The sequence below is a fragment of the Erythrobacter epiphyticus genome (assembly GCF_034653295.1).
GTDB lineage: Bacteria > Pseudomonadota > Alphaproteobacteria > Sphingomonadales > Sphingomonadaceae > Erythrobacter.
On record NZ_JAYEEU010000002.1, the window covers coordinates 1 to 57,057 of the forward strand.

Annotated in this window: 52 protein-coding genes and 1 tRNA gene (1 of these 53 only partly in view); 25 read left to right on the plus strand and 28 right to left on the minus strand. The window is 63.5% G+C overall.

The window, feature by feature from the left end; translation table 11 throughout:
* A partial coding sequence (locus tag SOQ14_RS00505; protein ID WP_322895770.1) for a DUF5801 repeats-in-toxin domain-containing protein occupies window positions 1–3,832 on the minus strand: 3,832 nt, incomplete at its 3' end.
* Between the two features lie 541 nt (window positions 3,833–4,373).
* On the opposite strand from SOQ14_RS00505, the gene SOQ14_RS00510 reads away from it, so the two are divergent.
* From SOQ14_RS00510 to SOQ14_RS00520, 3 genes are read left to right on the plus strand one after another with little or no spacing between them, the layout of a single operon-like run.
* Window positions 4,374–4,757, plus strand: a complete 384-nt coding sequence (locus SOQ14_RS00510) for an ArsR/SmtB family transcription factor (RefSeq protein ID WP_322895772.1) — start codon at window positions 4,374–4,376, stop codon at window positions 4,755–4,757.
* Between the two features lie 13 nt (window positions 4,758–4,770).
* Window positions 4,771–5,442: a carbonic anhydrase gene (locus tag SOQ14_RS00515; RefSeq protein ID WP_322895774.1), complete on the plus strand. Its 672-nt coding sequence runs from the start codon at window positions 4,771–4,773 to the stop codon at window positions 5,440–5,442.
* Between the two features lie 57 nt (window positions 5,443–5,499).
* Entirely contained in the window at window positions 5,500–7,089 is a 1,590-nt protein-coding gene (locus tag SOQ14_RS00520) for a SulP family inorganic anion transporter (RefSeq protein WP_322895776.1), read from the plus strand.
* Here SOQ14_RS00520 and SOQ14_RS00525 read toward each other — a convergent pair.
* From SOQ14_RS00525 to SOQ14_RS00535, 3 genes are all read right to left on the minus strand, one after another.
* Complete coding sequence (locus tag SOQ14_RS00525; RefSeq protein ID WP_322895778.1) at window positions 7,086–7,460, minus strand: ArsR/SmtB family transcription factor; 375 nt, start codon at window positions 7,458–7,460, stop codon at window positions 7,086–7,088. The two genes, SOQ14_RS00520 and SOQ14_RS00525, sit on opposite strands and share 4 nt — an antisense overlap.
* A gap of 37 nt (window positions 7,461–7,497) precedes the next feature.
* On the minus strand, window positions 7,498–8,664 hold the full coding sequence (locus SOQ14_RS00530) for a hypothetical protein (protein ID WP_322895780.1): 1,167 nt from the start codon (window positions 8,662–8,664) through the stop codon (window positions 7,498–7,500).
* 125 nt (window positions 8,665–8,789) lie between these two features.
* Window positions 8,790–9,329, minus strand: a complete 540-nt coding sequence (locus tag SOQ14_RS00535; RefSeq protein WP_322895782.1) for a TlpA family protein disulfide reductase — start codon at window positions 9,327–9,329, stop codon at window positions 8,790–8,792.
* A gap of 64 nt (window positions 9,330–9,393) precedes the next feature.
* Here SOQ14_RS00535 and argH point away from each other — a divergent pair, with 64 nt between their 5' ends.
* The 4 genes from argH to SOQ14_RS00555 are packed head-to-tail and all read left to right on the plus strand — an operon-like array spanning window position 9,394 to window position 13,137.
* On the plus strand, window positions 9,394–10,770 hold the full coding sequence (gene argH / locus SOQ14_RS00540) for an argininosuccinate lyase (protein WP_322896245.1): 1,377 nt from the start codon (window positions 9,394–9,396) through the stop codon (window positions 10,768–10,770).
* The gene (locus SOQ14_RS00545; protein WP_322895784.1) at window positions 10,767–11,015 is read left to right on the plus strand and encodes a hypothetical protein; all 249 of its coding nucleotides are present in this window, start codon (window positions 10,767–10,769) and stop codon (window positions 11,013–11,015) included. Before argH ends, SOQ14_RS00545 begins: the two co-directional genes overlap by 4 nt.
* A 12-nt stretch (window positions 11,016–11,027) precedes the next feature.
* Window positions 11,028–12,287, plus strand: coding sequence for a diaminopimelate decarboxylase (gene lysA, locus SOQ14_RS00550; protein WP_322895786.1), 1,260 nt, complete (start codon window positions 11,028–11,030; stop codon window positions 12,285–12,287).
* Between the two features lie 7 nt (window positions 12,288–12,294).
* On the plus strand, window positions 12,295–13,137 hold the full coding sequence (locus tag SOQ14_RS00555) for a precorrin-2 dehydrogenase/sirohydrochlorin ferrochelatase family protein (protein ID WP_322895790.1): 843 nt from the start codon (window positions 12,295–12,297) through the stop codon (window positions 13,135–13,137).
* 87 nt (window positions 13,138–13,224) lie between these two features.
* On the opposite strand, the gene SOQ14_RS00560 is transcribed toward SOQ14_RS00555, so the two are convergent.
* Both SOQ14_RS00560 and SOQ14_RS00565 read right to left on the minus strand, forming a co-directional pair.
* Window positions 13,225–14,226 carry a MarR family transcriptional regulator gene (locus SOQ14_RS00560; RefSeq protein ID WP_322895792.1) on the minus strand — a complete coding sequence of 334 codons (1,002 nt, stop codon included), beginning with the start codon at window positions 14,224–14,226 and terminating at the stop codon, window positions 13,225–13,227.
* Between the two features lie 95 nt (window positions 14,227–14,321).
* A complete protein-coding gene (locus SOQ14_RS00565; RefSeq protein ID WP_322895794.1) occupies window positions 14,322–15,611 on the minus strand; it encodes an adenylosuccinate synthase in 1,290 nt (429 codons plus the stop codon).
* 132 nt (window positions 15,612–15,743) lie between these two features.
* Here SOQ14_RS00565 and SOQ14_RS00570 point away from each other — a divergent pair, with 132 nt between their 5' ends.
* Entirely contained in the window at window positions 15,744–16,679 is a 936-nt protein-coding gene (locus SOQ14_RS00570) for an alpha/beta hydrolase (RefSeq protein WP_322895796.1), read from the plus strand.
* Between the two features lie 4 nt (window positions 16,680–16,683).
* On the opposite strand, the gene SOQ14_RS00575 is transcribed toward SOQ14_RS00570, so the two are convergent.
* The 3 genes from SOQ14_RS00575 to SOQ14_RS00585 all read right to left on the minus strand — a co-directional run bounded on the left by SOQ14_RS00575 (window position 16,684) and on the right by SOQ14_RS00585 (window position 20,920).
* Complete coding sequence (locus SOQ14_RS00575; protein WP_322895799.1) at window positions 16,684–17,802, minus strand: ATP phosphoribosyltransferase regulatory subunit; 1,119 nt, start codon at window positions 17,800–17,802, stop codon at window positions 16,684–16,686.
* Window positions 17,803–18,003: 201 nt separating this feature from the next.
* Window positions 18,004–19,590 carry a phosphoglycerate dehydrogenase gene (serA, locus tag SOQ14_RS00580; protein ID WP_322895801.1) on the minus strand — a complete coding sequence of 529 codons (1,587 nt, stop codon included), beginning with the start codon at window positions 19,588–19,590 and terminating at the stop codon, window positions 18,004–18,006.
* A 151-nt stretch (window positions 19,591–19,741) separates the two neighbouring features.
* Entirely contained in the window at window positions 19,742–20,920 is a 1,179-nt protein-coding gene (locus SOQ14_RS00585; protein ID WP_322895803.1) for a phosphoserine transaminase, read from the minus strand.
* A gap of 191 nt (window positions 20,921–21,111) precedes the next feature.
* On the opposite strand from SOQ14_RS00585, the gene SOQ14_RS00590 reads away from it, so the two are divergent.
* The 10 genes from SOQ14_RS00590 to SOQ14_RS00635 all read left to right on the plus strand — a co-directional run bounded on the left by SOQ14_RS00590 (window position 21,112) and on the right by SOQ14_RS00635 (window position 28,494).
* Window positions 21,112–22,308 (plus strand): glycosyltransferase family 4 protein, encoded by a 1,197-nt coding sequence (locus SOQ14_RS00590; RefSeq protein ID WP_322895805.1) that lies wholly within the window; start codon window positions 21,112–21,114, stop codon window positions 22,306–22,308.
* Between the two features lie 3 nt (window positions 22,309–22,311).
* Window positions 22,312–23,631 (plus strand): replication-associated recombination protein A, encoded by a 1,320-nt coding sequence (locus SOQ14_RS00595; protein WP_322895807.1) that lies wholly within the window; start codon window positions 22,312–22,314, stop codon window positions 23,629–23,631.
* A complete protein-coding gene (locus SOQ14_RS00600) occupies window positions 23,628–24,497 on the plus strand; it encodes a hypothetical protein (protein ID WP_322895809.1) in 870 nt (289 codons plus the stop codon). Before SOQ14_RS00595 ends, SOQ14_RS00600 begins: the two co-directional genes overlap by 4 nt.
* Window positions 24,498–24,603: 106 nt before the next feature.
* Window positions 24,604–24,679 (plus strand) — tRNA-Thr (locus tag SOQ14_RS00605).
* A gap of 166 nt (window positions 24,680–24,845) precedes the next feature.
* The gene (locus SOQ14_RS00610) at window positions 24,846–26,081 is read left to right on the plus strand and encodes a tyrosine-type recombinase/integrase (protein WP_322895811.1); all 1,236 of its coding nucleotides are present in this window, start codon (window positions 24,846–24,848) and stop codon (window positions 26,079–26,081) included.
* A 267-nt stretch (window positions 26,082–26,348) separates the two neighbouring features.
* Complete coding sequence (locus SOQ14_RS00615) at window positions 26,349–27,017, plus strand: hypothetical protein (protein WP_322895813.1); 669 nt, start codon at window positions 26,349–26,351, stop codon at window positions 27,015–27,017.
* Window positions 27,018–27,097: 80 nt separating this feature from the next.
* A complete protein-coding gene (locus tag SOQ14_RS00620; protein WP_322895815.1) occupies window positions 27,098–27,286 on the plus strand; it encodes a MerR family transcriptional regulator in 189 nt (62 codons plus the stop codon).
* On the plus strand, window positions 27,283–27,498 hold the full coding sequence (locus tag SOQ14_RS00625) for a hypothetical protein (RefSeq protein ID WP_322895817.1): 216 nt from the start codon (window positions 27,283–27,285) through the stop codon (window positions 27,496–27,498). Before SOQ14_RS00620 ends, SOQ14_RS00625 begins: the two co-directional genes overlap by 4 nt.
* Complete coding sequence (locus tag SOQ14_RS00630) at window positions 27,495–27,713, plus strand: hypothetical protein (RefSeq protein WP_322895819.1); 219 nt, start codon at window positions 27,495–27,497, stop codon at window positions 27,711–27,713. Before SOQ14_RS00625 ends, SOQ14_RS00630 begins: the two co-directional genes overlap by 4 nt.
* A gap of 1 nt (window position 27,714) precedes the next feature.
* Entirely contained in the window at window positions 27,715–28,494 is a 780-nt protein-coding gene (locus SOQ14_RS00635; protein ID WP_322895821.1) for a helix-turn-helix domain-containing protein, read from the plus strand.
* A 243-nt stretch (window positions 28,495–28,737) separates the two neighbouring features.
* On the opposite strand, the gene SOQ14_RS00640 is transcribed toward SOQ14_RS00635, so the two are convergent.
* From SOQ14_RS00640 to SOQ14_RS00665, 6 genes are all read right to left on the minus strand, one after another.
* Entirely contained in the window at window positions 28,738–29,100 is a 363-nt protein-coding gene (locus SOQ14_RS00640; protein WP_322895823.1) for a bleomycin resistance protein, read from the minus strand.
* Window positions 29,101–29,460: 360 nt separating this feature from the next.
* Window positions 29,461–30,468, minus strand: a complete 1,008-nt coding sequence (locus tag SOQ14_RS00645) for an acyl-CoA thioester hydrolase/BAAT C-terminal domain-containing protein (RefSeq protein ID WP_322895825.1) — start codon at window positions 30,466–30,468, stop codon at window positions 29,461–29,463.
* Between the two features lie 98 nt (window positions 30,469–30,566).
* Window positions 30,567–31,172, minus strand: a complete 606-nt coding sequence (locus tag SOQ14_RS00650) for a response regulator (RefSeq protein WP_322895827.1) — start codon at window positions 31,170–31,172, stop codon at window positions 30,567–30,569.
* Window positions 31,169–32,233 (minus strand): sensor histidine kinase, encoded by a 1,065-nt coding sequence (locus SOQ14_RS00655; RefSeq protein ID WP_322895829.1) that lies wholly within the window; start codon window positions 32,231–32,233, stop codon window positions 31,169–31,171. Before SOQ14_RS00655 ends, SOQ14_RS00650 begins: the two co-directional genes overlap by 4 nt.
* A 40-nt stretch (window positions 32,234–32,273) precedes the next feature.
* Window positions 32,274–33,032: an ABC transporter permease gene (locus SOQ14_RS00660; protein WP_322895831.1), complete on the minus strand. Its 759-nt coding sequence runs from the start codon at window positions 33,030–33,032 to the stop codon at window positions 32,274–32,276.
* Complete coding sequence (locus SOQ14_RS00665; RefSeq protein WP_322895833.1) at window positions 33,029–33,952, minus strand: ABC transporter ATP-binding protein; 924 nt, start codon at window positions 33,950–33,952, stop codon at window positions 33,029–33,031. The genes SOQ14_RS00660 and SOQ14_RS00665 overlap by 4 nt, the downstream gene beginning before the upstream one ends.
* 734 nt (window positions 33,953–34,686) lie before the next feature.
* Here SOQ14_RS00665 and SOQ14_RS00670 point away from each other — a divergent pair.
* Window positions 34,687–35,568 (plus strand): hypothetical protein, encoded by an 882-nt coding sequence (locus tag SOQ14_RS00670; protein ID WP_322895835.1) that lies wholly within the window; start codon window positions 34,687–34,689, stop codon window positions 35,566–35,568.
* A 248-nt stretch (window positions 35,569–35,816) separates the two neighbouring features.
* Here SOQ14_RS00670 and SOQ14_RS00675 read toward each other — a convergent pair whose 3' ends face one another.
* The 8 genes from SOQ14_RS00675 to SOQ14_RS00710 form a co-directional block, all read right to left on the minus strand.
* On the minus strand, window positions 35,817–36,539 hold the full coding sequence (locus SOQ14_RS00675) for a cytochrome c3 family protein (protein WP_322895837.1): 723 nt from the start codon (window positions 36,537–36,539) through the stop codon (window positions 35,817–35,819).
* Window positions 36,536–37,120 carry a hypothetical protein gene (locus SOQ14_RS00680; protein WP_322895839.1) on the minus strand — a complete coding sequence of 195 codons (585 nt, stop codon included), beginning with the start codon at window positions 37,118–37,120 and terminating at the stop codon, window positions 36,536–36,538. Before SOQ14_RS00680 ends, SOQ14_RS00675 begins: the two co-directional genes overlap by 4 nt.
* Entirely contained in the window at window positions 37,120–37,674 is a 555-nt protein-coding gene (locus SOQ14_RS00685; protein ID WP_322895841.1) for a cytochrome b, read from the minus strand. Before SOQ14_RS00685 ends, SOQ14_RS00680 begins: the two co-directional genes overlap by 1 nt.
* 25 nt (window positions 37,675–37,699) lie before the next feature.
* Complete coding sequence (locus SOQ14_RS00690; RefSeq protein ID WP_322895843.1) at window positions 37,700–38,404, minus strand: VIT1/CCC1 transporter family protein; 705 nt, start codon at window positions 38,402–38,404, stop codon at window positions 37,700–37,702.
* Window positions 38,405–38,460: 56 nt separating this feature from the next.
* Window positions 38,461–40,689 carry a catalase/peroxidase HPI gene (katG, locus tag SOQ14_RS00695; protein WP_322895845.1) on the minus strand — a complete coding sequence of 743 codons (2,229 nt, stop codon included), beginning with the start codon at window positions 40,687–40,689 and terminating at the stop codon, window positions 38,461–38,463.
* A gap of 262 nt (window positions 40,690–40,951) precedes the next feature.
* On the minus strand, window positions 40,952–42,181 hold the full coding sequence (locus tag SOQ14_RS00700; RefSeq protein WP_322895848.1) for a TolC family protein: 1,230 nt from the start codon (window positions 42,179–42,181) through the stop codon (window positions 40,952–40,954).
* Window positions 42,178–45,291, minus strand: coding sequence for an efflux RND transporter permease subunit (locus SOQ14_RS00705; RefSeq protein ID WP_322895850.1), 3,114 nt, complete (start codon window positions 45,289–45,291; stop codon window positions 42,178–42,180). The genes SOQ14_RS00700 and SOQ14_RS00705 overlap by 4 nt, the downstream gene beginning before the upstream one ends.
* Before the next feature lie 8 nt (window positions 45,292–45,299).
* Window positions 45,300–46,373: an efflux RND transporter periplasmic adaptor subunit gene (locus SOQ14_RS00710; protein WP_322895852.1), complete on the minus strand. Its 1,074-nt coding sequence runs from the start codon at window positions 46,371–46,373 to the stop codon at window positions 45,300–45,302.
* A gap of 102 nt (window positions 46,374–46,475) precedes the next feature.
* Here SOQ14_RS00710 and SOQ14_RS00715 point away from each other — a divergent pair, with 102 nt between their 5' ends.
* Together SOQ14_RS00715 and SOQ14_RS00720 are read left to right on the plus strand one after the other, a co-directional pair.
* Window positions 46,476–47,132, plus strand: a complete 657-nt coding sequence (locus SOQ14_RS00715) for a response regulator (protein ID WP_322895854.1) — start codon at window positions 46,476–46,478, stop codon at window positions 47,130–47,132.
* Window positions 47,129–48,490 carry a sensor histidine kinase gene (locus SOQ14_RS00720; protein WP_322895856.1) on the plus strand — a complete coding sequence of 454 codons (1,362 nt, stop codon included), beginning with the start codon at window positions 47,129–47,131 and terminating at the stop codon, window positions 48,488–48,490. The genes SOQ14_RS00715 and SOQ14_RS00720 overlap by 4 nt, the downstream gene beginning before the upstream one ends.
* Before the next feature lie 517 nt (window positions 48,491–49,007).
* Here SOQ14_RS00720 and SOQ14_RS00725 read toward each other — a convergent pair.
* Entirely contained in the window at window positions 49,008–49,322 is a 315-nt protein-coding gene (locus tag SOQ14_RS00725; protein ID WP_322895859.1) for a hypothetical protein, read from the minus strand.
* On the opposite strand from SOQ14_RS00725, the gene SOQ14_RS00730 reads away from it, so the two are divergent.
* The 4 genes from SOQ14_RS00730 to SOQ14_RS00745 all read left to right on the plus strand — a co-directional run bounded on the left by SOQ14_RS00730 (window position 49,316) and on the right by SOQ14_RS00745 (window position 52,286).
* Window positions 49,316–49,459 (plus strand): hypothetical protein, encoded by a 144-nt coding sequence (locus SOQ14_RS00730; RefSeq protein ID WP_322895861.1) that lies wholly within the window; start codon window positions 49,316–49,318, stop codon window positions 49,457–49,459. The genes SOQ14_RS00725 and SOQ14_RS00730 overlap by 7 nt on opposite strands.
* Before the next feature lie 7 nt (window positions 49,460–49,466).
* Window positions 49,467–50,120 carry a hypothetical protein gene (locus SOQ14_RS00735; protein WP_322895863.1) on the plus strand — a complete coding sequence of 218 codons (654 nt, stop codon included), beginning with the start codon at window positions 49,467–49,469 and terminating at the stop codon, window positions 50,118–50,120.
* Between the two features lie 619 nt (window positions 50,121–50,739).
* Window positions 50,740–51,072, plus strand: a complete 333-nt coding sequence (locus SOQ14_RS00740; protein WP_322895865.1) for a hypothetical protein — start codon at window positions 50,740–50,742, stop codon at window positions 51,070–51,072.
* Window positions 51,072–52,286, plus strand: a complete 1,215-nt coding sequence (locus SOQ14_RS00745) for a cytochrome P450 (RefSeq protein ID WP_322895867.1) — start codon at window positions 51,072–51,074, stop codon at window positions 52,284–52,286. Before SOQ14_RS00740 ends, SOQ14_RS00745 begins: the two co-directional genes overlap by 1 nt.
* 3 nt (window positions 52,287–52,289) lie before the next feature.
* On the opposite strand, the gene SOQ14_RS00750 is transcribed toward SOQ14_RS00745, so the two are convergent.
* The 4 genes from SOQ14_RS00750 to SOQ14_RS00765 form a co-directional block, all read right to left on the minus strand.
* Entirely contained in the window at window positions 52,290–53,702 is a 1,413-nt protein-coding gene (locus tag SOQ14_RS00750; protein ID WP_322895869.1) for an amidase, read from the minus strand.
* Window positions 53,703–53,719: 17 nt separating this feature from the next.
* The gene (locus SOQ14_RS00755; protein ID WP_322895871.1) at window positions 53,720–56,050 is read right to left on the minus strand and encodes a TonB-dependent receptor; all 2,331 of its coding nucleotides are present in this window, start codon (window positions 56,048–56,050) and stop codon (window positions 53,720–53,722) included.
* Window positions 56,051–56,109: 59 nt separating this feature from the next.
* On the minus strand, window positions 56,110–56,565 hold the full coding sequence (locus SOQ14_RS00760; RefSeq protein WP_322895873.1) for a nuclear transport factor 2 family protein: 456 nt from the start codon (window positions 56,563–56,565) through the stop codon (window positions 56,110–56,112).
* 82 nt (window positions 56,566–56,647) lie between these two features.
* Window positions 56,648–57,057: the 3' portion of a TetR/AcrR family transcriptional regulator gene (locus SOQ14_RS00765; RefSeq protein ID WP_322895876.1), read on the minus strand. 247 nt of this gene lie beyond the right edge of the window; 410 of the gene's 657 nt are visible here — the last part of the coding sequence; the start codon falls outside the window, past its right edge — the gene reads right to left on this strand; its stop codon occupies window positions 56,648–56,650.

A 57,057-nucleotide genomic window follows, 5' to 3' on the forward strand; every position in this document is an offset into this window, starting at 1 on the left:
GATAAAGATTGATCGCCGCGCCGCCGCTGGTCAGACCCGAGACCGCATCGGTCACGCTCAGCGCATAGCTCAGCACCGGCGTCGCCGCTCCATCCGCACCCGCCGCAAAGGTCAGCGAGAACACCCCGCCAAAGGCAGCCGTCGAGGTCGCCGTATCCGTATCCGTCGGATCGCCATCCGTGTTCGCATCCCGCGTCGTCAGAACAACACCAGCTTCCGGACCCGCCACCACATCAATGCTCGGCGCATCGTCGACGATGATGACGTTGAAGCTGCCCCGCGCGGTGTCACCGTCGCTATCCATCACTTCAAACGTGATGCCCGAGAGGACTTGGGTGTTCTCGTTGTTACCGAGATCAGCATGCTTCACCGGCTGCGACAGCGTTACGGTGTAGCTGTAATCGACTTCGCCAGGATTGCTGCCTGCAACTGCACCCGTGATCACAACACGGATCACTTCGCCAAATCCGGCGGCGCTGCCCACCAGATTACCAGCGCCATCAAGCGCAAAGGTGACCGGCGTATCATCGTTCATCACCAGCTGGCCATTGAGGGCGCTGGGGTTGATCAAGGCAATCGAACCCAAGAGGCCTGTAGGCACATCAGCGCCGAAGCTGAAGGTGATCGTTCCGCTCGCCGTCGCACTGCCCGTCGAGGCGGTTTCGGCCGGATCGCTTTGGAGCGGATCGCTGTCCACGTTCGCACCCGGCAGACCATCTTCATCGACGGTCAGATTATCGCTCACAACGAACTGCGGCTTGGAGTCTTCCTGCAGCATGATCCGCACGGTTGCAGTCGAGACGTCGCCGTCGCGGTCGATGATGGTGTAGGTAAAGCTGTCCGTACCGAACGCCCCTGCATTGGGCGTGTACGTGAACAGGCCCGTCGCCGGATCATAGGTCACCGTGCCTTGCGTGGCCTGTGTCGCAATGAAGACCTTGGTGGGATCGCTCGTGTCGACACCGTCGGCACCAAAGATATCATTGGCGAGGGCGTTGATCGTGAAGGCCTCGTTCTCGATCGGCTGTGTCGCCATATCATCGCGCGCCGTCGGCACATCATCGACGATCTGCACATCGAGGCTGGCGCTGTCGCTGGAACCATCGCTATCGGTCGCGATCACTGCCAGCATCTCGAGGATCGCATCCTGACCCGGCAGGCTGTGTGCCAGCGTGTTATCGAGCAGGGTCGCACTATAGGTGAAGGTCGCGCTGATGACGGTCACGCCGTCAGCCGCAAACACCGGCGTCCAGCCCGTGATCGCCACGGTGTAGATGCCATTATTGGCCACCGTCACCGGGCCGACAAAGGCCCCGGCCGTCACCACGGCCACACCATTGACCTGAACCGTCGCCAGACCATCAGGCGCAATCACGCCGAAGCTGCCACCCACCATCAGCGGATCGGACTGGTCCGACCCCTGATCATCGCCCGGGGTCGCAAGGTCATCCTCGTCGAGCACCACTTCAGGCGCTTCGCCGCCGAGACCGGTGATCGTCACACCATCATCTTTGCCGTTGAGCGTGATCGTCAGCGTCGCGCTCGAGGTGTCGCCGTCGCCATCGATAAGCACATATTCAAACACCTCGGTGAAGAACTCACCATCACTCAAGGTCGAAAGCTGCGAGATGCCAAAGGCGCTCAACGTGTAGGTGTAGGTGCCGTCTGCACCCAGCACCAGCGTGCCATAGGTGCCCGCAAACGTGCCGGGATTCTCAATCACTGCGCCATCGGCACCGGTCACATCCGCGCCGTTGTCGCCATTGGCCTCGGCATCGGTGATGACGTTGCCGGTGGTGAACACCGGGCCGTCTTCCGTCAGGCTGTCGGTGTCGTCTGCCGCCACTGGCGCATCGTCACGGAAGAGGAAGTTCTGGCCGACATTGAGCGTCGCGCTCGACGTGTCGCCATCAAAGTCGCGCGCGGTTGCTGTCAGCGTGATCAGTTTCGCTGCCGACAGCGTTGCCGTGTCGTTGGGATTATTGGCATCAGCATGGCGCACCGCGCGCTGCTGATCGAGCGTCACCGTGCCATCGGCTGCCACCGTCACCGTGAACACCAGCGCACCCGAGACCGCCGTGCGGCCTTCGACCACACCGCCCGCCGTCAGCGAGAGGATCACGTTCTGACCGGTCGCGGTATCCACCAGACCCGAAGGACCGGCCACAACGTCCAGCGCATAGGTCAGCGAACCGCTCGCCGCCGGACCATCCGCACCAAAGGCCGTGACAAAGTTCGCAGCAAAGCTCGCGCTCGCGTTCACCGTAAGGTTCGTCTCATCAACCACCAGAGCCGGCCCCGTCCCCGTCGTCGTCACCGTCGGACCATCATCGGCAAAGCGCACATTGCCACCCAGATCCACGGTCGCACTGTCCGTCGCCGTGTCGCCATCGCCATCGGTGATGGTCGAACGCGCCGTCAGCGCGATCTTGCCATTGGCAAGAACAACAAGCTGATCGTCAAACGGAGCCGTGGTCGTGCCTTCGACCGCATGATCGATCTGCTGGTACTGGTTCAGCGTCACCGCACCCGTGCTGCTGACCGACAGATCAAACACCGTGTTGCCGGCATTGACCCCGCCCTGCGTCGCCGCAGTCGAGCCGACCACCCTGCCGTCGATCAGATAAAGATTGATCGCCGCGCCGCCGCTGGTCAGACCCGAGACCGCATCGGTCACGCTCAGCGCATAGCTCAGCACCGGCGTCGCCGCTCCATCCGCACCCGCCGCAAAGGTCAGCGAGAACACCCCGCCAAAGGCAGCCGTCGAGGTCGCCGTATCCGTATCCGTCGGATCGCCATCCGTGTTCGCATCCCGCGTCGTCAGAACAACACCAGCTTCCGGACCCGCCACCACATCAATGCTCGGCGCATCGTCACGGAAGATGAAATTCTGGCCGATATTGACCGTTGCGCTTGCCGTATCGCCGTCCGAATCAGTCGCGGTCGCTGTCAGCGTGATCAGGTTCGCAGCCGAGAAGGTCACCGCATCGTCGGGATCATTCGCGTCAGCATGGCGCACCGCACGCTGCTGGTCGAGCGTCACCGTGCCGGTCGGATCGACCGTAATCGTGAACACCAATGCGTTCGAGGTAGCCGTGCGACCTTCGATCACGCCCGCACTGTTGACCGACAGGATGACCGCTTCACCCGTTGCGGTATCGGTCAGTCCCGAAGGCCCGGCCACCACACCCAGCGTGAAGACGAGCGGATCGACCGCAGCAGGGCCATCGGCCCCGTAGTCCACGAGAAACGTCGCGGAGAAACTTGCGGTGGCGTCGATGCCCAGATTGGTTTCATCATTAGTCAGGGTCGGGGCAGAACCCGTGATCGTCACCGCCGGCACGCTGTTCGGGCGCACCGGGACAGGGATAACCTCTTCTTCAAACTGCACATTGAACGGCAGCTCGGTGTAGGGAAGCAGATCGCCAAGATCGAAGGCATCCTGAATGTCACCGGGATCAACGAAGAAGTTGCCGCCCGAGCTCTGGTTGGCGCCAGCAGCTGGCTCGGGCTCGTTGCCGACCAGCAGCGCCGCAACGTTGGCCACGGGAACCGGAACGCCCTGCACGACGATCTGGGGAATGAAAATCGCGCCATCGGGAACGACGATGCGGGTGCCGTCAGTCAAGACGATCACGAGGTCGCGCCCCTGGGCCAGGAGCGTGTCAATCGCCTGGCCTTCGCCAAGGACAATCACGTTGCCGGCATCGGGCTGCACGACCTGAGTCGCCTGCTGCTGCATGGCCAGGAGAGGCGATCCGGAAACCGGCATATTGCCAGCGGCGCCAACTCCCAGCAGCTCGATCTGAGCAGCATCAACTTCGTTAGCCATAGTCACCCCTCCGGAACGATGCGAGTTCGAACCAGGCAATGGGATTTTCAGAAAATGAAGAAAAACAACATTTTGCAGGGAATACATGTGCGCTTCAGCTCGCATGCTTCCGCGCCGAGAATCATTGCCAGTTCGTAAACAAATGTTAACTCACCACGGCCTGAAGTAAACTAACTAACGGGAATTGATGGTGACGGTGTTCCAAAAGTGGACACCAAGTGCGTCATTCATTGCGGCAGTTTTTGCGCAAAGCATGGAACACGGGGCCGACACGCCAGCCCGCCGCAAATGGCTTTCCCATCATTATTGTCGGCTCTTCAGACATGAACACAAGGCGCTAGCGCCAGCGCCAGCACGAAGCCGACGCAGGGATCGGAAACGTGACTCTTGCCGAAGGGGCGCGGGGGTGTTCGCCTCGCTTGACGTCGGAATCGTTTGACGAGCCACCTGAAGCGACATATCTCTGAACGTATAAATCTGCATATCTTTGCAGGTGTGGGAGGAGGGCCCATGCCGAATTGCTTTATCCCGAGCTGCGCGGATGCCTAGCCAGAGCATCGTCTCGCGCGAGCTCGCTGATCTGCTCAAGCTGTTGGCGCATCCTGATCGGCTGCGGCTGATCGCCGAACTGCGGAGCGGCGAACAGGATGTCACCAGTCTTGCTGTCGCGCTGGCTGTTCCTGCGACCCGCGTCTCGCAGCATCTCGCCCTGTTGCGCGCGCATCGCCTCGTGGAAGAGCGACGCGCAGGGCGCACGCATTTCTACCGCCTCGTCCACCCGGCGATCGCGGCATGGATCGTCGAGGCGCTGCAATTTGTCGACATCCGCAACCGGCTCGATGAGGCCGGACACATTGACACGGTCCGCGCCCGCTGGAGCGCGCCGGCCCTTGTCTCCTCCGCAACCCCTGAACGATCAACCTGAAAGGATCGCCCCGATGTCCCGTTTCGCCCAAGGCGTCGTCAAGTTTCAACGCGAAGTCTATCCTGAGAAGCAGAAGCTGTTCGAGCGTCTCAGCACCGGGCAAAGCCCCGAAGCGCTGTTCATCACCTGCTCGGACAGCCGCATCGAAACCGCGATGATCACGCAGACTGAACCGGGCGAGCTGTTCATCTGCCGCAACGCGGGCAACATCGTGCCGCCGCACACCAACCAGACCGGCGGGATGACGGCCTCGATCGAATTCGCCATCGGCGCGCTGCGCATCCCGCATATTGTAGTATGCGGCCACACCGAATGCGGCGCGATGAAGGGCGCGATGAACCGTGAAGGGCTGACCAATCTGCCCCACGTGCGCGAATGGCTCGGCTACGCGCAAGGCGCGGTCGATATTGTCGAAGCGATCGGGGCTGGCCTGTCACCCGAAGAAAAGATGCGCATGCTGCTCGAACAGAATGTCATCCTGCAACTGGCGCACCTGCGCACCCACCCGACTGTCGCGGTGGCGTTGGCGCAGAAGACGGTGCAGCTGCACGGCTGGGTCTATGACATCAAGTCCGGCGGCGTGACCGCCTTTGACGAAGCGCGCGAGACGTGGGTGCCGGTTGACGAGCGCTATGCTGCCGATCTCGCCGAAGCTGCACTCGAACGCCACGCCTGCACAGCCTGACCGAATGAACCGAACGCCCGCCAACCTGTTACCCTTGCCTCTGGAGCACCCCCGCACATGAAGCCGCTTGCCTCTGATGGATTGACCCCGGCTGCGGCAGGGCGCGATTTTCTCGCCTCGATTGTGGTGTTTCTGGTGGCTTTGCCACTTTGCCTTGGCATCGCGATTGCCTCGGGCGCACCGCCCGCGCTTGGCCTGATCACGGGGATTGTCGGCGGTCTCGTGGTGGGCAGCCTTGCCGGATCCCCCTTGCAGGTCAGCGGCCCCGCGGCCGGCATGGCGGTGCTGGTGTACCAATTGGTGCAGGAGCACGGCCTGATCATGCTCGGCGTGGTCGGCTTGATTGCAGGCGCGCTGCAACTGGCAGCGGGGGTCTTCAAACTCGGGCAGTGGTTCCGCGCGATTTCGCCCTCGGTGATCCATGGCATGCTGGCGGGCATCGGCGTGCTGATCTTCGCCTCGCAATTCCATGTGATGCTGGATGACAGCCCGCGGTCGAGCGGGCTCGCCAACCTCGCCGCCATTCCCGAGGCGATCATCAAGGCTTTCCCGGTCGATGGTTCGGTGCATCACCTTGCCGCCATGGCGGGCCTTGTCACCATCGCCACGATCGTCGCCTGGAACAAGTTCAAGCCTGCGCGGCTCGGCCTCTTGCCCGGCCCGCTGCTGGGGGTGGTGAGCGGAACCCTGTTCGCGCTCGCCTTCGCCTTGCCGATCAATCTCGTCGATCTGCCCGAAACGCTGGCCAGCGGCCTCAACATCCCGACCATGGATGCGCTGGGTGGGCTGCTGCGCCCTGAAATCCTGCTGCTCGGTGCCGTCTTCGCCTTTGTCGCCAGTGCCGAAACGCTGCTGTGCGCCACGGCGGTCGACAAGATGCACATTGGCGCGCGCACCGATTACGACAAGGAGCTGCGTGCGCAGGGCATCGGCAACATGATTTGCGGCGGGCTCGGCGCGCTGCCGATGACGGGCGTGATCGTGCGTTCGGCGGCCAATGTCGAGGCGGGCGCAACCACACGGCTTTCGGCGATCCTGCACGGCGCCTGGCTGTTGCTGGCGGTGGTGGCCTTCCCGCTGCTGCTCAACGAGATTCCCACTTCAGTGCTGGCCGCGATCCTCGTCTACACCGGCTACAAGCTGGTGAACGTGGCGCAGATCCGCAAGATTGCGGAATTCGGCAAGCAGGAGTTGGCGATCTACTTCATCACGCTAGTGGGCGTGGTGGCGATCGATCTCTTGACCGGCGTGATCCTCGGTTTCGTGGTGGCGACGCTCAAGCTGGTCTACACCTTCTCGCATCTCGAGATCGCAGTGGAGCATGACCGCACGACCAACCGGGTCGATGTGGTGATGACGGGTTCGGCGACCTTCTTCTCGATCCCCAAGCTGAGCTCGACCCTGGAAGCCTCGCCCTTCGGATCGGAAGTGCATCTCCATGTCGAGCATCTCGATTACATCGATCACGCCTGTCTTGAGATGCTCTCGTCATGGGAAAAGCTGCACCAGAGCACGGGTGGCAGCCTGATTGTCGAATGGAACGCGCTGGTCGAACGCTATGGCCGCCGCGCACAGGATCCGAGCAAGACCTCGATCCCCGCGCTCAATAGTCGGGCGGCGCAGGATGCGCGCAAACTCTCGGCCTAATTGACCGAGGTGGGCGCGGGCGGCGCTTCGGACTTCCACAGCTGCTTGGCGTTGGCGATGTCATTCTCGCTGGCGCGGCCGAGCCGGTGCGCGATGAAATCAATGCCGTCGATCAGCCACAGCGCGAGTTCGGGCTGCGGCAGGCGGTAAACCCGCTGCTGGCCGCGGTTCTCGGTCTCCACCAGCGCAATCGCGCGCAGCACACCAAGGTGCTGCGATACGCGCGTCGGCGGGATTTCGAGCGCCATCGCCAATTCGTTGACGGTCTGCTCGCCCGCCTGCAACTTGAACAGGATGCGGATGCGATCAGGATGCGAGATCTGACGCAGCACATTGGCGAGCTCGGTGGCGACAATTTTGCGGCTGGGCACGGGCGGTATCTTTCTGTTCTGGGGCCGGAACGCGGGATCAGGGATTGACCAGCGTCAAGGCAACGGGAGAGCGGGTGCGAGAGTTCCCCTCAAGCGGGGCAAGCGCCTTCCAGCCGGGCACGGGGCGTCCCGCCGGATAATCGTGGTTCGCGGCAAGGGCGATGAACTCGGCATCGCTTACCACCTTGCCATAGGGCGCAAAAACGGGCCGGGAGGGTGTCGTCACCCCGCTGTCGCGCAGCCGCGCCCAGCTTTCCGCCAGCCGCCGCGCGGCAAAGCCCATGCCGCCATGCCGTGCGGCGAGCGCAAGCGCTTGCACCAGCACAGCCGCATCCAGCGGGCGGACGGCCGGGCTTTCGCCAATGCGCTCGCACGCAATGCGCACAAGTCCGCGATCCAGCCACAGCAAGGGCCATGGCCCCTCCACGCCGCTGGTTTCGGCGAGGATGGCCGCAATGATGCTGCGGCATTCGGGCATCACGATCAGGGCATCCCATGTCTCGGCCGAGCGGATCAGGCGGCTGATCGCATCCTCGATGGCGACGATCTCCAGCGCCATATCGCCCCGGGTCAGCGCGCGATCCCCTGCCAGCAGGCGTTGCGCCATCGCGCTGCGCGCATGGGCGGGCACTATCAGGGCGAGCCGTTCACGCCCCTCATCCCGCGCTGCGGCGATCATGGCATTGAGCACAGCCTTGCGCGGCAGGGGGGCGTGGCCGGCCTCATCCTCAAGGCAGGCGGCAGGATGCGGCGATGCCACCATCACATCCAGACAGCCTGCCCCACCAGCGCGCGGCGGCGCCGGATCGAACAGGTAACTCACCAACCATTGCGCGGACGGCAAGGCCGCGCGGGCGAGCGGGTTCTGCAAGGCCGCAGGCGAAAAGGCCTGCCAGGGTGCAAAGACCGGCGGCGGCGGCGCCTGCCCCGCGCCGGTCGCCCAGCGCGCGACCTGGCGCAGCCCGCCCGAACGCAGCGCGGCGGCAGGTTCAAGCGCGATACGGTGCGCATCGAGCAAAGTGGTGAGCGCTGCATGCCAATCGGCAGCGGCCGCCGGATCGCAGAGATCAAGCGTCAACCTGTTCTGCCCGACCAGCCGCATCGGGCTTTGCGACCAAGAGCCAGCCGCCACATCCGCGCCAGCCGGAGCCAGCCCGCGCGGTGCGGGCAGGCGGCGTTCAGGCGTCGTGGCACGTGGGTCCATCGGCAAGCTCCTTCACGGGCGGCAAGTGAAGGCTGACCTAGCGGCTCCCGGCTCATCTGAAAATTTCGTTATATATGAAGAAACGTTCTGTTTTTCAGAACGCTCTTAAGGGAGAGTCCTCCACCCTAGCGGGCGGCAAGCCCCTTGCGCACTTCGGCAAGGGCAGCCTCACCGGCCCATTCATAGCCGCCGGCCACCCGCCAGACTTCCTTGCCCGAAGCATCGAACAGAATGGTCAGCGGCAATTGCCCGGCCTCGCTGAACTGGGCGGACAGCTGGGTTTCGGGATCAAGCCACGGCTCCAGCCAGGCAAAGCCCTTGGCCGCGAAGAAGGGATCAACGACCTCACCGCCGCGCAAGTCCTGACTGACAGTGACAACCCGCACTTCGCCGTCAAGCGTGCCGGCCAGCGTATCAAGCTGCGGCATCTCGATCACGCAGGGCGCGCACCAGGTCGCCCACAGGTTCACCAGCACCGGGCCTTCGATCGCCCCCAGATCAAGCGTCTTGCCAGCCCCGTCCTTGAGCACCAGATCGGGCAGCGCGGTCCCGGCAAAGCTGGTATCGATCGTGCCGGTAAGCGCGCCTGCGCCCGGCGCTTCGGTCGCATCGGCCGGTTGCGCTCCCTCATCGGCCGCCCTATCGCACCCGGCGAGAAAAGCCACGGACAGACAGGCTATGAGCAACGAACGCGACATGACAGGCTCCGATAACAACGCCGCCAACGCCATGTGGGGCGGCCGCTTCGCTGCCGGGCCTAGCGCCATCATGCGCGAAATCAATGCCTCAATTCCCTTCGACAAGGCGCTGTGGCGGCAGGACATCGCTGCATCACAGGCCCATGTCGCGATGCTGGGAGCCTGCGGGATCATTGCGCCCAAGGATGCGGCGGCCATCACCGCCGGGCTTGATCAGATCGCGGCGGATTATGCCGCCCATGGCGTTCCCGAAGACTGGGACTTTGAAGACATCCACATGACCACCGAAGCCCGGCTTGCCGAATTGATCGGGCCGGTGGCCGGGCGACTCCACACCGCGCGCAGCCGCAATGATCAGGTGGCAACCGATTTCCGGCTGTGGGTGCGCGATGCGATCGATCAGATGGACAGCGGACTCGCCGCCTTGCAGCAGGCGCTTGTGATACGGGCCGAAGAACATGCGGGCAGCATCATGCCGGGCTTCACCCACCTGCAAACCGCCCAGCCGGTCACGCTTGGCCACCACCTGATGGCCTATTACGAAATGTTCCGGCGCGATCGTTCGCGCCTCCACGATGCGCGCGCGCGGCTCAACGAATCGCCGCTCGGCTCGGCCGCGCTGGCCGGCACCGGCTTTCCGATTGACCGCGAGATGACCGCCGCAGCGCTCGGGTTCGACCGGCCGACCGCCAATTCGCTCGATGCGGTGTCTGATCGCGATTTCGCGCTCGAATATCTTTTTGCCTGTTCGGCCACCGCGCTGCATCTTTCGCGGCTCGCAGAAGAACTGATCCTGTGGGCGAGCCAGCCCTTCGGCTTCATCCGCCTGCCCGATAGCCTTTCAACCGGCTCGTCGATCATGCCGCAGAAGAAGAACCCCGATGCCGCCGAACTGGTGCGGGGCCATAGTGGGCGGGTGATCGGCAGCCTCACCAGCCTGATGATCACGATGAAGGGCCTGCCGCTCGCCTATTCCAAGGACATGCAGGACGATAAGCCGCCGGTGTTCGAGGCATCCTCGCTGATGGGGCTGAGCATCGCGGCGATGACAGGCATGATCGCGGGCAGCACCTTCCACACCGCACGGATGCGCGCCGCCGCCGAACTCGGCTATGCCACCGCGACCGATCTGGCCGATTGGCTGGTGCGCGAGGCCGGCATTCCATTCCGCGAGGCGCACCACATCACCGGCGCGGCGGTCAAGCTGGCAGAGAGCAAGGGCGCGGCGCTCGATGCGCTGGAACTTGCGGAGCTTCAGGCGATTGACCCACGGATTGATGCGCGGGTTTTTGCCGCGCTTTCGGTCGATGCTTCGGTGGCGGCGCGTGCTTCCTATGGCGGAACGGCCGCGACGCAGGTATTGGATCAGGTGGCGCGCGCCCGCGCCGCCTTGGGAATGGACACATGACCGCGCGTGCTCTTGCTGTGATCGCTGGTTGCGCCGCTCTGCTGGCGGGGTGCGGGGTGCGTGCCCCGCTGACGCCCGCACCGGGTGCCAATCTGCCGGTGGCGCCGTTGGGGCGCTCGACCCAGCCGGTGGCTGATGAATTGCTCATTCCCGATCCGCAGGCGGCCCCTGCCAATCGCACTGTCGAATTGCGCCTGCGTTCCGAAGAACGGCGCGATGATCCGTTTGATCTGCCCCCCGAGTAAACGCACCGCCTTATGGACCATTTCACGATCAAGCACGGCGTCATGCACGCCGAAGACGTGCCGCTGCCAGCGATTGCCGATGCTGTCGGAACGCCCGTCTATGTCTATTCACGCGCCACGCTGGAACGCCACGCCCGCGTGTTCCGCGAAGGGCTGGCCGCGGTTCCCGACAAGCTGATTGCCTTTGCCGTCAAATCCAATCCCAACCTTGCCGTGCTCAAGGTGTTGCAGCGCGAAGGGTATGGCGCGGATGTGGTTTCGGTGGGCGAAATGCGCCGCGCGCTCGCGGCAGGGATTGCGCCTGCGATGATTGTCTTTTCCGGCGTCGGCAAGACCGGGGCAGAGCTGCGTGCCGCACTCGAAGCCGGGATTGGCCAGTTCAACATCGAAAGCGAGGAAGAAGGCCTCGAACTCGCGGCGATTGCCGCCGAGATGGGGCTGGTCGCCGAATGCGCGCTGCGCATCAATCCCGATGTTGATGCGGGCACGCATGACAAGATCTCGACCGGCAAGGCCGATAACAAATTCGGCGTGCCGATCGATCAGGCGGGGCAGATTTTCGGGCGGCTGGCGGGCCTTCCCGGCGTGCGGCTGCGCGGCGTGGCGGTGCATATCGGCAGCCAGCTGGCCGATCTTGCGCCGCTGGAGGCCGCTTTTGCCAAGGTTGGCGCGCTGGTAACGGCCCTGCGCGGCGCGGGCCATGTCATCACCCATGTCGATCTCGGCGGCGGGCTGGGCGTGCCCTACAAGGCAGGCGAGGTCTTCCCCAGCCCGGCCGAATATGGCGCGATGGTTGCACGGGTAACGAAAGACTGGGGCGTGATCCTGATCTTCGAACCGGGCCGGGTGATTGCGGGCAATGCCGGTGTCCTGCTGACGCGTGTGGTGCGGGTGAAGCGCGGGCTCAACCATCCTTTCGTGATCGTCGATGCGGCGATGAATGATCTCGCCCGTCCGGCGCTCTACGGCGCCTATCACGATTTTGTCGCGGTGCGCCCGCGCGGCGCGGACATGGTGGCGAACATCGTCGGCCCGATCTGCGAAACCGGTGATACCTTCGCGATGGGCCGGGTGTGCGATCATCTCGAAGCGGGCGATCTTGCCGTGTTCCGCACCGCCGGAGCCTATGGCGCGACCATGGCATCAAGCTACAATTCGCGCGGCTTTGTCGCCGAAGTGCTGGTTGATGGCGATAAATTCGCAGTTGTCGCCGACCGCATCGATCCCGGCGCGATCATGGATGCCGAGCGCGTGCCGGAATGGCTCGCCTGAGGCTCTCATGAGCCGCATCGCCAGCCTGCCGCTGTTTCACCAGATCGCCGGAGAAAGCGTGCTGGTGCTGGGCGATGGCGCGGCCGCCGAGCCCAAGCGGCGACTGGTCGAGCGCGCGGGCGGGATCGTGATCGACGACATGGCGCGCGCCATTGATGAAGGCGTGCGGCTGGCCTTTGTCGCTTACGAAGACGCGCGCGCTTGCGAGGCGGCTGCGATCAACCTGCGCTGCGCGGGCTTGCTGGTGAATGTCGTCGACCGGCCTGAACTGTGCGATTTCACGACGCCTTCGATCCTTGATCGCGATCCGCTGCTGGTGGCGATCGGCACAGGCGGAGCCTCGGCCGGGCTGGCCAAGCATGTGCGGCTACGGATTGAACGGGTGTTGCCCGAAAGCCTTGGCTTGCTGGCACGAGCGCTGGAAGGCGTGCGCGGCGCCTTGCGGGCCCGGCTGCCCGATGGTGCTGCGCGCCGCCGCGCGCTTGATGCAGCCTTGGCCGAAGGCGGCCCGCTTGATCCGCTGGATAGCCTGTCGCACACGCGGGTCGAGGCATGGCTTGCGAGTGTGACAGAAGCAGCCCGCGCCGCCCAAGCCGGGGCCGAATCCGGAGCCGGGCCCGCTGGTCGGGTCGTGGAACTTGTCCTCGCCAGCTCCGATCCGGACGAGCTGACCTTGCGGCAGGCGCGCCTTCTGGGTGAAGCCGACGTCCTGCTGATCGATGGCGCCGTGCCGCCTGCCATCCTCGCCCGTGCGCGCGCCGATGCCGCGCGCCGCCCGTGGGGCGAGGCTATGCAAGCCGACGAGACCACGGGCCTGACCCTGATCCTGCGCTACCGCCCCGGCAGTTAGCGGAAGGGCCATGTGCGGCCCCTTGCATCGCTTGTTCAGCGCCTCTGCGCGATAACAGGGCTGGCGCAATTAAAGCCGCCCTTCCCGCTAGGCGGCAGTGGCGAGCGGTTGCTCCAAAGCCGCGAAATAGCCCGCCATGCCCGCCACCGCATCGTCACTGAGCGCGATGAACACCCGGCGCTTGTCAATCGTATCGGAAGCCCGGCAGAACACGCCCGCTTCGACCATCTGGGAAAGCCAGCGCAGTGCCGTGGTGGCGGGGACATTGGCGGCAATACATAATGATGTGACCGAGACTTTCCGGCCCTCACCATGGGCCGCCGTCAGATCAAGCAGCATGTCCCATGCCGGATCAGCGAAAAGCTGCGCATCGAAGAAGCGCGCGCGGCGCTGCCGGTTGGCGATGATCTGGCGCACCAGCCGGGGATCGGGCAGCGCCTGGTTGGCGCGCGGTGCCTTGGCGGCGGGGCGATATTCCGGCCTGCCCTCCCCCAGATGGCCCATCGAGCCGCGCAAGGGCGAAGCAATGGGCGCGCCCCATTCGCCCTGCCCCCCGCCTTGCGGGCCGGACAAGCGATCAAGCGAGCGGGCAATCGCCTCGACCTGCTGCGAAAGCTGCAAAAGGTGGAGCCGTTCTTCCTCGCTCATTTCGCGCAGCCGCCCTGCCCCGGCCTCCCCACAGGCCCGCCCCACCGCGAGCACCCGCTCCGCCCGGCTGGGCGCGATCAGGATCTGGGGGTTCGACTGGTCCATCAGGCCGAAGACATCATCGAGCGCTTCGAGCGACGTCGACACCACCAGCCGCACCCCGCTGCGCGCGGCGCGTGCATCAAGCAAGGCAAGCCCTGCCATCGCGGCGCCATCCAGCGTCTGGCAATCAATCACCACGACATCGCCGAGCAGGTCCGCCGTTTCCTCGACCAGAGTTGCAAGCGCACCGCCATCCCGCGTGTGCAGCCCCGCGCCGGCACAGTCACGCGCGATCTCCCCGCGCATGGCGGCACGCGCGCCGAAAATCGTGATCAACGCAGATGCAGACGCGCCCGCGAGATCAGGGGCACAATCATAAGGGGCTTGGTGGCTGCTCATCGACTCACGCTCCTTGATCGCAAGGAACATGAATAGAACAAAATCCGATATCGTCAAGAAAATCCAACAGGATCAATGCCCTGTTGGAAATCCCGTCAATCCTCGAAGGGATCGCGCATCAGGATCGTGTCGTCCCGCTCGGGTGAGGTTGAAACCAGCGCGACCGGGCATTCGATCAATTCCTGCACGCGCTGGATATACTTGATCGCCTGTGCGGGCAGATCAGCATAGCTGCGCGCGCCCGCCGTCGAACCCTGCCAGCCTTCCATTTCCTCGTAGATCGGCTCGCATGCCGTCTGATCGGCCGCATGGCTCGGCAGGTAATCATAGACATTGCCGCGCAGACGATAACCGGTGCAGATCTTCACCACATCAAGCCCGTCGAGCACATCGATCTTGGTGAGCGCAATGCCGGTGACCCCGCTGATCGCGCAGGTCTGGCGCACCAGCACCGCATCGAACCAGCCGACGCGGCGCTTGCGCCCGGTGACGGTGCCGAATTCATGGCCGCGCTCGCCAAGGCGCTGGCCGACTTCGTCTTCCAGCTCGGTCGGGAACGGGCCCGAACCCACGCGAGTGGTGTAGGCCTTGACGATGCCGAGCACGAAGCCTGTCGCCGACGGCCCCAGCCCGCTGCCGGCTGCTGCCGCGCCGCTCACCGTGTTCGACGAGGTGACAAAGGGATAGGTGCCGTGATCGACATCAAGCAGCACCCCCTGTGCGCCTTCAAACAGAATGCGCGCGCCAGCCTTGCGCACTTTCTTGAGCCGCTTCCACACCGGCTGCGCAAACCGCAGCACAAAGGGAGCGATATCGCGCAATTCCGCGAGCAGCGCGGCGCGGTCCACCGGCGGCTGATCGAACCCGGCACGCAGCGCATCATGGTGGGCACACAGGCGATCCAGCTGGGCATCCAGCGAATCGAGATGCGCCAGATCACAGACGCGGATCGCGCGGCGGCCAACCTTGTCTTCGTACGCCGGGCCAATCCCGCGCCCGGTGGTGCCGATCTTGCCCTTGCCCGCTGCGGTTTCGCGCAAGGCATCAAGATCGCGGTGCAGCGGGAGGATGAGCGGGCAGTTATCGGCAACCGCAAGATTATCAGCCGTCACCGATACGCCCTGGCCTTCGATCTTGGCGACTTCATCGCGCAAGGCCCACGGGTCCAGCACCACGCCATTGCCGATCATGCTCGGCGTGCCCGACACGATCCCAGAAGGCAGCAGGCTGAGCTTGTAGGTCTTGCCGTCAATCACCAGCGTGTGGCCGGCATTGTGTCCGCCCTGAAAGCGCACCACCACATCGGCGCGGCTGGCGAGCCAATCGACAATCTTGCCCTTGCCCTCATCGCCCCACTGGGCGCCGATGACGGTGACATTGGCCATTCCACATTCCTCACTTTGCCTGGGGGCGTCTGCCTCAAAAAGGCCGCGCCGCGCGCCTAGGCGTTCGGATGCGCGGGCGCAAGCGCGTGTCGCTTGTCAATCTCCGGTTAAAGCGGGCACACGCAAATTGCGATGATGATCAGAAGCACCACAGGCTGGCTCCTTGCCGGTATCGGCGCCCTTGTTGTGGGAACAGCGCTGGCCGCGCGGCCAACGGCTGGCGAGCCCCGCGCCGGTTTTCAGCAACGCGGTGAGCGGATGGAATGGCGCGAACGCGGACTGGGCCGCTATGCCAGCGCCCGGGTGAGCGGCACGGTGGTCTATGGCAGCCATCCGCGCCAGCAGGTCGATCTCTACATGCCGGACAACCCGATGGGTGAAGCGACGCTGGTGTTCTACATCCACGGCGGCGGTTGGAGCCGTGGCAATCACCGGATGGTCGATGCCAAGCCTGCCCATTTCACCGCACAAGGCCATGTCTTTGCCTCGGCCGGATACCGGGTCTTGCCCGATGCTCCGGTTGAACAGCAGGCCGCCGATCTTGGCGCGGCCTTGCGCGCCGTGCGGGCGCAAGCGGAGGACTACGGCTTTGATCCGGCGCGTATCGTGCTGATGGGCCATAGCGCGGGCGCGCATCTTGCCGCGCTGGTCGCCACCGATCCGCAATTTGCCGGCGATGCCTTTGGCGCGATTCGCGGCGTCGTGCTGATCGATGGGGGCGGGTATGATATCGCGCTGGCGCTCACCATGCCCGAGATGGAAGCCCCGCTGATCTACCGCGATGTGTTCGGCACGGATCCGGCGCGGCACAAGGCGCTGTCGCCGCTCACTCATGTCGGCGGACGCGACGCGCCGCAGTGGCTCATGCTGCATGTCGCCGAGCGCGCGGCCACCACGCGGCAAGCGGGCTCCTTCGCCGCCGCGCTGACCAAAGCCGGGCGCAGCGCGACAATCGTGCCGCTCGCGGGAACCAATCACATGCGGATCAACCGCGAGATCGGAACCGATGCAGGCTCCGCCCAGACACAGGCGATTGATGCCTTTCTGGCGCGGGCTGTGAAACCCTGAGCCGTCAAATCGGCGCGGCCTCGGCACCCTTGAGCACCCAGCCGCAGCCGAGCGCTGCCGGATCCTCCCCCTCACCCAGCTGCGCCCGCGTCCGCCAGCCTGCACTGCGCAAGCGGGCGGCGGCGGCAGGATCATGGCCAAGCGGCAGATAGACCATGCGCGCGGCTTCCGGCGTGGCAGTGATGGCGGCAAGCCGATCGAGATAGAGCGTGAAGCCCGTCGCCGCCTCATCGCTACCGCTGATCCGGTAAGTGCCGCCGCGCCCGGCCGCACCGCGCAGGCCTTCGGCATAGATCGTGAAGCCGAACCAGCTCTGATATTCAAAGCCGTGGCGCTCGGTCGGATCAAGCGTCAGACGGACCGCATCACCCCAGCGGGCGGTGATCGCCGCCGCAATCGCCACCAGCCCATCAAGCCTGCTCTTGAGCGCGCCGCCTGCGTCAACCTCACGCAGGGGTTCGAGCGCCGCATCAAACGGCCCGGTGGCATAAAGCAGCGGCAGATAGGCCTCGCCGCCGGCCGCCTTCAGCCCGCCGGCATCCTTGGTATCCAGCTCGCGCCGGACATCGGCGATCCTGTCCTCCGCGAGCGGCAGGGCTTCGCGCGCCAGCGTATCGACGAGATCGGGGAGCGTGAAATCGACCGAGATACCCGTCAGCCCGGCCGCCTCCGCCGCTTCGATCGCCAGCATCACGATTTCGCTCGCCGCAGCGACGCTGTCAGCGCCGATCAACTCGGCACCCAGCTGGATCCGCTCGCGCGCGGGATCAAGCTGGCTCGCCCGGATCAGCGCCGTGTCGCCGCAATAGGAAAGCCGCAGCGGGCGTGCTGCCGTGGCAAGGCTGGTCGAGGCAATGCGCCCGATCTGCGGAGTGATATCAGACCGCAGCGCGAGCGTGCGCAGGCTTGCCGGATCGACAAAGCGGAACATGGCGCGGGTTTCGACGCCCTGCATCCGGCCTGCCAGCGAGGCTTCGAATTCGAGCAGCGGCGGACGCACCCGATCATAGCCATGGCTGCCCATCACCCCAAGGCATGCGTTCATCGCCGCTGCGATCCGCACGGTTGCAGCGGGCAAGCGGTCTTCGAGGCCTTCGGGCAGGAGATCGTCAGGTCGGGTCATGTTGGCTCATTCGTCATCCCGAGCTTACCCCGGGATCGCTATCGTCTCGCACGCGACTGACCGGATAGCGGCCCCGGGTCAAGCCCGGGGCGAAGGAGAAGAACAGTTCGGGCCGCAAAGCGGACCGCAAGCGCGGCTGCGCGCCGGCCGAAAGGCCGCCTCCCAAAGGGAAGCTGGCGCAGCCAGCCTCCCAAGAGAGAATTAGAACGCCAGCGCTTTGACCATCTGGACGCCAGCAAGCCCTTCGGCTTCAGTCAGCACGGCAGGCGGCAGACCTTCATCAAGGCTGAGCAGCAGCACTGCTTCCCCACCTGCCTCGCGGCGGCCGAGATTGAAGGTGCCGATATTGATACCCGACGCGCCCAGTAGGGTACCGATCCGGCCGATGAAGCCCGGCTTGTCGTCGTTCACGACGTAGAGCATGTGCCCATCAAGCTCGGCCTCGATCCCGATGCCGAAAATCTCGACGAGGCGCGGCGCATCCTTGCCGAACAGGGTGCCCGCAACCGAACGCGGGCCTTGCTCGGTCTCCACAGTGACGCGGATCAGCGTGTTGAACGCGCCCTCGCGCTCGTGACGGATTTCACTGACCTCAAGCCCGCGCTCCTTGGCAAGGAACGGCGCGTTGACCATGTTCACCGTGTCGGAATAGCGCCGCATCAGCCCGGCAAGCACGGCAGCGGTGATCGGCTTGCCGTTGAGCTCTGCCGCAGCGCCTTCGCGCTCGATGCTGATCTGCGTGAGATTGCCATGAGCAAGCTGGCCCACCAGCGAACCCAGCTTTTCGGCGAGCGCCATATAGGGCTTGAGCTTGGGGGCTTCCTCGGCGGACAGCGACGGCATGTTGAGCGCATTGGTTACCCCGCCATTGACGAGGTAATCGGCCATCTGCTCGGCCACTTGCAGCGCGACATTGACCTGCGCTTCGGTGGTGCTTGCGCCCAAGTGCGGGGTGCAGATGAAGTTGGGCGCGCCGAACAGCGGGTGATCCTTGGCGGGCGGTTCGGTCTCGAACACGTCGAGCGCGGCACCGGCAACCTGACCGCTTTCGAGGCAATCCTTCAGGGCGGCCTCATCAATCAGCCCGCCACGCGCGCAATTGATGATGCGGATACCCTTGCGCGCATTCTCGAGCCGCTCGCGGCTGAGGATGTTGCGGGTCTCGTCGGTCAGCGGGGTGTGCAGCGTGACGAAATCAGCGCGCGACAGCAGCGTGTCGAGATCGACTTTCTCGATGCCCAGTTCGATCGCGCGGTCTTCGGTCAGGAAGGGATCATAGGCGATCACCTTCATCCGCAGGCCGAGCGCACGGCTGGCGACGATCGAGCCGATATTGCCCGCGCCAATCAGGCCAAGCGTCTTGCCGGTGACTTCGACCCCCATGAAACCGCTCTTGGGCCATTGGCCTGCCTGCGTTTGCGCGTTCGCTTCGGGGATCTGGCGCGCGAGCGCGAACATCAGCGCAATCGCGTGTTCGGCGGTGGTGATCGAGTTGCCGAACGGGGTGTTCATCACCACCACGCCCTTGCCGCTGGCGTAGGGGATATCGACATTGTCGACCCCGATCCCGGCGCGGCCAATCACCTTGAGATTGGTGGCGGCATCGAGGATCGCCTTGGTCACCTTGGTCGAGGACCGGATGGCAAGGCCATCATAGTCGCCGATGCGGGCGATCAGCTGTTCAGGGGTTTCGCCGGTGATGACATCAACCTCGCAACCGCGCTCTTCAAAAATGCGCGCGGCATTGGGGTCCATCTTGTCGGAAATGAGAACTTTGGGCTTGGTCATGGGAAATACCTTCCACGGAATGGAAAATCCGTTCGCCCTGAGCCTGTCGAAGGGCCGCACTTCACTTTGAAGGCAGCGCAAGGTCAGAAGGAAAGCAGTGCTTCGACAAGCTCAGCACGAACGGCAAAGATTGGGATAAGCGAGGACGGCCTCAGCCGTTCTTGACCTTCTCGTAGGCCCATTCGATCCACGGCAGCAGGCGCTTGATATCTTCCTGCTCGACCGTCGAACCGCACCAGATCCGCAAGGACGGCGGGGCATCGCGATAGCCGTTGAAATCGAAACCGACATTGCGCTCTTCGAGCAGCTTGACGATTTTCTTGGGCACGCCGGCCTGATCTTCCGCCGAGAGGCTTTCGTACCAATCGCCCTGGAACATCATGCAGACCCCGGTATTGGTCTGCTGCGCGGGATCGGACGCCATGTTGCGCAGCCACGGGGTGGCCTCGATCCACTCTTTGACGATCCGGGCATTGGCAGTGGCCCGCTCGATCAGCGCCTTGCGCCCGCCAATGCTCTTCGCCCATTCGAGCGAGGCGATGTAATCCTCGGTCGCCAGCATCGAGGGCGTGTTGATCGTCTCGCCTTCAAAGATGCCGCGGTTGAGCTTCGCGCCCTTCTTCATGCGGAACAGCTTGGGCAGCGGCCACGGCGGATCATAGCTTTCGATGCGTTCGATCGCCTTGGGGCTGAGGATCAGCATGCCATGCTGCGCTTCGCTGCCCATCACCTTCTGCCACGAATAGGTGGTGGCATCGAGCTTGGCCCAGTCCATCTCCATCGCGAAGACCGCGCTGGTGGCATCGTTGATGGTGACGCCCTCACGGCCCGGCGCGAGCCAGTCGGTGTTGGGGATCATCGCGCCCGAAGTGGTGCCGTTCCAGGTGAAGACGACATCATTGCGCTGCGGAATGGTGGTGAGATCGGGGATTTCGCCGTAATCAGCGGTCAGCACTTGCAGATTGGGCAGCTTGAGCTGCTTGACCGCATCCTGAATCCAGACATTGCCGAAGCTTTCCCATGCCGCGACGGACACAGGCCGATTGGGATCAAGCATCGTCCACATTGCGGCTTCGATCGCGCCGGTGTCGGACGCGGGCATGATGCCGATCAGATAATCATCGGGAATGCCGAGCAGTTCGCGCGACAGGTCGATCGCATATTTCAGCCGCGCCTTGCCCAGCGCCGAGCGGTGCGAGCGGCCAAGCGATTCGGTTTTCAGCTTATCCAGCGACCAGCCAGGGAATTTCGCCGTGGGGCCCGAGGAAAAAAACGGACGCTCAGGCTTGAGGCTGGGCTCGTGCAAGAGCCCGCGAACATACTCAGTCATGTATTCTCTCCTTGCAGAGAGCACGCGCGGCGTTGGGACCGCGTGGCCCACTGGCCGCACTAGAGATGCGCGACATGAAGTCAAATGGATTCGGGGCTGGCGCGACATTTTGTTGCACGTTTCGCCCTGCCCCGCGCAGCGTGTTTGGCCCCCTCGCCAAATCCCGCCAAAGGCATTAATCGGCGGGAACCATGCAGCCTTCCGACCTTCGCATTGCCCTGTTCAGCGGCAACTACAACTACACCCGCGACGGGGCCAATCAGGCGCTCAACCGGCTGGTGGGCTCGATGCTGGATCTCGGCGCAGCGGTGCGCGTCTATTCGCCGACCGTGCCTGAACCGGCCTTCGAGCCGACCGGTGACCTCGTTAGCCTGCCAAGTTTCGCGATCCCGATGAAGGGGCGCGGCGAATATCGGGTTGCGACGGGACTCGGCGCAGCAGTGAAACGCGATCTGGAGCGCTTTGCCCCCAATATCCTCCACCTCTCCTCGCCCGATCCCGCGGCCCATGCCGCGCTCAGATGGGCGCAAGATCGCGACATACCGGTGCTTGCCTCGGTGCACACGCGCTTCGAAACCTATCCGCGTTACTATGGCCTCGGTTTTATCGAGCCCTTTATCGAACGCATGCTCAAGCGGTTCTACAACCGCTGCGACATGCTGGTGGCGCCCTCGCAAAGCACTATCGACGAATTGCTGGCGATGCAGATGCATGATCGCATCGGCACCTGGTCGCGCGGGGTGGATCGCACCACCTTCTCGCCCGAGCGGCGCGACTGGGAATGGCGCCGCAGCATGGGGCTGGCGGATGATGATGCGGCGATTGTCTTCCTCGGCCGGCTGGTGATGGAAAAGGGGCTCGATGTCTTTGCCGAAACCATTGTCCAGCTGCGCAAGCGGCAAGTGCCGCACAAGGTGCTGGTGATCGGCGATGGCCCGGCGCGCGAATGGTTTGCCAGCAACCTGCCCGGCGGGATCTTTGCCGGCTTCAAGACCGGCGAAGCGCTCGGCGCGGCACTGGCGAGCGGGGATATCTTTTTCAATCCTTCGGTGACCGAGGCTTTCGGCAATGTCACGCTCGAAGCGATGGCCTGCGCCCTGCCGGTTGTGGCGGCGGGGGCGACGGGCTCGGCAAGTCTGGTGCACGATGGCGTGACGGGGCGGCTGGTGCCGCTGCAAGGCCAGTCGGCCGATGTGGTCGCCTGCGCCGAAGCACTCGCCAGCTATTGCCGCGATCCGGCGCTGCGCAGGGCGCATGGCGCCGCAGGCGAAACCCGCGCACGCGACTATAGCTGGGCTGCCATCAACCGCGCGGTCGCCGATTACTACATCACTCTCATCGCGGAACGCCGCGCCCTGCAAACCCGCGAAGCCATCGCGGCGGGATAGGCCATGCCCGACCTGTTTGCCGCCGATGAACCCGCGCGCCCGCCCCAGACGCAGGTGGCCGAGGATGCACCGCTGGCTGATAGGCTGCGCCCCGCGAGTCTCGCCGAGGTGGTCGGGCAGGAGCATCTCACCGGGCCTGACGGGGCGATCGGGCGGATGGTGGCGGCGGGCAAGCTGGCCAGCATGATCCTGTGGGGGCCGCCCGGCACGGGCAAGACCAGCATCGCGCGCCTGCTCGCTGATGCGGTCGGCATGCGCTTTGCCGCGATCAGCGCAGTGTTTTCGGGCGTGGCTGACCTCAAAGCCGCCTTTGCCGAAGCCGAAAAGCTGGCTGGCGCAGGGATCCGGACATTGCTGTTCGTGGACGAGATCCACCGCTTCAACCGCGCCCAGCAGGATGGTTTTCTCCCTTTCGTCGAACGCGGCGTGGTCACGCTGGTGGGTGCCACCACCGAGAACCCGAGCTTCGCGCTCAACGCTGCCTTGCTCAGCCGCGCACAGGTGCTGGTGCTCAACCGGCTCGACGACGCGGCCCTTGCCGCGCTGCTGACCCGCGCCGAAGCGCTTGAAGGCCCGCTCCCGCTTACCCCGCAAGCGCGGACGGCGCTGATCGCGGGCGCGGATGGCGACGGGCGGTTCCTGCTCGGGCAGGCCGAAACGCTCTACGCGGCAAAGCTCGCCGCGCCGCTTGATCCGGCCGCGCTCGGTGCGTTCCTGCAACGCCGTGTCGCGGTCTACGACAAGGACCGCGACGGACATTACAACCTGATTTCGGCGCTCCACAAAAGCTTGCGCGGCAGCGATCCGCAAGCGGCCCTTTACTACCTTGCGCGCATGCTGGTGGCGGGGGAGGAGCCGCTGTTCGTGCTGCGGCGGCTGGTGCGCTTTGCCAGCGAGGATATCGGCCTTGCCGACCCGCAAGCGCTCACCCAGTGTCTCGCTGCCAAGGACGCCTATCAGTTCCTCGGCAGCCCCGAAGGCGAACTCGCGATCGTGCAGGCCTGTCTCTATTGCGCGACGGCGCCCAAATCCAATGCGGCCTATGCCGCCCAGAAAGCCGCCTGGCAGGCCGCGAAGGAGACCGGCAGCCTCGCCCCGCCCGTGCACATCCTGAATGCCCCCACCAAGCTGATGAAGGAGATCGGCTATGGCGCGGGCTATGCCTATGATCACGCCGCGCCCGATGGCTTTTCCGGCGCGGATTACTGGCCCGAAGGCATGACGCCGCAGACCTTCTACGAGCCCGTCGCGCGCGGTTTCGAGCGCGAGGTGCAAAAGCGCCTCGATTATTGGGCCAAGCTGCGTGCGGAGCGCGAGGGTTGAGCCGCTTCACCCATTTTCTTGCGGTTGACTGGTCGGGCGCGGCGGGCGAGCGGCACAAGGGCATCGCCTTGGCGCTGGCCGAGATTGGCGGCGGACCGCCCGAATTGCTCACCCCGCCGCGCGGCGGATGGTCGCGGCCCGAGGCGCTCAGCGTGCTGGCCGACCTTGGCAGCGAAGCTGCGCTGATCGGGGTCGATCTGGGGATCAGCCTGCCCTTTGCCGATCACGACGCCTTTCTCCCCGGCTGGGCGCACAGCCCGGCAGATGCGCGCAGGCTGTGGGCGTTGATTGATGAGATCTGCGCCGATGACCCGCATCTTGGTGCAGGGAGTTTTGTCGACCACCCCGAGATCGCCGCCTATTTCCGCCGTCACGGCGGGCGCGAGGGCGCACGCTTCGGCGGCGGACGCGGGCGCCTGCGCGTCACCGAACAGGCGCAGGCGCGCATGGGGCTGTCCCCTTATTCGAATTTCAATCTGGTGGGCGCAGCCCAAGTCGGCAAATCGAGCCTTACCGGCATGCGGGTACTCAACCGGCTGGCAGACCGGCTGGCGGTGTGGCCGATCGATCCCCTGCCCGCACAAGGCGCGGTGTTGTGCGAAATCTACACCTCGCTCGCCGCGATCGAGGCCGGCCGCAGGGCCGGGCGCGCCAAGATGCGGCACATGGATGATCTCAACGCAGCGCTCGCGGTGCTCGGTGCTCCCCCAGCTGAGGGGAGCGGCGCGATTGACGATCACTCCGCCGATGCCCTGCTGACCGCGGCATGGCTGCGCCGCGTTCATGGCGATGCCGCGCGCTGGCAGCCACAGGGCCTTACGCCCGAAATCGCGCGCACCGAGGGCTGGACCTTCGGGGCGCTGTGATGCGGCTATATCGCTTCGCTACTTGAGGGCGTTTTTCTCGCCCTATCGCTTCGCTACTTGAGGGCGGGAAAGCTTTCGCCTAAGTGGCGCTCTGGCCTATCGCGATGCCGGCTTAGCTCAGATGGTAGAGCACCTGATTTGTAATCAGGGGGCCGCGGGTTCGATCCCTGCAGCCGGCACCACCTCCCCCACCGAACTAATCCGATTTCACCCGAAAGCCCTATAGAAACCGCTGTTTCCGCTGGCCTTGCTCGTTCGGATCAATCCGCATCGCACCATTGACAGCCGATGCATATGGGGGCCAGATAAGGGGGCCACTTTCGAGGTGGCGCAAAAAAGGCCCCCAATATGCCGCTTACGGATCTGGAATGCCGCACCGCCAAGCCCCGCGCTAAGCCCTACAAGATGGGGGATTCGCTGGGGCTGTTCCTCCTGGTGCAGCCAACTGGGGGCAAGCTGTGGCGGCTGAAGTATCGCATCGCAGGACGCGAGAAAAAGCTCGGGCTTGGCACCTATCCCGAGGTCAGCCTCGCCGATGCAAGGAAGGCCCGCGACCATGCCCGCCAACTGATCGCGGATGGCAAAGATCCGTCGCTGGAAAAGCAGCGCCGCAAAGCCCGCGCGCTGGTGAGTTACGAAAACACCTTCGAGGCGGTCGCCCTTGAATACATCGACAAGCGCAGCCGCGACGGGGACAGGCCATGGTCGCCGAGCACGAAGTCCAAGAATCAGTGGATGCTGTCGGAACTGAAGCCGAGTCTCGGCCGCATTCCAGTGAGCGAAATCTTGCCGCCCGACATTCTCGCTGCTGTCCGCAAGATCGAAGCGCGCGGCAAACTTGAGAGCGCTAGGCGAGGCCTGCAATTCATCGGTAGCGTTCTGCGCTATGCTGTCGCCACGGCTCGCCTAACCTCAGACCCCAGCCGCGACCTGAAGGGCGCGTTGGTGGCGCCCAAGGTGAAGCACTATGCCGCCATCCTCGACCCGATCGAGTTGGGCGGGCTGTTGCGGGCGATCGAAGGCTATCGCGGCAACGCATCGACGCTCCATGCTCTGCGGCTCGCTCCCCACGTGTTTCAGCGCCCCGGCGAGCTGAGGCGTGCCGAATGGGCCGAAATCGATCTTGAGGCGGCCGTGTGGACCATCCCAGCCGACAAAATGAAGATGCGCCGCGCGCATGCCGTGCCGCTTTCGAAGCAGGCTGTGGCCATCCTCAGCGAGGCCCGCGCCATCGCCGACCCTGAGGACCGTTATGTCTTCCCCAGCGTGCGCACCCCTGCCCGCCCTATCAGCGAAAACACCCTCAACGCGGCCCTGCGGCGGCTCGGCTATTCCAAGGACACCGTGACCGCACACGGCTTCCGCTCGACCGCTGCGACCCTCTTGAACGAGTCAGGGCGGTGGAGCGCCGACGCAATTGAGCGCGCCCTCGCTCATGGCGACAAAGATCAAGTGCGCGCAGCTTACCATCGAGGCCAGCATTGGACTGAGCGGGTCGCAATGGCGCAGTGGTGGTCTGACCACCTCGACGCCCTGCGCGATGGCGGCAAGGTGCTGCCCTTCACTGGCAAGGGCGCTGCATAATTGATTTCTTCTCGCTCTGAGTGCGAGGCCGATGATTACCTGTTTCCCCCGAGTGCGAGACTGGGCCGGGTCCCCACCGCCGTCACGCGCAAAAGGAGTCGAAAGGAGCGTAACCCCTACCGCGAGTCAGGGTCAGGGGGAGACTGATTCTTGCGTTTTTGCCCCCTCGGGGTGATCATCTTGGCGGGGCTAGGCCGGCCAGCCGAACACGGGAATCCCACCCGTTGCCCCGCCATTTCCTTGGGAGCCGCGAAGGGAAGCGGATCTGTGAATAAAGCGGAAAAACAGCGTTGCCCTGAAGAGCTGCTCAGCGCGCTTGACGGGATTCGAGAGACACTCGCTGCCATCCCGGATGAGTTCCCGGGTAACGAGAAGTCTTTCGACCAACTCAATGCCTATCTTTCTGCCCATGGCCGCCTGCTCGAAGTCTTGGAAGTCGCTGGCGCCTCGGCAGATGCCAAAAGGCTGCGGAGTGACTTGTGCGAACGCATGTCCGGATCGATGGCTCGGCCGGCGCGCAAGATCCCAAGGGGCGAGAGGCGTGCGCTGGTCGCCTCAGTTCTGTATCAAAACAACTATCGATTGCCGCTCTTTGACGGGAAGGGCGATCGCATGTTGGCAGCAATGTTGGCTGCGGATCTTTTCATCGATACCAACGACGAAGTCGCCCACGATGACGATGCAAAGACTTGGATTGCCACGTTCATTTGGAACTATGGCAAGCTTGTTAGCAGCACTGACCTCACTGATGAGGACGCTCGCGAAAGGGCTCACAATAAGGTCCGAAAGTCGATCGCACGCTTCAAGAAGCACATCGATGATGAGCCTCTCTATCGTTTCAACCCTGACAGCCTCCAGTTCGAGAAAGTCTCCTTTGTAGAGGCAGCGCACGGATTAGCGCGAGGGCCTGGTCGGCCCAAGTCGAGCGGCTCATAAGTCCCATTTTCATGTCCCATTTTTTCGGGACGTGACTTCAATCATTTTCGCTTCGGTTCAATCGGAAACGGAGCGTTTCAATGAGTATCGACAGACGCCGCCTTTCCCGGCGTGCTTACCGGGCCAGCGAGCTTCCCGAGGTCCTTCCTTGGGGTAAGACCAAGATCGCCGAAATGATCAAGGCCGGAAAAATCAGGTCGCGCATGATCGGCGGGAGCCGCATCATCACCGATGAAGAGGTCGAGCGCCTTCTTGCGGGTGGCGAATGATGAGCGCCGCCGCTACGCCCTGCGAGCAGCAAAGCCGGTCCCGCATCGTCGTCAGCCGCGATGTTTGGCGCCGCTTTCTTGTGAGCGTCGAGCCCGCAACTATCACGCACCAGCCGCGCAGTTTCCGCGATCATGGCGCTCCACGGGTGTTTGCCGAGGGACTCAAAGGCGTCGAGGGTTGGCCGATTTGTGACCGGGTGGAAACGCTGTGAGCGCCCCCAGCCGCATCAACAGCCCAGTGCTGATCGAGCCCGCCTTGCCTGAGCCCAACGTGCTGGTGACCACGCGCACCGCTGCACCTAATCGTGAGCGGGGCAGGTTCTTTCCCAGTGTCGCCGAGGGCCGGGCCTTCGCCGCTGAGCTTGCCGAGCAGCGCGGCCTGTTGCTCGTCGACCTGATCGCGACCGCCGAAGGCGGGGCGGAATGACATGGCGGACAAATGGCGGCGCAAGAAGGAGCCGCACCATGTCCGGCTCTATCACAGCGTCATAGACAGTGAGGCTTTCCGTCACCTCAGCGGGAATGCGCTGAAGGTGCTGATGTCCCTTGTCCGCCTCGACAACGGAACCCGGAATGGGGCCATCGCCTATTCTGCTCGGCGCGCGGCCGACGATACCGGCCTGTCCGTTCGCACCGCATGGACGGCGCTCCAAGAGCTTCAGGAAAAGGGCTTCATCCGCTGCACACAGAAAGGCTCATTCAACCGGAAGGTGCAACATGCGAGCCTCTGGCGATACACTTGGGCGGCCTGGCCTGAGGGCAAGATGGGGCCGACCCGTGACTTCGAAAAATGGCGGCCCGATGGAAAAACGCGGATGCAGTTTCTTCCGAGCGCGGATGCAGTTTCTTCCGACCGATTGGAAACAAACCCCTTCTCGGAGGCAAATTTTGCATCCAAGGAAACAGGAAAGTCGCAGAATTGCGATGTTTCCACCTCGGCAAGAATTGCAACACATAATATTAACCACAGGGGAGCGAAGGCGGGACATGCAAACGGGGCATGGAAACAGCCTGCCTTTCCTGATCGCCCGGAATTGCCCGATTTGCGGCTGGCCTTTATCGCTCACCTGGATCGCAGCGAACCCGGCGAGCAATCGCGGCTCGCAATGCGCATCGAGTGTCCCGGTGGCACCCTCAGCAAGTTCAAATCAGGCGGTGGCCTGCCGGTCGCCTACGTCGAGTCCCTTCGGCGAGCGGTCAAAGCATGATCGCCCCGCCCCGAAACCTCGGCCGTCATCGCGCGGCCCGGCCCCATCCCCATCCGCGGTCGGTTCTGAGCAGTTACGGCTTCCGAACCAGACCACGTCATTCCCGAGCATCAACGGCAATGTCTGATTCTGCCGGAAGCCGTCATGCAGCTTTCAGGATCGCGGATTGGCCACGCTCATGGCTGGAACTGGGTGGAAAGGCGAATGGCTGATTTCGCCAAGGCAACTCAAGCAGCCAAATAATCAATCTGGCTCCTGCACTAAGCGCAGGAGAGTCCCGTCTGGGTCGACTAGCGCGCCGACTTTGCCGCCCCATTCCTCGGTGGTTGGGCGATGCAGGCGCGGCCAGCCTGCCGTCTTTTCTGGCACACCAGAGCGAAGGACCTCGTCGAAAAATGACTGCACATCATCCAAGCGCAAGCAGCAGCTGAACCAGCTTTTTGCCGGATCAAGTTCTGGATGAGGGAAAAACTCAAGGGTTAGTCCAGCTCGCTTGAGAATCATCCAATTGCCGTCGCGCCAGCTCTCTGTGAACCCGAAGCGAGCATAGAATTCAGCAGTTGCAGTGAAGTCTCGCGACGGAAGATTCGGCGTGGCGTGGTCCAAAGCGCTACACTCCTCTTATGGCGAGGCGATGTTGCCATTGTCGGTCTGCGACGGCAATCTTCAGCTACACAATTAAGCTGAAATGTCGCAAACGGGGTCGCTTACTGAACGGCAGCAATTTTCCGAAAGCGGGGCAAAGCCGCCATTTGCGGCCCGAGATTAGCAGTGACGGCTCCCGACCCAGAGGCGGTCGCTCCCGGCCGCAGCACTCAATGTCTTGGTTCGCCAGAAGCCGCCATGCCGGTTTCGGGATGGCGCATCGACCCTGCTCATGACCGGGTTTGGGTGGATAGGCGAATGGCCGCTTTGATTGATCCGACGCGGGCATGCCTCGAAAATGATCAGCCTTTCCGAAGGCGTTCAGGTGTCCACCAAAGCGCGCCTGAGAAAAGCGATGACCCGCGGCCAGCTGTCGGCCCGCGCAGCGGCATTGCCTTCCACGCTGCCGCCATATTCTCCGAGCCGCGGGTAGAAACGGTGGTCACGCGCGATCGGCGGGCCGAACACGAAATGGCCGGCATCCTTGTAGGAAAGCACAGTGACAGGCGGGCCGGAGCGGGCCTTGCTGCGCGCGGCGACCTCACGCGACATCGGGCAGGCGGGCCACATGGTTTCCGCCTCGCCGCACACCAGCAGCACTTCGGCCCGGCCGCGTTCGATTGGGATCGCGGCGCGCTCCGCTTCGGCCTGACGGGCCGGGTCCATGATCGTGCGATAGACGCTGATGATGCCATCGGCCTGATCCCAGTCCCCGAATGGCATGGTCGGCACGTCCTTGCCGTTTGCGGTCCAGGAAGCGCGTTCACTCTGCCCGCCGCTGGCCCAGTTGACCCCGTTCCAGGCAACGCTGGTCGGCATTCCGGCGACCACAGCGGTCAGATCGGGGCGGCGCGCGGCGACCAGCAGCGCAGCCTCTGCGCCCTTGGATGCGCCCATCACCGCAATCCGCGCTGGATCGATACCGGGCTGCGTCTTCAGCCAATCGAGCCCCTTGTCGAACAGTTCGAGCCGGATCCCCTCAAGCGCATCGGTCTGGCCCGGCGCGCCGAAATAGGCGAGGTGGAAAACGGCAAACCCCTCCTTTTGCAGCGCCAGCGCCATCTGGTGCGCGCCGCCGCCCAGCCCGCCTTCCGATCCGCCGAGCAGCAGCACCGCCGGGTGCGGGCCAAGGCCGGCATCCGGGCCTTGCGCGGGGAAGTAGTTGCCGAAAAGCTCCCCCTGCGCGATCCGCTTGCCGGTCGCACCCGGGGCAAGCACATCGATCTCTGGCAGGCCGTAGCGATCCGGCGCCAGCCCTTTGAACAGCGCCGCCCCGCCCAGCAAGGCCGCAATTCCCACTGTCACCATTACTGCGTTCTTCCATCTCATCGGCAACCTCCCTTGTTGCCTGAGGAAGTGCCGCATATGCGGCGGCGGCGGCAGTGCAAGGTGTCAGCGCGGCGGGGTGACAAGCGTCATGGCGCCGGTCACAGCCACCCTTTTTCACGCGCGATGCGCCCCGCTTCGATCCGGCTCGCGGCGAACAGCTTGGCCGAGGCTTCGGAGAGATAATTGCGCACCGTGCCGGGAGAGAGATCGAGCTGGCGCGCGATTTCCTTGTTTGAGCGGCCTTCATCGGCGAGCCGCAGCACATCGCGTTCGCGTTCCGTGAGCGGATTGGCAGGCGCGTCCCAGGCGAGTTCGGCCAGTTCCGGTGCAATCGCGCGGCCCCCTGCGGCCACCTTGCGGATCGCAGCGGCAAGGGCATCGGCAGGCGTATCCTTGAGCAGGTAGCCGCGCACGCCCGCATCCATCGCGCGCCGCAGGTATCCCGCACGGCCGAAGGTGGTAACGATCAGCACCCGCGCCGCCAACCCCTCGCGGGCAATCGCCTCTGCCACATCAAGGCCGGTCATCTGCGGCATCTCAATGTCGGATAGGAGGATATCGGGCTTATGCTCTCGCACCGCATCGAGCGCGGCGGCACCGTCACCGGCGCGAGCGATGATCTCGATATCGCCTTCAAGGCCAAGCAACGTCGCCAGCGCGCCCAGCACCAATGCCTGATCTTCGGCGATCACGATGCGGATCATGCGAGCGCCCCTTGCGGCACACGCGCGGTCAGCCGTGTGCCACGTGTATCCCCCTCGATGGCCAGTTCGCCCCCTGCTGCCGTGAGGCGCGAGGTGAGGCCAGCGAGCCCCCCGCCGGGACGCACCGCCTGCCCATCGCCATCATCGGTGACCTTGAGTTCGAGGCCTCCCGACTGCTGGATCAGCGCGATGCGGCAGGTGCGCGCGCCCGAATGGCGGATCACATTGGTCACCGCCTCGCGCAGCGCCATCGCGAGCACCGCGCTGGTGCCCGGGTCGATGGCTTCGGCATCGCCTTCGACCTCGCAGGCGATGCCGGCGGCGGCGAGCGCGGTCTTGGAACCGGCAATCTCGCGCGCGAGGCTCGCGCCGGTCATGCCGCTGACGGCGGCGCGCACTTCGGCCAGCCCTTCGCGCGCGGCGGCGGCAACGTCGCGCATTTCAGCGGTCGCCTTATCAGGGGCGGTGTCGGCTAGGCGCGCGGCAAGATCGGCCTTGATCGCGATCAGGGTCAGCGTGCGGCCGAGCAAATCGTGCAGATCGCGCCCGATCCGCTCGCGCTCGGCGGCGGCTGCGAACTGGCGGACTTCGCCCTGCGCGGCAGCGAGTTCGCGATTCTTGTCCTGCAACGCCGCGCGCGAGATGTTGCCGATGCCGACCATCACCATCAGGAACACCCCCAGCACCCAGTAAATGGCGGGCTGCCCGGTCGCCAGTGCCAGCCCGGCGCTGGCCACTGCAAAGACGCCCACCCCAAGGCTTGCGCGCCAGGCCGGGCGCAGTTCGGCGATCATCGCGGCGGCATAGACCGCAATCACCGTCCAGTTGCTGTTCGTGAACGCCAGCGCGAAGGACAAGAGCAGCGCGGCAACCGCCAGAGCGATCAGGCGCCACCCTGCCGCTTTCAATGACAGGAAATACACCCCGAGAAACACCGCCAGTCCGATCCCAGCCCAGACCATCTGCGCAGGGCTCGGCAGCTTGATGAACCACGGGATGAAGAACAGCGGCAGATAGGCAAGCCAGATGGCCGGATGATCGATGGCTTCCCATCGCGTCATCCTGCCTGCGGCCTGCGCGCTGTGCTGGCCTTGCGTCATGTTACCGCGCCTGCGCCCGCTCGCCCGTCCGAGCGAACACGGCGGCGGCAATCGTGATCAGCGTCAGCGGCCCGGCGTGGAGCCACAGGTTCGCCGCCTCGCGCTGGCCCGCCGCCATCAGCGCCATTTCACCCAGATGATAGGATGGCAGCGCCCAGGCGATGGTCTGCATGGCCTCAGGCAAGACAGCAATCGGCATCCACAGCCCCCCCAGCACGGCCATTGCCAGAAACACGATGTTGGCAATGGCAATCGCGCCTTTCTGGCCAAGCCTGTAACCGATGCCAAGTCCGATCAGCGCAAAGGGAATGATCGCCAGCGTGTGCACCCCTGCGAGCATCACCCATTGCGCTGGCGTCAGCGCAACGCCGCCCGCAATCCCCAGCGTGTAGAGCAGCACAAAGGCGACCATGCTGAACGCCGTGGTGGCGGCAAGTTTGGCGGCGATCTGCGCGCCTGCGGGCATGGGCGAGAGGCGCTTCAGCTCCAGCTGCCCGCTCTCGCGCTCGGCAGCAATGTTCGCGCCGAAGCCAAACAGCGCCGGGCCCATCACCGCAAACACGCCGAAGGTCGCCAGCGCGCGGGTTGCACCTTCCGCGCTGCCCTGCCCCATCGCAAGCGCGAACAGGGCGTAGAAGGCGGGCGGCAGGGCGATGGTGGGAATGATGAACTGCGGCATCCGCGCCGACTTGACGATCTCGGCCCAGCTTTCACGGGCATACACGGCGGGTGCAGGGGCGATCAGGGCGGTGGTCATCATGCGGCCTCCTTCAGGGCGGTGGTGCGGTTGGACTGAACAAGATTGGCAAGGGCATCTTCAAGGCTCGCCCCGGTGACTTCAAAGTGCTGGAGCGCCGGGTCGATTGCGAAAGCGGCCTCAAGGCTGGCGCGGGGCGCGGTGGTCAGCACCGACAGGTCCGCGCCCACAGTCTCCACCTTGGCCACGCCGGGCAGAGCACGGAAGCGGTCGGCAGGCAGGCGCGTGCGCAGCCGGATTACAGTCGCCGCGACCTGCGCCTTGATCGCTGCCGGAGCGTCATCGGCAATGATGCGGCCACCCGCAATCACCACGATCCGGTCAGCCAGCGCCTCGGCCTCGTCCATGTGGTGCGTCGCGAGCAGCACGGCGGTGCCCGCATCGGCCTTGGCCCTGACCACATCCCACATCGCGCGGCGGGATTCGGGGTCGAAGCCGGTAGTCGGTTCGTCCAGCACCAGGAGATCGGGCGACCCGGCAATCGCCATTGCGAACTGCACCTTACGCGCCTCGCCGCCCGACAGCTGGTCACAGCGACGGCTTGCCAGCGCGGTGAGCCCCGCCTGTTCGAGCACCGCGGCGGTCGGCAGACGGCGGGCGAAATAGCCCGCGTGCAGATCGACCGCCTCGGCCACGGTCAGCGTTTCGGGCAAGCCGCCCGCCTGCAGCATGATCCCCATGCGCGCCCGGGCCAACTGGTCGGACGGGTCGCGGCCGAACAGGTTGACCGTGCCTGCGTCGGCCCGCAAGCGACCGGTCAGCAGCCCCGCAACAGTGGACTTGCCCGCGCCATTGGGACCAAGCAGCGCGGTGACCGTTCCGGCCTCAAGCGCGAAGTCGAAACCTTCAAGCACGCGGTGCGCGCCGTAAGCCTTGGTCGCGCCTTCAAGTGCGGCGATGGTCGAAGAATGGTTGGACAGCATGATCGTTCTCCTGACTGTGGAGCCCGATCTAGCCCGCTGTCGCATGGCACAGCAGTGCCCGGCGTCAGCGCAGCGACATGACACATGTCACCCCCGGCGCAGATATGGCAAGCGCGGCGGAAGTGCGCATGACCGCTACGGGGTCGCTTTCAGAATTTCTGCTTCTGGCGAGAACATGGTTGAAGCTGCCTGACAGGTTTCGGGGCAGTGCGGCGTGGCCGCGGCCGACTAATCGTGGGTGGTTTGCTGAAGTGACCCGTCAACGGCTGATCTGTTTTTCTCTGCGTCGGCCTAACCAGTTCAGGAGCAATCCGGGCACGAATGCTGCCAGGGGCCAAGAGCCAATATCCTCGTATCCAAGGAACCACTTGGCCAAGGATAACGCGATGCCAACGATCACAAAGATCGCGCCGAGTGCATAGAAGAGATTCAAAGTGCTTGCCTCCGCTTTCGGTTCAGGCGTTTGAAATACTATCTTCCGTCAACGACTTCTACGGGGTCAGTTCCAGAATTTCCGCTGCTGGCGAATAACTCGTTGAACCTGCCAGGCAGGCTCCGGGATCGCGCATCGACCCCGCTCATGACCTGCGCTGGGTGGGTTGTTGAATGGCGACCACTTGCCGAAAAACCTTGAAAGACGTCTGAGAACACTGGCAAAATCGATCCATGGATGGCGCAAAGCGGTTAAAGCAGCCGCAAGCGTCTGAGCGTTTGTTTCGAGAGGCTTCGAACCCATGTTGCGATGTTTTGGCCTGCAAGCTTCAATTGTGGTGACGTTGGCCGCTTGCGGTGGCGTGGCATCGGTACATGAAGGAAATTCCTCACGACCGGATATCGTCGCGCAATGCAAGGAATGGATGGAGAGCCAGTCTGCCTTGGATGAAACCGAGAGTCGGGATGGTTTTTTGGCCAAGGGGTCTGGCGCCTGCATCAGCGGAGACATAGATGAAGAGTTGCAGGAACAGGTCTTTGCTTGGTTAAGGACAGTCCCCTCTCACACCGAACCAGTCGTCGTCATTCGGTCAGGCGGTGGAAACGCCTTTCCCGCGATTGATATTGCATCAGCGCTTCAGGAAAGAGAGGCCGAGGTTTATGTTTACGACGTATGTGCGTCAGCTTGTGCGAATTACATTTATGCGGGCGTTCGTCAGCGTCATTCACTTGGGAAAACAATTCTCCTTTTCCATGGAGGATTGACAAAAGATACTCCTCAAGAATTTGCAGAGGTATTTGATAGTCTTCTTAGTAGCCCTGAGGGGAAGTATATCGAGAATCCCGATTTGGAGAGGAAGGAATGGGTAGAGCGGGCGGAGTTATACATTCAAAAGCAGGATAAACTGCTCATTGCAGCAGGCGTCGATCCTGTAGTGATCCATGGTTTCGGCGAAATGGAGCTGAGTGATCTCGCTTCAGAGGATTGCGATCCCGAGCGTGAGCCAGACCTAGAATACGCAGTATTCTTCTCCGAAGACTTGGCCAATGCCTTGGGGATCTCGCCAGTGACCGGCAGTCTCGAATATCGACCAAGTGTCATAAACGAGAGGCTGAACAGGGACACGCAGGGCAACAAGGCATGCTTGGCTCCAGAAAAATATTTTCGTTTGGCCGGATCATGAGCCCGCTCACTTGAAGCATTGGCGCAGAACAGTCTCCGCCCGGTTTCGGAAAAATGCCAAGGGCTCCAAATGTCCTCAATGGGTCGGTTCCTGAACGGCAGGATTTTTTCAGAAGCCCGGCAAAGCCGCCATCTAAGAAGGTGGCAGCTGCCGACCCAGAACCGGTCGCCCACGTCTGCAAAATTGAACGTCTTGTTCTATGATTAGCCGCCATGCCGCTTTCAGGATCGCACGAGGCGTTCAGCCTGTCAGTCATCCTGTTGGCCGGCACCGCGTCCAGCTTGATCTTCGTCGCTGCTCTTGTGGCATCGGACACAATTGGTGATGTTGCGGATGCCCTCTTCGGCATGTTCACGGATGAGCTGTTGCTCCTGATGCTCGTGGCAGCCGTAGCATGTGTAGGATGCGAACTGGCCACCAGTGTGGCAGGTGGCGCAGGCAACCTTGTGGGGGCCGTCCAGCCTGAAATATCGGTCATGGACGAAAGTGGCTGGCGTCCATGCCTTGGTCGAATGACACTGGGTGCAGCCGGTGGTGACGGACTGGTGCAGCTTGTCCTTGGGCTTGGAATGGCAACTGGCGCATTGGCCCGCGATGCCGGGTTTGAGCAGGGCATGATCAAAACGCGCTGGCCTGCCGCGTGTCATTGGCACTTTGGCATGGTCGGTATGGCAGGCCGTGCAATTCGCTTCACGTAACTCAGCATGGAACACCGGCGTCCCGAAGGGCCTGCGAACGGGCTGCCCGGTCGTCGTCGTCAGCCCGATCTGCGACGGTTTGTGGCAGGCGATGCACCGATCGGATGACACACCCTGCAAGGGCGCATGACAGGCAAAGCAATTCTGCTCCAGCTTGGCATGCGCCGGCATCAACGCGCCCGGCGCGATCATTTGGTGCGGATAGAGGAAAAGCGTGGCGATCACTGCCAGCAAAAGGGTCAGCACCCCGCCCAGGAGCAGGCGCTGCTTCATTTCCAGCCCCAGAACAGGAATATCGAAATGATGTGGGCCAGCGCGAGCACGCCAAAGGCCAGCGTGATGGGCACATGGACCACGCGCCATTGCTTTATGGCGTTGAAGGTCAACGTGTCGAAGTGGACCCGCTCGGCAATTTCGTCATCTGCCATCCCCGCTTCGGTCAGCGCCTTGCGTTTCGCCGCATTACGCTTTTGCACCCGGCCCAGCAGATATTTGCCCGTCAATCCGCTGGCGACATTGATGCACATGGCGCCCAGCGCAAGCCAGCCGAGCCAGGCGTTGAAATGGATGCCGGCATGAACCAGCACCAGCAATGATCCCAGCCACGTAAGCCGTTCATGTTCGATCAGCAGCTTGCCCGGCTTGCCAGACGCGATAATCTTGCGCTTGCGCAGCGAATAGCGCGCGGAGGCGAGGATCAGCAGGGTTCCCGGTATGCCCAAATAGCGCCCGATCCAGACCGCATCAGCAAGGTGCAGCACAACATCCATCAGCAGCGCCAGACCGACCAGCGCCAGCAGCGCGCCATAGAACGGCAGGACCTGCCGCCCCCAGAGGCTGGGCAGCGTAGCCATCAGGCCCGGCGGAAGCCCGGAAGCATGCGTTTCAGCGTATCATCCTTGAAGAAATAGTGGTGCACCAGCGCCGCTGCGGCGTGCAGACCGATCAGGTAATAACCGATGGTGCCGATGGTTTCATGCACCTCCTGAACCTGGTCCGCCAAAGCCTTGTCCTCCGCCAGCAGAGGGAATAGCTCCAGTCCGTAGAACGGAATAATCTTCCCCTCTGCGCTCAGAATGGTCCAGCCCAGCAGCGGCATGACCAGCATGAACGCATAAAGCCCCCAATGCACACCCTTCGACAGGTGCATCTGCCAGGCTGACGGCTGCGGCGTAATCGGCGGCTTTGCTGTCAGAAACCGCGCGGCAATCCGGATAATGACAAGGAAAAGGATGGTCAGCCCGAGCATGAAGTGCCAGGTCTTCAGCCCTTCACGCAGGTCGCTGCCGCGCTCGAAGTTTTCGCGCAGCAGAATGCATGCGTAAGCGCCCGTAATGAGCAACAGCATCGCCCAATGCAGGACAATCGAGATAGGCGCGTAACGCTGCCGGGTAATGTTTTCAGTCATAATCACCTCCTTGAAGGAAAACCCATCAGACGCTGACCCCGAACAACCAGCCTACCGCCGCTGTGATAGCCATCGCAAAGATGCCCCAGCCCATTACGCGCAGCACCGCCGGCACCAGTGGCGCAGCACCGGCCTTGGCACCCAGCGCGCCCAGGATCGCGAGCGAGACAACCGACGTGATAACCACTGCAAGGATCACGGCCGAGGGCGGGGCCAGATATGCGGCCAGAACGGGAACCGCTGCTGCCACGCTGAACGTCGCCCCTGATGCCAGCGCGGCTTGTAGCGGCCGGGCGGCAAGGTGATCGGACAGGCCCAATTCATCGCGAACATGAGCCGCGAGCGGATCGAGTGAAGACAGTTCTCTCGCCACGATCGCAGCCGTCTCGGCGCTGAGGCCGCGTGACTTGTAGATCGCTGCGAGTTCTTCCAGCTCTTGCTCAGGGGTGTCGGCCAATGCCTGCTGTTCGCGGCTGATATCGGCCTGCTCGGAATCGCGCTGGGATGACACCGAGATATACTCGCCCGCCGCCATCGACATCGCGCCCGCCACCAGGCCAGCGACGCCAGCCACAAGGATGGCAGCCTGATCGGGCGTGGCCGCCGCCACACCCAGGATCAGCGAGGAGACCGAGACGATCCCGTCATTCGCCCCAAGCACTGCCGCTCTGAGCCAGCCCGTGCGGTGGACATAGTGCGGATCATCGGGATGCGGGCTTGCTGATGCCATTGCCTTGGTGCTCCTTTGCCTAAACGCCCGGACGGGTTTGCCTCAAGGCCGCGGCCTCACCGGCGATCGCGGTTCATCACCGCGACCCATGCAGCGACGAAATCACTGGTGAATTTGTCCCTGCCATCATCTGAGGCATAGACTTCGGCAACGGCGCGCAATTCGGAGTTTGACCCAAACGCCAGATCAACCGGCGTCGCCGTCCATTGCAGCGCATTGGTTGCCCGGTTACGCCCTTCGTACAGGCCATCGGTTTCGGCCGACTTCGACCACACGGTCGACATGTCGAGCAGGTTGACGAAGAAGTCGTTCGTCAGGACGCCCGGCCGCGCTGTGAAGACGCCGTTGGCAGAACCGCCGGTATTGGCATTCAGGGCCCGCATTCCGCCCACCAGAACGGTCATTTGCGGAACGGTAAGGTCCAGCAGGTCGGCCCGTTCCACCAGCATTTCGGCGGGCGAAAGGCGGCTGTCGGCGGCGTAGTAATTGCGGAACCCATCCGCCTTCGGCTCCAGCGACGCGAAAGAGGCTGCATCGGTCTGCGATTGGGCTGCATCGACGCGCCCCGGGGTGAATGGCACCACCACACTCGATCCGGCTTGCTTGGCCGCCTGTTCGATCGCAGCGCCGCCGCCCAGCACGATGAGATCAGCCAGTGAGACCTGTCTGCCGCCCTTGTGCGAGCGGTTGAAATCCGACTGGATGCCCTCCAGCGTCTTCAAAACACGGCGTAATTCCGAAGGATTGTTCGCCAGCCAGTTGACCTGCGGTTCGAGCCTGAGCCGCGCGCCATTGGCGCCGCCGCGCCCGTCCGTCTCGCGGTAACTGGCCGCAGATGCCCAAGCGGTCCGCACGAGCTGCGGGACAGTCAGGCCGGATGACATGATTGTGCCCTTCAGCACGCTGATATCGCGCTGGTCGATGCTTGCGTAATCCACTTTTGGCAGAGGATCCTGCCACAGGAATTCCTGCTTGGGCACATCTTTGCCAAGATAGCGCGAACTTGGCCCCATGTCGCGATGGGTCAGCTTGAACCACGCCCGCGCAAAGGCATCGGCGAACAGCTGCGGATCCTTCTGGAAGCGCAAGGCGATCTCCCGGTAAACCGGGTCTTCCTTCAGCGAGATATCGGTCGTGAACATGATCGGCGCGTGGGTCACGCCTGCAACATGCGCGTCCGGAACCAGACTGCCCGCGTTGGGATCGCTGGGTATCCATTGGATCGCGCCAGCCGGGCTTTTGGTCTTTACCCAGTCAAAGCGGAACAGATTGTCGAGATATTGGCTGGTGAAGGCGATGGGATTAGATGTCCACGCGCCTTCCAGCCCGCTGCTGACGGTATCCTCGGCACTGCCCTTGCCGCAGGTGTTTGTCCAGCCGAGGCCCTGCTGCTCGATCGGCGCGGCCGTCGGTTCGCGGCCAACACAGTCCTTCGGTGGATGTGCGCCGTGCGCCTTGCCGAAGGTATGGCCGCCGGCGATCAAAGCGACGGTCTCCTCGTCATCCATCGCCATGCGCGCGAAGGTATCCCGTGTATCTTTGGCCGCTGCCAGGGGATCAGGATTGCCATTCGGCCCCTCGGGATTGACGTAGATCAGGCCCATCTGCACCGCCGCCAGCGGATGCTCCAATGTCTTGTCGCCGCCCTTGCGCAGGTCGGCGAGCATTTGGTTTTGCGATCCCCAATAGACTGTGTCCGGCTCCCAATCGTCGGTCCGCCCACCGGCAAAGCCGATTGTCTTGAACCCCATTTGCTCCAAAGCGACCGTGCCGCTGAGCTCGATCAGATCGGCCCACGAAAGCTTGCGCCCATATTTCTGCTTGATCGGCCACACGAGGCGGCGCGCCTTGTCGAGGCTGACATTGTCGGGCCAACTGTTGAGCGGTTCGAACCGCTGCTGCCCGCCGCCTGCCCCGCCGCGACCATCGGCGACACGATAAGTGCCGGCGCTATGCCACGCCATGCGAATGAAGAACGGGCCGTAATTGCCATAGTCAGCAGGCCACCACGGCTGCGACGTCGTGAGAACCTTGGCGATATCCGCCTTCACCGCATCCAGATCTAGCGTGTTGAATTCTTTGGCGTAATCAAAATCTTCACCCAGCGGGTTCGATTGCGGCGCTTCCTGACGCAGGGGCGACAGGTCGAGCCGGTCTGGCCACCAATCCTTGTTGGTCATGGGCTTTGCAGGCGCTTCTGTCTGCGCTTGGACCGGCGCGGACATTGCCAGCGGGGCCAAGGCGACCGACAGGATTGCGGCGAGTTTGATCGTATGTTTTTGCATGAGCCCGATTTCCTCTGAGTGAATTGGAAGCATCAATCATTTGACCGCTGATGACCGGCGGGTGCGAGCGCGCGCGCGCGGGCGAAGCCTGCTCCGCGCAAGCCAACCAACCGGTCTTTCCGCTGCGCGAATAGGGATTGGCGTGCGCAAGGTGCAGGGCCGGAATCTACTGAGAATGACGCCCTGCCACCAATTCTGCGGCACGATGCTCGGGGCAGAATGCCCAAATGGCGCCGGAATGATGCCAAGGATTTCATGCCGTTCAATCCCCGAGCCACAGGTCATGGGCATCGATCCGCAGCTTGGCGATGGCGCGCATCGCTTCGGCGCGGGCTTCACCTTCGATCCTGAATGCGGCGTGGACCATCTGCTCGCCCAACAGCAGATCGGCGAGGTCGATTTCGCCCAGTTGATGCCCGCGCCGCAGCTTCTCGAGCGCGGCCATCTGGGCTTCCACGCTTTCGCGCCCGCGCTGCCAGGTGATGATCCGGAAACGGGCTTCGGTCACGTCCGCCTCGGCGGTTTCGGACACGTCAAAGCGCGCGAGTTGTTCCTGCGCCCTTGCGGCAGAAGCGCCGGCGCTGGCTTCGCTGGCAAGAGCTCGGCGATACCCCCCGCCCAGCGGCATGCTGATCACCACGCCGGCACCGCGTTCAAGCCCGCCAAACTCGGAAAACACTCTGAGGCCCACAGTAGGGTCGGCGATGCGATCAGCTTGTGCGCGGCTGGCCATTGCGGTCGTTCGAGCACTTTCGGCCTCGGCCGCAGCGATCATGTGACTATTGAGCACCACCAGATCGCCGAGCTGCGACAGGCGCGCATCTACCATGTCAGGCCGTGGGACTTCGGGCGCGTCGACTGGCAAGGCCAAGGCCGGAAACTGCGCTTCGAGCCGCGTGCGTGCAAGCGTCGCAAGGCCCGATGACTGCGCCAGCGATCGCCGCGCATCCGCCAGCGCAGCCTCTGCGCGATCAACATCAAGCTGCGAGGCATCGCGCAAGCTGCGTCGCCGTATCACCGCAGCCACCGCCGCTTCGTAATTGCTCACCGCGGCCTGATCGATGTTCGCCTGCGCCGAAGCCGACAGCCAATCGAACCAATAGGCGGCAAGCAGCAGCGCGGCTTCGTGCTTGGCATCCTCGGCCACGTTTGCTGCAACGTCGGTTCCGTAGAGCCCGATATCACGGTCGATCCGAGCCTTGCCAGGCAGGCGGACCGGGCGGCTGAGCTGCGCGTCATATTCATTGAACTGGTTGCCACCATTGACATCCCGGCGGGTGTAGCTGCCTTGCACGGTGAACTCGGCAGAGCCTTTGCGTAAGGCATCAGCCCGCGCCTTTGCGGCTTCGAGCCGGGCATGGGCAGCCATGACACTGGGGTGTTCGTCCAGCGCGCGCTGAACCGATTCCACCGGGGGAAGGCCCGGTTCTGCCGCAAGCGGAGCGGCGAGCAGGCAAGAAAGCGGGGCGATCAGGAGAGCAGTGCGGATCATGCCGAAGCCTCCGGCAGTTCGTCCGCACGGTCCTGCGGCCCTTCGCCGAAGCGTTCGTAAAGGATCGGCAGCAGCACCAGCGTCAGCAGAGTTGCCGTCACCAGCCCGCCGATCACAACGATGGCCAGCGGCTTCTGGATTTCCGACCCGGGCCCGGTTGCAAACAGCAGCGGCACCAGCCCGAAGGCCGCAATGCTGGCGGTCATCAGTACCGGCCGCAGCCGGCGTTCGGCCCCGCGCCGCACGGCATGCGCGAGGGACATTCCGGTTTCGCGTAGCTGGCGGAAATAAGTCACCATCACCAGACCGTTGAGCACCGCAATGCCGAGCAGCGCGATGAAGCCGACCGAAGCAGGAACCGAGAGATACTCGCCCGACAGCGCCAGCGCGATCATCCCGCCCACGGCGGCAAATGGAATGTTGGTGAGGATCAGCAGCGAAGCGCGCACCGACCCGAGGCTGAGATAAAGCACCGCAAAGATCAGGGCGATTGCCACCGGCAGCACGATCAGCAGCCGGGCCGAAGCGCGCTGCTGGTTTTCGAACTGTCCGCCCCATTCGAGCCGGTAGCCCTGTGGCAGCGGGACATTGGCGGCGATATCAGCCTTGGCATCATCGACATAGCTGACGATGTCTCGCCCGGTGACAAAGGCCTGCACCATCGCAAATCGCGAGCCGTTCTCGTGCTCCAGTTTCACCGGCCCTTCAGACCGCACGACCGAAGCGACGTCGCTGGCGCGCACCAATTGTCCGGTGGGGGAGCGATAGACGAGATCGGCAAATTGCTGGACATCAAGGTTACCCCCGCCACCTTCGCCGCGCAGCACAATCGGCACCCGGCGCACGCCGTCCGCCACCATTCCGGCACGCACGCCTTCCACCTGCGCCCGCATCATATCCTGCAATTCCGAAACCGGCATCCCGACCCTGCCTGCGGCCACCCGGTCGATATCGACCAGCAGGTAATCGACCCGGTCATTGGCGACCGTCATCGCCTCGCTGGTGCCGTCAATCCCCTCAAGCCGGGTCTGGATTGCCCCTGCGAGCCGCGAGAGTTCGGCAGCATCGGGGCCGAACAGCTTGATCGCCAGATCGCCGCGCGCGCCGGTCAGCATTTCTGCGGTGCGCATTTCGATGGGCTGGGTGAAGGTCGGCTCGATTCCGGGGAATTGCCCCATGACCTTGCGCAGCTCATCGACCAGCCACTCCTTGTCGGATACGCGCCATTCTTCGCGTGGGCGCAGCTGGAGGAAGCTGTCGGTCTCGTTCGGGCTCATCGGATCGAGACCCAGCTCGTCCGATCCGACGCGGGCGATCACCGCCTCGACCTCGGGCACCTGCTTCATGATTGCTCGCTGGACCTTGAGGTCACCTTCAACCGAGTGGTCGAGCGCAATGGACGGCAGCTTGGTAAGCTGCACAATCACCGACCCTTCATCCATCACCGGCAGGAAGGTCTTGCCCGTCATCGTGTAGGCAGCGCCAGCCAGCACCAAACCGATCCCCGCGACCGTGAACACGCGGGCCTTACGGGCGAAGGCACCTTCCAGCAGCGCATGATAGCGGGGGCTGATCTGGCGCATCAGCCAGGGTTCGTGATGGTGCCCATCCGTGTCGACCTTCACCTTGAGCAGGTAGAAGGCCAGCACCGGCACCAGCGTCAGCGACAGCACCAGCGCTGAGGCGAGCGACAGCACGATGGTCAGAGCAACGGGGCCAAACAGCTTGCCCTCCAGCCCTTCCAGCGTGAGCAGCGGCAGGAAGACGATGGCGATGATTGCAAGGCCGGAGGTGACGGGCTTGGCGACTTCGGCAGCGGCCAAGAAGACATTGTGGAGCTTGCTTGAGGATGCGTGCTTGGGATCGGACAGCCGCTCGACGACATTCTCGACGACCACGACCGCGCCATCGACCAGAATGCCGACGGCAATCGCAAGCCCGCCAAGGCTCATCAGATTGGCGGTGAGGCCAATCGCGCGCATGAAGATGAAGGTCAGCAGCACCGCCATCGGCAAGGCGAGCGCGACGATCACCGAAGCGCGCACATCGCCGAGGAATAGCAGCAGCAGGATGACCACCAGCACGGTTGCTTCAAGCAGCGCGGATTCCACCGTGCCGACCGCGCGGGTGATGAGATCGGAGCGGTCGTAGAATACCTTCACGCTCATACCGGGCGGAAGGCTGGGGCGGATCTCGTCGAGCCGCGTTTTGACGCCTTCGACCACCTTGGCCGCATCCGCACCGCGCAAGCCGATCACCAACCCCTCGACCGCTTCGCCGGTGCCGTTCTTGCTGACCGCGCCGTAACGCGTCAGGCTGCCGGTGCGCACCTGCGCCACATCGCCCACCCGCACCACCGCACCGCCCGATGTGCGAACGACCACCGCCGCCAAATCATCAAGGCTGCGGATCGCGCCGGTCGCCCGAACGATCAGGGCTTCCTCGCCGCTGCGCAGACGGCCTGCGCCATCATTGCGGTTGCTCGCTTCGATAGCGGCGGCAAGATCGGCGGTGCTGAGCCCGGCGGCCGCCAGTGCCGCGCTGTCGGGCGCGACCTCGAAAGTTTCGGCATAGCCGCCCAGCGAATTGACATCGGCAACCCCCGGCACCGTGCGCAGGGCCGGGCGAATCGTCCAGGCGAGCACCCTGCGCTTTTCGGCCAGCGTCTGCGGTCCTTCGAGGGTGAACATGAACATCTCGGACAAGGGCGTGGAGATCGGCGCGAGGCCGCCTTCGACGCCCGGCGGCAGATCGGCCATCACGACATTCAACCGCTCGCCCACCTGCTGACGCGCCCAGTAAATGTCGGTGCTGTCGGTGAAGTCGATGGTGATGTCGGCAATCGCGTATTTGGCGACCGATCGCAGCGTGGCCTGATCGGGGATGCCGAGCATCTCCATTTCGATGGGGGTGACGACCCGGCTCTCGACCTCCTCCGGCGTCATACCAGGGGCCTTGAGGATGATCTTGACCTGCGTGGTGCTAATATCCGGGAAGGCGTCGATTGGCAGATTAAGGAATGACCATGCCCCCAGTCCCGCCAGCAGGACTGCAAGGCCGATGACGGCAAGGCGCAGATTGAGCGCGCGTTCGACGAGTGTGTTGAGCATGGCGGGGCCTACTCCGCGTTCATCGCTTTGAGTTCGGCGACGCTGCTGCCGGCGACCACCTCTCCTGCGGCAAGGCCAGCGGAGATCACCGCCAGCCCTCCGCCGCGCGAAGCGACCGTTACTGCGCGCGGCTCCCAGTTCTTGCCCTTCCGGACGAACACATGATCCTTGTCACCGATGCGGGTGACAGCGCGGTCAGGCACGGCGATGCCGCGCCCGTTCCCGAGGATGGTGACGGTGACATTGCGTCCAGCGATTACGCCGGGTGCCCCGCCGATGCTAGCGCGGGCCATGACAGAACGTGTGGCGGGATCGAGCGAGGGTGCGACCGCGATGATCTTGCCGCCGACTGGCGCTACCCCTTCGCCGCCCAGCGCGATCTCGACCGCCATGCCGGGCCGGACAGTTTGCGCGAGCCGTTCTGGCAGTTGCAGTTCGATCTGGTAGGCACCCGCCGCCTCGACCACGAAGGGCGCGGTGACAGTGTCGACTCCGCCGCCAGTCTCGACGGCGACCTGAGCCACACGCCCCGCAATCGGCGAACGCAAGGTCATGGTTCCGTCAGCACCAACGCCGCCAAGTGACGCCATTTTCGAAAACTGCGTCACACTGGCGCGGGCCTGATCCCATTCGGCCTTAGCCTCGTCGGCGCGTGCCTGGGCGATGACGCCTTCGTCGGCGAGCTGCCCAAGCCGTTTGGCCCGGGCCTCGGCGAGTGCGGCGGCGGAACGGGCACGCGCCAGATCACCGCCGATCTGAACCGGCTCAGCCGCGCGCATAAGCCCGAGTGCCTCGCCACGCGCCACCTGTTGGCCTTCGATCACATAGACCCGCACCACTGCGCCAGAAAATGGCGCGGTGACCGCGACCCGGGCCTCGGGGGGGAGGCTGATGGTTCCGGGCACGCTGCCGAGGGGGACGTTATCGACCTCCCTTGCAGCCACGGACTCGATCGCCAACCCTGCGGCTGTATCGGCTTGACTGGCCGGATTGCCGGCCTGCTCGGAAGGGGGGGAGGAGCAGGCGGGCATGGCGGCAAGTACGGCCAATGGGGCAAGGCGGACGATGAGGTGCGGTGTCATGAGCGCCCCTTTGCCCCGCGAAGCTGACAGGAACTTGCCAGTCTGGCAGCTTCTTGTCAGTTTGACGCGTCATTACCGGCGGCGGAAAGGGACCGGCACGCCATGCGCCTCCTCGTTGTTGAAGATGATCCCGAACTCGGCCGCCGTCTGAGCGAGCGCCTGCGCGCCGCCGATTTCGCGGTCGAGCTCGCTACCAGCCGCTCGGAGGCCGAGGATTGGCCAGACGTTGCCCGGATGGCAGCGGTGATCCTCGATCTGGGCCTGCCCGATGGCAGCGGGCTCGATCTGCTGCGGCACTGGCGCGACCAGCGGCTCGAAACCCCGATCCTGATCCTCACCGCGCGCGGCAGCTGGCAGGACAAGGTCGAGGGGCTGAATGCGGGCGCCGACGATTTCGTGGTCAAGCCGGTGCGCTTCGAGGAGCTGCTCGCGCGTCTCAACGCCCTATTCCGGCGCCAGCAGGGTACCCGCGCCACCACGATCACCGCAGCTGACCTGACGCTCGATCCGCTCGCGCGCACTGCCACCCTTGCTGGCTCGCCGTTGTTGCTGAGCAAACAGGAGTTCCGCCTGCTGCACCTGTTCCTGCGCCGCGCCGGACAAGTCCTGTCGCAGGCCGATATTCTCGATGATCTCTATGCGCTTGACGACGAGCGCGAACCAAACACGGTCGAGGTGCTCATCGGCCGTCTGCGTCGCAAGATCGGGCGCGAGCGTATCACCACGCTACGTGGGCTAGGCTACAGGTTCGCCAAATGATGCGTCTGCCCGTCCCCGGCAGCCTACGGCTGCGCTTTTTGCTGGCGGTGAGCCTGTGGGTGATGCTTGGTATTGCGGCGATCTGGTTTTCGGCCATCGGCATCTTCACCAAGCATGTGGAGCAGTCCTATCATGAGGAGCTTGAGGTGCATGTGCGCGAGCTTGGGGGGCTCACTGAGATCGCCTCGGACGGCGCAATAATCCTCACCCGCTCACTATCCGATCCCCGCTATGCCGAGCCGCTCTCGGGGTTCTACTGGCAAGTCACCGCTGCCGGACGCGAACCGCTGCGTTCGCAGTCCATGATCCGCGGCCGCCTTGACGAAAGCATCGCCCATTCACCCGAGATTCTCCACCGGCTCGATAGCGGGCCGACCGGGCCGGCCATAACCTATGGCTACACTCGCAAAGGGCCGGCGGGCGAGGACATCCACTTCGTCATCGCTACCGATCAAAGCGAGCTCGACCGTCTGATCGGCAGCTTCACCCGCGACCTGACCGCGTGGCTGGCCGCCCTTGCCGCGCTGCTCCTGGCGACCGGATTTGCGATCATCTCGTTCGGACTGAAGCCGCTCGACCGGTTATCGCTCGCCTTTGCCCGACTGCGTCATGGCGAGGCCGAAGAGCTGGAAGGCCAATACCCCACTGAGATTGCCCCTCTGGCGGCTGACCTTAACGCCTATATCCACCAGAACGAGGCGATGGTTGCGCGCGCGCGGGTGCAGGCTGGCAACCTTGCCCATTCGCTACGCACGCCGCTGGCGATCATTACCGATGAGGCCGAACGTCTGGCGGAGCGTAATGATAGCCGCACAGCGGGTGCAGTGCTGCTCGATCAGGCAAGCGCGATGGAGCAGCAGATCGAATACCAGCTCGCCCGTGCCCGGTCGTTCGCTGGCAGCAAGCCATCGGGCCGAGGCGTCGTGCTGCCCGCCGTTGTCCTACCGATATTGCGGGCGATGGAGCGGCTTCATCCGGACAAGACATTCACGCTCAAGCCGGGGGCTGGTGAGGCGATCTCGCTGCCGCTCGATCCGGTCGATTATGCTGAGGTGCTCTCGATCCTGCTCGACAATGCAGGGAAATGGGCAAGGCGGGAGGTCACGCTAACTTTTGCCCGCTTACCCAATGGTGCGAGCAAGGTGACGATTGAAGACGATGGGCAGGGCATTCCAGAGGGGCTGATCGACCGGGCGTTTGAGGTAGGCGCTCGGTTCGATCCTGCTGTCGCAGGGTCAGGGCTAGGTCTCGCAATTGCGCGGGATCTTTGCGATGCGATGGGCGTCGAACTCCTCCTCGAAAATGGATCCGATGGATTGGTGGCCACCTTGCGCAGCACCGCAGGGAACAACGAATAGTTTTAATGGCTGATCCACGGAGGGGTCGGTGTTGTGACCGGCATGGAATCCGAGCCTTTATGTCGGATTTCAGGAAGCGGACTTTGAATAGCCGCCATTTACGGCCAAACCATCGAAATGTCGGCTTCTGGGAAAACCAGTCATCTGGAATGACCCATGGGAAAGGCGGCTAAGTCCCAGACCAGGCCATCAAAACCGATCGGCACTTTTGTCAGCTTTCAGCTGCACGTCCGTCTACTCAAACCGAAGGTGATCGCCAAGGTGCTGCGATAGGCAACACACTAAGGCGGAGCCCTCCAAAACGGGAACGCAATAAACCAGTCAACGTAAGTAATTAATATGAGAGATTCGCACCAGCGGCAAAAAAAGCGGTCGAACAGCGAAGGGGGTTTGGCAACTATAAAGTAAGGAACCATTTTTTATTGCGTGGCAGCGCGGAATCATTGCGCAGGGGATGCCGCGCCCAGATCGCCGGCAGGGTGCTATCGAGGCCGGTGCGATGAGGGGCTTATCTCGCTCAGGTCAGGGCTGCCTGCGCCTCTCCCGCCTTCACGCCATGTAACCTATCGCGCCCACCGTCATACTGGTTACGCCCCTTAGCGAGCTTTGAGCCTTTGATCTCCTTGTTCACAGGAATGTTGAAGCGCTTTTTAAGATCGCGTCGCCACTCCATCGCCTTTTGGTGGTAGTGGTGCCAAACCACTGGTGCACGGTCGACGGTAGCCCCCAAAGTTGGTATGGCGACACAAGAGATTACATAGGTCTGCTTGTCGTCGGACTCATCCGCATAGAAGCTATGCAGCCCGCAATCTGGGAGTTTAGGAAATGACACCTGCGCAAGAGGCAGAGTCAGAAGGCAAGAGTCAACTGGACAAGTTCACGGACGCCGCGCGCAAACTTGAGTGCGACGATGATGAACAGCGCTTCAAGGATCGGCTAGGGAAACTGGTGAAACGCGAAGGCGAGTAGACCCCCCTTGGAACCACCGTCCTCCACAGTCGCTCACCCGCTGGCGTTTTGCCGGGTTTGTGGTGTTGTCTTTGAGGCGTCAGCCATAGCATTCGCCTCAAATATCACGGTGATAGGCTGCGGCACCAGTTGCGCTTATGGCCATAGGGCTGAGATACTCGACGGCACGTACACTTTGGTTGATGACGTTCTCAGCGTCCTCGGCGGTTCAAACTTCACTGCTTTGCAGGTGTCAAAGTTAAACAGCTTAAAGTCGGAAGTGCGCAAAATGGCGATGAGCCAACCTTACGGGTTGGTCCCAGAGGAGTTCACGGAAGCCTTAAAAGAGATTTCTCCGGGTTTAGGAGGCGCATGGTCTCTGGCCAGCAAGGGAAAGTATGGGTGGGCGTTCTTTCTATTCTTTCTATCGATGGCGTTATCCCGGTGCGGCGATGGCCCCTTGATTGAAATCAATAATCACACCCAAAACAATTATTACATCGATGGATCACAAAATCCGCATCATCCCAGCCAGCAAGAACACAGCGGAAACTCCGATTCCCCCGGCGATGGCACCCAAACTGAAAATGGAAAAGACGGCGGCGCTCCTGACATCAAGTTTACTCATGCCTCTTCCTTTCGAAAAAAATTACTAAGCTCATCGGCTATTTATCGGGCCTAACCCTCACCAATCCGGTTAAATCACCATCCCCACCGGCAACCCATTGACAGGCAGCGATTTTTGCGCAGCTACCTTGCAGGTTTGTAAAGTACATAATCGCCCAAATTAGCAGGCTAATACAGTATCGAGTGCTCTGCCAAAAGGAGTCGAAAAGAGCGTAATTCCGTTTCGCGGTGCTCTGAGGGGGAGAGCCCATTCGGCTGATTTCCTACTTCCCAAGACGGCGCCTACATGCAATCCGGATCGGCCTTCAGGAACTTGCAGGCGAAATTCCGGATGCTGATCGGGCGCATGCCGGCAGAGTTTCAAGGGACAAGCAGATGGGGGCCAGAGAGGGGGCCATTTCAACCGATCTCGCTTTCATAACGTTATAAATCAGTCCCATAGGGCGTTAGTGCGGCTCCTGCAGGCGCACCATTCCTGCGCCTGAGAGAGCGCAAAGCGCGCCCCGCAATCTCCCCACACACCGGCAGCCTTGGCAGGGCGCGCTCGCAGTCCAGCCTGCGCGTGTCTGGAATCTCCCTACAAATCCGTATTTTGGCCCTTGCCACAAGGTGAGAGTCAAACTAATTCTAGAGTCGCTATAGGTTTTTCAGCACAGAGAAGGGGGTCTGTTGCGATGTTCCGGCTGTTTCTGGTGGTGTGGCTGATCGTGATTGCTGGCTACACCGCGATCACGGTTTCGAACCACGGGTTCAATCTGTTCCCGGTCTTTTTCGGGAATATGGCAGAAATGGGCTGGCCCGGGCAGTTCAATCTCGATTTCATGAGCTTTCTCGCCCTGTCGGGCCTGTGGGTGGCATGGCGGCACCGGTTCCGTCCTGCGGGAATTGCGCTTGGGCTGCTGACCTTTGTTGGCGGCATGATGGTTTTGGCGACCTATCTGCTGGTCGAAAGCTATCGGGCCCGCGGCCAAGTTGCAGCGCTGCTGCTCGGGCCGGAGCGCGGCTGATGCTCGATCCGATTGACGTCGCCCGGCCTGAACTTTTCGCCGAAGATCGCTGGCAGGAACCCTTCCGGATCTTGCGCGAACAGGCCCCGGTGCAATTCGTGCCTGATTCCAAGTTCGGCCCCTATTGGTCAGTCACGGCCTACAAGCCGATTGTCCACATCGAGGCCCTGCCCAAGCTGTTCTCCTCCAGCTTCGAGAAAGGCGGCATTACGCTTGGCGCCCGACCTGACATGCTGCGCGAAGGCGAACGCCGCGTGCCCCAGTTCATCGCGATGGACCCGCCGCGCCACACCGCGCAGCGGCGCACGGTCGCGCCGGCCTTTGGCCCCTCGGAAGTCGCCGCCATGCGCGACGAGGCGCGCGAACGCACGCAGGCTTTGCTCGAAAGCCTGCCGCTTGGTGAGCCGTTCGACTGGGTCGAGCGGGTTGCCATCGAATTGACCACCGGCATGCTGGCGAAGATCTTCGCCTTCCCGTGGGATCAACGCCACCGTCTCACCGCCTGGTCGGATGTTGGCGGCAATATTGATCGCGTGGTCGAGCCGGGCGGCTGGGATTGGTACAATGCCAATATGGACGAGATGGGAGCGGCCTTCGCCCAGCTCTGGCAAGAGCGCGCGGCCCAGCCCGGACGCGATCTGGTGTCGATCATGCTGCAATCGGATGCGATGCGCGAAATGGACCCGATGGAATTCATCGGCAACATGATCCTGCTGATAGTCGGCGGCAATGACACCACCCGCAATTCGATGACTGCCTATGCCTGGGGCCTGTCGCTGTTTCCCGACGAGCGCGCCAAGCTTGAAGCCGATCCCGGCCTCATCGCCAATGCGGTGCAGGAACTGATCCGCTGGCAGACGCCGCTCGCCTATATGCGCCGCACGGTCACCGAAGATACCGAGCTGTTCGGCCAGACCTTGCGCAAGGATGATATGGTGGCGCTATGGTATCTTTCGGCCAATCGCGATGAAAGCGTGTTTGCCGATGGCGAGCGTATCATTGTGGATCGGCACAATGCGCGGCGGCACCTGTCGTTCGGCTATGGCATTCATCGCTGTGTGGGTGCGCGCGTGGCCGAGCTACAACTGGTCACGCTGCTTGAGGAAATGGCGCGGCTGCGGCTGCGGCTGAACCCGGTCGCCCCGCCCGAGCGGGTGCCGGCTAGCTTTGTCCATGGCTACACCAAGCTGATGGTCGAATTGTCGGCCTATTGAGGATCAGGCCTCAAGCGGGGTGCAGGCGAAGGGAAAGGCCTGCTCCACCACCCGCGCTGCCTGTAGCAGCAAAGCCTCCTCGCCGAGCCTCGCCACAAGCTGGACGGCGATGGGCAGGCGCGCAGCACTGAGCCCGGTGGGGAGCGCGATCGCGGGCTGGCCGGTGGTGTTGAACAGCGCTGTAAACGGCGCGGGGCGGAACATCCGCGCGGTCCATGCCAGCGCATCGTCCACCGGCTGGGCAGGACTATACAGGCCCAGCGGCGGGGCTGTGGTCGCGGTCGCCGGGGTGATCACCAAATCATAGGGCGCAATCTGTGCCGCGACGGAGCGCCGCACCCCGTTCAGCGCCAAGAGCGCGAAATTGAGATCAACGGCGGAAAGCTTTACCCCGTGGCGAAAGCAGGCGAGCGTTGCCGGTTCCAGATGATCCTCGGGCCTGCGCCCGGTGGCGGCGGAAGCGGCGGCGACCCACGCGGCGAGTTGCGAGCACCACGTTGCGGCAATCGCATCGAGCCACGCCTCGCTCGCAAGGGTGATCCGCAGCGGCTCCACCGCATGGCCCTGATCAGCAAACAGGGCAGCGACGGTGTGCGCGGCGTCGAGCAAGGCGGGATCGACCGGGCAATCAGGAAGCCACGGGTCGACCACCAGACCAATCCTGAGCCGCGCGGGCGGCTGATCGAGTGCCGCGGCAAAGCTTCCCTCTGCGGGTGCAACCGCAAAGGGATCGCCCGGCTCATTGCCCGCCAACAGATCAAGCATCGCCGCGCTATCGCGCACGCTGCGGGTGAGGACATGCTCGGCCGCCATGCCGAACAGCGCCTCGTCGAGATCAGGCCCCCAGCTTACCCGCCCCCGCCCCGGCTTGAGCCCCACCAGCCCGCACCATGCCGCCGGAATGCGGATCGATCCGCCGCCATCGGTCGCATGCGCGATCGGGACGGCTCCGGCGGCGACAGCGGCGGCGCAGCCTCCGCTTGATCCTCCCGCGCTGTGGCCGGGGTTCCACGGGTTGCGCACCGGACCAAACGCCGTGCTTTCGGTGCTGGTGTGGTAGGTCAGTTCCGAACTGCGCCCGCGCCCCAGCGCCACCAGCCCGGCTGCGCGCAGACGCCGCGCCACCCCGGTCTCGCTGTCTGTCACATGGCCCGCAAGTAGCGTGCTGCCGGCCTGCTGTGCGCGTCGGGCCTGATGCGCGCCCGCATCCTTGAACAGCATCGGGACCCCGCGAAAGGGCCCTTCGGCACCGGGATCAGGATCGGGATAATGCTCGGCAAGGAAGTTGTAGGCCGACTGCCCATCCAGCAGCGCCGTCTCGGCCAGCGCCTGCACCTCTTCAGCACTGACCGCGCCTTCGCGGATCGCGGCGGCAAGCGCCGTGGCATCAAGACGGCGATATTCGCTCCGGTTCATCCCTGCGCGCCCCCTCGTCAGAACTGGCGCGAAGCCGCGATACCGAATTGGCGCGGCGCGCCGATATAGCCAATCGCATCGCCGGTTTGCAGCGGCGTGTTGACCGATTGGGTGACATAGCGTTCATCGCTGCAATTCTGGCAGAACACCGCGACCTGCCAGGTATCATCGCGGGCGTTGAGCCCGAGGCGCAGGTTGATCAGCGCATAATCATCCTGCCGGGCATTGTTGGCGGTGCTCACAAAGGTCGGGCCGACATATTGGAGATTGGCACGCGCGCTGATCGACAGCCCCTCGGACATCGGCTGATCGAAGGCCAAGGTCGCGGTCCCGGCCCATTCGGGCGCATGGGGGAAGTCACGGTTCGATAGCAGGCCCAGCGCCGGTTCAATGCCGAAGCGCCGGGTCGGCAACCACGTGCCGGCCAGATCGAAGCGCAAGGCATCCGCAAGCGCAAAGCTCGCCTCAAGCTCGGCCCCTTCCACCTGCGCCTCGGGCGCGTTCAGCACCACCGATTGCAGCCCGAGAAACTGCGAAACCTGCAAATCAGTGAGATCGGTGCGGAACAGCGCGACATTGACCCGCGAGCGGCGGTCGGCAAGATCGACCTTGAGCCCGAGCTCATAACTATCGGCATATTCGTTGCGGTAGATCGAGGAAAGCGGCGCGGCGATATTGGTCGCCCCGCCCGCCGCATTGCGATCGAGATTGACCCCGCCAGCCTTGAACCCGCGGCTATAGGTCGCATAGCCCATCGCCCGGTCGCTGAAGCGATACTTGATGCCAGCGGTGCCCGAAAAGGCAGTCACGGTGAAGCGATCATCATATTGCGGCGACGGCACGAGCCGGGCGAAGACGAGCGGATGATTGGGCGCGAGCGCCGGGCCACGATCGCGGAAGGATCCTTCGCGCACCTCACGCGAAAGCCGCGCGCCGAGGATCAGACTCAGCCGGTCGTCCAGCGCGACGGTTGCGTTGACGAAACCGGCCTGCGAAGCGTTTTGGGCGCGATAGGCCTCATCGGTGATCAGGCCCGGCGCGGCAGCGAACAGGCCGGGCCGCCCGGTGATCCCGTCATAGGAGGCCTGCGCCTGCGTCCCGAAATCCAGCACCCGCACCGAATCAATCGTGCTGCCATCAAGATAGATGCCCGCCACCAGATCGGTGCCGGCCAGCACATCGATATCGCGCGCATAGATCAGCTCGGTCGACCAGCTATCTTGCCGGAACAGATTGTCGGCGGTGACAATATCCGCGCCGGAAAAATCGAGATCACCGCCGCGCTGATCGAGATCGAACCGCCGCCACGAACTGACCGAGGTGATCGTGCCGCCGAGCGCTTCAAGCTCCAGCGAAAAGGTGGCGCCGAAATCTTCCAGCCGCTGATCGGCATTGCGGTTGATCGCCAATTCATAGTCATCAACCCGGCGCGACGCCGGACGCAATCCGTTCGCCAGCGACAGCGCATCCACCAGCGGCCTTGTCGGGCCGGGGATCACACTGACCGCGCCGTAACAGCAATTCCCGTCAGAGCGGCTGTAGTCGAAAGCGAGCCGCATCGAGAGATTGTCCTGCGGCGCAACCAGCACTGTGCCGCGCACGGCAAAGGCATCCTCGCCCGAATAGGTCTGATTATTATTCGGGTTCTCGACGAAGCCATCGATCGTGCTGGCCATGGCGGCCAAGCGCACCGCAACCGTATCGGACACGGGCAGATTGACCGCACCCGAAAGCTGGCGCTGCCCGTAATTGCCGATCTGGCTGTCCATCCGCCCGCTGATGCCATCAAGGCGCGGCTGGGCGGTGGTGATCAGCACCGCGCCCGCCGTGGTGTTGCGGCCGAACAGCGTGCCTTGCGGGCCGCGCAGCACTTGCAGGCTCTCGATATCGAGCCAGTTCTGCAACACCTGTCCGGGGCGGAGACGATAAACCCCGTCGACAAAAATCCCCGCCGCACCTTCGAGCGCGCGGTTGGCCCCATTGGTGCCGATCCCGCGGATCAAGAGATTGCCGGTCGAGGCCGGGTTGTTGGTGATGTTGAAGCTGATGCTTGGCGTGATCGCGGCAACCTGCTGGATATTGAGCACCTGCGCTTCGGCCAGCGCGCGGGCATCGGCCACGGTCACGGCGACCGCCACGTTCTGAAGATTATCCCGGCGACGGGTGGCGGTGACGATAATGTCCGCACCATCCGGGTCTTCCACCACGGCTGCGGGCTGCTCCACTTCGCTGCCCGCGGTTTCCGCGGCAAAAACTGCGCATGGCACGCCGGTGCCGCAAGCCGCGATGATCCCGAGAATGGCCGTGCGCGAGAGCCACGAGCCTCGACGCTGGGTGACCTGCTGCATTCTGCATGCTCCCCTCGATGGGACCGGCATTCAGACGGCCGGTTCCCGAATTGCGATTGTCAGCTATGCTGCGCCAGACGCCCCCACGCTTCGAACCAGATGCCGACATCGGCCCAGGTATCCTTGGCGATGATCAGCCCGTCTTCGAGTGTGAAAATGTCAACGCCCGGCACGATGCAGGGCGGTTGAACGGCGTCTGGCACTGCGACCCTGGTGCCCAATGGCCAGGCCCCGGCAAGCGCGGCGCTGAGAGTCCACTGGGCAATCGCATGGCCGGGCCGCACGTAGAGACGCGTGATCTCTTCGTGCAATCCTGAGAAGCTGGCATTCATGGCGTCCCACACCTGCGCGACCGCATCTTTGCCATGGGCTGGTGCATAGCCCTGGTGATGGAAGGTGTAGACGATGTCGGGATGAAGCGTTGCGAGAAAGCCAGCCTTGTCACCCGCATTGATCGCGGCGAACAGCGCTTCCACTGCTGCCTGATCGCGGGGACTCGTCGAATCAATCTGCACGCCGCCTCCTCCTGCCTGCTCATGCGACAGGAGAAATATATAGCGGCTCTATTTTTAGTCTATATGCATTTTTACGTCGGGATCATTTTTTCGCCAGGGCCGGGTGCCCGCATAGCCCTGCGAGAGCGAATTCCAGTTGACCGCCAAAGGCTTCACAGAAGCTGTCGGCGCTGGCTTTGTCGCTGCCGACATAGCCAAAAAACTCCGAATTCGCGATCGACCACACCAGACGGCTCAGGATCTCGCGGTCGATCGTGGCGGGTAGCAGGTTCCTCGCCGCGATGACGCCTGTCATGCGATGCACTTCGAGCCGCAGGGTCGTGGCGATGTGGACATAGCGCGATCCGACCAGATCGACCTGCGCGGTCGCGTGAGCGAGAAACCGCCGCAGCCACGAGCGTTCGACCCCGTCAAACCAGTCGAGATACAGCCGCATAAGCGCGAGATAGCCTTCCGCCGGATAGGTGTATTCGCGCTCGAACACCTCGGGCG

Bases quoted from the DNA above. Each gene is read 5' to 3' on its own strand.
- SOQ14_RS00510 (WP_322895772.1), top strand. From the start codon at position 4,374: ATGCCTAGCCAGAGCATCGTCTCGCGCGAGCTCGCTGATCTGCTCAAG.
- SOQ14_RS00515 (WP_322895774.1), top strand. From the start codon at position 4,771: ATGTCCCGTTTCGCCCAAGGCGTCGTCAAGTTTCAACGCGAAGTCTAT.
- SOQ14_RS00520 (WP_322895776.1), top strand. From the start codon at position 5,500: ATGAAGCCGCTTGCCTCTGATGGATTGACCCCGGCTGCGGCAGGGCGC.
- SOQ14_RS00530 (WP_322895780.1), bottom strand. From the start codon at position 8,664: ATGGACCCACGTGCCACGACGCCTGAACGCCGCCTGCCCGCACCGCGC.
- argH (WP_322896245.1), top strand. From the start codon at position 9,394: ATGTGGGGCGGCCGCTTCGCTGCCGGGCCTAGCGCCATCATGCGCGAA.
- SOQ14_RS00545 (WP_322895784.1), top strand. From the start codon at position 10,767: ATGACCGCGCGTGCTCTTGCTGTGATCGCTGGTTGCGCCGCTCTGCTG.
- lysA (WP_322895786.1), top strand. From the start codon at position 11,028: ATGGACCATTTCACGATCAAGCACGGCGTCATGCACGCCGAAGACGTG.
- SOQ14_RS00555 (WP_322895790.1), top strand. From the start codon at position 12,295: ATGAGCCGCATCGCCAGCCTGCCGCTGTTTCACCAGATCGCCGGAGAA.
- SOQ14_RS00560 (WP_322895792.1), bottom strand. From the start codon at position 14,226: ATGAGCAGCCACCAAGCCCCTTATGATTGTGCCCCTGATCTCGCGGGC.
- SOQ14_RS00565 (WP_322895794.1), bottom strand. From the start codon at position 15,611: ATGGCCAATGTCACCGTCATCGGCGCCCAGTGGGGCGATGAGGGCAAG.
- SOQ14_RS00570 (WP_322895796.1), top strand. From the start codon at position 15,744: ATGATGATCAGAAGCACCACAGGCTGGCTCCTTGCCGGTATCGGCGCC.
- SOQ14_RS00575 (WP_322895799.1), bottom strand. From the start codon at position 17,802: ATGACCCGACCTGACGATCTCCTGCCCGAAGGCCTCGAAGACCGCTTG.
- serA (WP_322895801.1), bottom strand. From the start codon at position 19,590: ATGACCAAGCCCAAAGTTCTCATTTCCGACAAGATGGACCCCAATGCC.
- SOQ14_RS00585 (WP_322895803.1), bottom strand. From the start codon at position 20,920: ATGACTGAGTATGTTCGCGGGCTCTTGCACGAGCCCAGCCTCAAGCCT.
- SOQ14_RS00590 (WP_322895805.1), top strand. From the start codon at position 21,112: ATGCAGCCTTCCGACCTTCGCATTGCCCTGTTCAGCGGCAACTACAAC.
- SOQ14_RS00595 (WP_322895807.1), top strand. From the start codon at position 22,312: ATGCCCGACCTGTTTGCCGCCGATGAACCCGCGCGCCCGCCCCAGACG.
- SOQ14_RS00610 (WP_322895811.1), top strand. From the start codon at position 24,846: ATGCCGCTTACGGATCTGGAATGCCGCACCGCCAAGCCCCGCGCTAAG.
- SOQ14_RS00620 (WP_322895815.1), top strand. From the start codon at position 27,098: ATGAGTATCGACAGACGCCGCCTTTCCCGGCGTGCTTACCGGGCCAGC.
- SOQ14_RS00625 (WP_322895817.1), top strand. From the start codon at position 27,283: ATGATGAGCGCCGCCGCTACGCCCTGCGAGCAGCAAAGCCGGTCCCGC.
- SOQ14_RS00635 (WP_322895821.1), top strand. From the start codon at position 27,715: ATGGCGGACAAATGGCGGCGCAAGAAGGAGCCGCACCATGTCCGGCTC.
- SOQ14_RS00645 (WP_322895825.1), bottom strand. From the start codon at position 30,468: ATGAGATGGAAGAACGCAGTAATGGTGACAGTGGGAATTGCGGCCTTG.
- SOQ14_RS00650 (WP_322895827.1), bottom strand. From the start codon at position 31,172: ATGATCCGCATCGTGATCGCCGAAGATCAGGCATTGGTGCTGGGCGCG.
- SOQ14_RS00655 (WP_322895829.1), bottom strand. From the start codon at position 32,233: ATGACGCGATGGGAAGCCATCGATCATCCGGCCATCTGGCTTGCCTAT.
- SOQ14_RS00660 (WP_322895831.1), bottom strand. From the start codon at position 33,032: ATGATGACCACCGCCCTGATCGCCCCTGCACCCGCCGTGTATGCCCGT.
- SOQ14_RS00665 (WP_322895833.1), bottom strand. From the start codon at position 33,952: ATGCTGTCCAACCATTCTTCGACCATCGCCGCACTTGAAGGCGCGACC.
- SOQ14_RS00670 (WP_322895835.1), top strand. From the start codon at position 34,687: ATGTTGCGATGTTTTGGCCTGCAAGCTTCAATTGTGGTGACGTTGGCC.
- SOQ14_RS00675 (WP_322895837.1), bottom strand. From the start codon at position 36,539: ATGAAGCAGCGCCTGCTCCTGGGCGGGGTGCTGACCCTTTTGCTGGCA.
- SOQ14_RS00680 (WP_322895839.1), bottom strand. From the start codon at position 37,120: ATGGCTACGCTGCCCAGCCTCTGGGGGCGGCAGGTCCTGCCGTTCTAT.
- SOQ14_RS00685 (WP_322895841.1), bottom strand. From the start codon at position 37,674: ATGACTGAAAACATTACCCGGCAGCGTTACGCGCCTATCTCGATTGTC.
- SOQ14_RS00690 (WP_322895843.1), bottom strand. From the start codon at position 38,404: ATGGCATCAGCAAGCCCGCATCCCGATGATCCGCACTATGTCCACCGC.
- katG (WP_322895845.1), bottom strand. From the start codon at position 40,689: ATGCAAAAACATACGATCAAACTCGCCGCAATCCTGTCGGTCGCCTTG.
- SOQ14_RS00700 (WP_322895848.1), bottom strand. From the start codon at position 42,181: ATGATCCGCACTGCTCTCCTGATCGCCCCGCTTTCTTGCCTGCTCGCC.
- SOQ14_RS00705 (WP_322895850.1), bottom strand. From the start codon at position 45,291: ATGCTCAACACACTCGTCGAACGCGCGCTCAATCTGCGCCTTGCCGTC.
- SOQ14_RS00710 (WP_322895852.1), bottom strand. From the start codon at position 46,373: ATGACACCGCACCTCATCGTCCGCCTTGCCCCATTGGCCGTACTTGCC.
- SOQ14_RS00715 (WP_322895854.1), top strand. From the start codon at position 46,476: ATGCGCCTCCTCGTTGTTGAAGATGATCCCGAACTCGGCCGCCGTCTG.
- SOQ14_RS00720 (WP_322895856.1), top strand. From the start codon at position 47,129: ATGATGCGTCTGCCCGTCCCCGGCAGCCTACGGCTGCGCTTTTTGCTG.
- SOQ14_RS00730 (WP_322895861.1), top strand. From the start codon at position 49,316: ATGACACCTGCGCAAGAGGCAGAGTCAGAAGGCAAGAGTCAACTGGAC.
- SOQ14_RS00740 (WP_322895865.1), top strand. From the start codon at position 50,740: ATGTTCCGGCTGTTTCTGGTGGTGTGGCTGATCGTGATTGCTGGCTAC.
- SOQ14_RS00745 (WP_322895867.1), top strand. From the start codon at position 51,072: ATGCTCGATCCGATTGACGTCGCCCGGCCTGAACTTTTCGCCGAAGAT.
- SOQ14_RS00750 (WP_322895869.1), bottom strand. From the start codon at position 53,702: ATGAACCGGAGCGAATATCGCCGTCTTGATGCCACGGCGCTTGCCGCC.
- SOQ14_RS00755 (WP_322895871.1), bottom strand. From the start codon at position 56,050: ATGCAGCAGGTCACCCAGCGTCGAGGCTCGTGGCTCTCGCGCACGGCC.